Genomic DNA, 57,671 nt, shown 5'->3' with positions numbered 1-57,671 from the left:
CGCTGGGTTTCGCGCCGATCTCGGTGTGCGCCAACGGCGCCGTCATCTACGACGCCGCGACGGATCGGGTGATATCCACCCGCACCCTTCCCGTCGACACCCTGGCCGAGTTGGCCGAGCTGGCCACCAGTGTCATCCCCGGTGCCGGGTTGGCCGTCGAGCGTATCGGTGAAAGCGCCCATGACACGGCGACGCCGCAGTTCGTCAGCTCGCCGGGTTACGAGCATGCCTGGCTGAACCCGGACAACACCGAGGTGTCGATCCAGGATCTGCTCAGCGCCCCGGCGATCAAGCTGCTCATTCGCCGTGCCGGAGCGCGCAGCTCCGACATGGCGGCCGAACTGGCCAAGCACGTCGGGTTCGAGGCCGACATCACCTACTCCACCAACAACGGCCTGATCGAGGTCGTGCCGCCCGGGACCAGCAAGGCGACCGGCGTCGACGAGATCGCACGACCGCGCAGGATCGCACCCGAGGAGGTGGTGGCGTTCGGCGACATGCCGAACGACCTGCCGATGCTGCGGTGGGCCGGACATGGCGTGGCGATGGGCAACGCCCATCCCGACGTGCAGGCGGCCGCCGACGAGATCACCACCGCCAACAACGACGACGGGGTGGGCCGGGTGCTGGAACGCTGGTGGCTCTAGCGGCGCGAAAGACGCGCACCGCGCCGCGACGCGAGGAGATTGTCGCCATCGGTCAGGTGGGCGTCGGATGCGACGGCGGCGAGAAGTGCTCGGCCGGCACCGTTGGGCCGCTTGGCGATTCGGTCGTCAGCGGAACCGTGATTCCGTCCACCACCTCGGTGACGTTTCCGGTCAGCCGTTCATAGTTCAGCGTGCCGTGCTGGAAATTCTGCGTAATCTGCAGCGGCTGTTGGATTTCCGCGCTGGTCGGCAATCCGAGCGGGCCACGTTCGTAACTCTGTGAGGCCCATGCTTCGTAGATGGCGCCGGTGACCGGCTGGGCGCCCGTCACCGGCGACCAGTACATCGCACCGCGAGCAAAGGTGACGAAGCGGGCATCGCCTTCCGCGTCGTCTTCCGGCGAGGTCGGTGCTCCCAGCACGCTGTTCATTCCGCCGATCGCTTGCCAGTGGTCATAGATCGCACCGCCCCGCAATGCCTGGAGCAATTCTTCGGGCGGATCGTTGACATGCGAAGCGATATCACGTATTTCGTCCATCAGCGCATAGGCGCCATTGCCTGGGCAATCGGTGTTCCCGACGTCGCGGTGGGTGAAGATGGTCGGCAGCGTCGCGATGGAGCCGGTTGGAAAAGTCGTGTAGTGGCTGCCGGCTGACTCCAGTTGCACCGTGCCCTTGGGGTCGACGCCGTCCAGGCCCAGCCGCCAGCCGAGCAGCCGGCCTATGTTTCTGAGCTGGATCGGGGTAGGGGGCGCGTCGTCGAAGTTGCCGATCATTGCCACACCCCAGGTGTTGCGGTTGAATCCGCCGGTGTGGAAGGCCTCGACCGCCTTGGTGAGGCCGCCCGCGCTGCCCTCGAACACCTGGCCGTACTTGTCGACCAGCGCGTTGTAGGCGATGTCACACCAGCCCAGCGTCTTGCTGTGGTAGGTGTAAATGGCTTTGACGATCCCGGCTGATTCAAGCGGCGAATAGTCATTGCTGCCCGCGGTGTGGTGGACCACTGCGGCGCGAATCCCGTTGTCGTACTGCGGGGTACCGCATCGCAGCGACTCGTCGGCGCCCCAGTCGGCTCGGCTGATGATGGGGGGAGCCTGGCCGGGCATCAAGACTCCGGCCGGTGGTGTCCAATGCTTTTCGACCGGCGCCTGCGGTGGGGAGATGAGCACTGCCGAGATGTTCTGCCCGAAGGGCTGCTCCCTGGATGCCGGTTTGTAGCCCAGGTCGGTCTTCGCGCTTGGCGCCACCGGCGGGAGCGCCTGGGTCACTGTCGCGCCGAGCGGACGGGTGACCGCGATCTGGACGGTGGTGGTGGTGCCGACGAACACCGGATCGGTTCCGCGGGGTCCCTCTGTCGCCCCGCTGTGCTGATCCGGGTCGGGTGCCGCGGTTTCGTACTCGGTCTGATACCAGCGCCCCCACGACCCGTCGGGGCGCTTCGCGCGCACGCGGGTCGACGTGCCGGCCAGGTCGCCGGTCAGGGCGACCAAGGAGAACGGGGTGGCCTGACCGATTTCACGAACGGTGACGCCCGCGCCGAGCCCGATGAGCGGCTGCTCGACGAGTTGGGTGCCGCGCGACGGCGACGGGCTGGCGGTGCCACGGTCGCGTGTCGTGTCCGCCACCCACGAGACGAGGACGACGGTCGCCGCCATGGCGGTGAGCAACATCGTCGGCGCACGACTGCGAGGCACCAGCTGATGTTACGTGTGTTTCTAATGTTATCCATGAGACGACACGAACGGGGCGCTGCGCAATGTCCACAAATCGACGGCACCGCAGAAGATCTGCGGTGCCGTCTTGTGGAGAGTTTGAAAGGGACTAGACCGGGGGCAGTGCCGGTACCGCGCCGGCGGCCGCCGGCAGTGCACCGGCCGCACCCGCGGCGGCGGGCAAGGCGCCCGCAGCGGCACCCGGCAGGGCACCCGCGGCACCCGGCAGGGCACCCGCGGCACCCGGCAGGGCACCCGCGGCACCCGGCAGGGCACCGGCCGCACCCGGCAAGGCACCCGCAGCACCCGGCAGGGCACCGGCGGCGCCAGGCAGGGCACTCGCGGCGCCAGCGCCGCCATGCATGCCCTGGGTGATGGCCGGCATGACCAAGCCCTTGAGCAGGTCGATCGCCTGGCCGGCGCCCAATTGGTTGGCGGCCTGCATCACGTCGTTGACCAATCCGCCGCTGGCACCGCCGCCAGTGCCCGAGCCACTGCCCAGGCCGGTACCGCCGCCGCCGATCGGCGAAGCGTTACCGAAGGTGGACGGGTCGCCCAGGATCGGGTACGTGCCACCGACGCCCGGGTCCAACCCGGCCCCAGAGTCGATCGGCACCTCGCTCGGCGACAGCGTCGGGCCACCCAGGCCCGGTGTCACCCCAGCCGGACTGGTCAGCCCGGGGTTGGAAAGCGCAGGGTTGAGCCCGGCGCCAGGGGTCGCGACGCCGGCACCAGGGGTGGTCGGCAACGCCCCGGGCGCGGTGAGCCCGGGCGTCACGGGCGCCACACCGGGGTTGGTCAAACCGGGGCTGGCCAAGCCGGGACTCGTCAATCCGGGGCTGGTCAGACCGGGGCTGGTCAATCCGGGGCTGGTCATGGCCGGATTGGTCAGGCCCGTGGTCCCCAGACTGGGGCTTCCGAGGCCTGGAGTGCCCAGGCCGGGGCTGGCCAGACCTGGTGTGCTGGTGGCGCCCCCGCTCAAGGCGGGCACCGGGGGCAGGTTGATCCCGAATTGCGACAAGCCCTGCGACAGTGCGCCCATCAGCTCACCCGGCAGATCGCTCATCACCGCGGCTTGCTTGAACTCGTGATGCTCGGGCGCCTTGTTGTCGGCGGTCGATTCATAGACAAGGAAGTATGCGCAAGGACTCGCCACTGCCAGGGCGGCAACCGCGCTCATGGCTGTTGAGAGCTTGCGTCGGCGTCGGTTCGGCACGGAAGTCTCCTCAAATCTGACTGTGTGTTGTGTCGGCGCGTCCCACCGCTCCTATCTGGCGGAATCACACAGAGTCGATGGTACGAGTGGTGAACCTGTTACTAGAGTGGTGATATTGAATCGTGAGGCAATTGCGACCCCGACTGTGATCGCGGATTCCGGGCGCCCCAACGGCCGTCGTCACGGAGCCACGCCGCCGCATGGCCTCGCCAAATGGGTTAGGGCCACGCGGTCGGATACCCTAAGCAACCGATGACAGCTCGTTTCGATCTTTTCGTCGTCGGCTCTGGATTCTTCGGACTGACCATTGCCGAGCGCGTGGCTACCCAGCTCGGCAAGCGCGTCCTCGTCGTGGACCGCCGACCACACATCGGTGGCAACGCCTACTCGGAAGCCGAACCCCAGACCGGCATCGAGGTGCACAAGTACGGCGCCCACTTGTTCCACACCTCCAACAAAAGGGTGTGGGACTACGTGCGGCAGTTCACCGACTTCACCGACTACCGTCACCGCGTCTTCGCGATGCACAACGGGCAGGCCTACCAGTTCCCGATGGGGCTGGGCCTGGTGTCGCAGTTTTTCGGCAAGTACTTCACCCCGGACGAAGCCCGCAAGCTCATCGCCGAACAGGCCGCCGAGATCGACACCGCCGACGCGCAAAACCTGGAAGAGAAGGCGATCTCGCTGATCGGCCGGCCCCTCTACGAGGCGTTCGTCAAGGGCTACACCGCCAAGCAGTGGCAGACCGACCCCAAGGAGCTGCCCGCCGCGAACATCACCCGGCTGCCGGTGCGCTACACCTTCGACAACCGCTACTTCAGCGACACCTACGAGGGCCTGCCCGTCGACGGTTACACGGCCTGGCTGCGCAACATGGCCGCCGACGACCGCATCGAGGTCAGGCTGGACACCGATTGGTTCGACGTGCGCGACCAGCTGCGCGCGGAGAGCCCCGACGCGCCGGTCGTCTACACGGGCCCGCTGGACCGCTACTTCGGCTACGCCGAGGGCCGCCTCGGTTGGCGCACCCTGGACTTCGAGGTGGAAGTGTTGCCTACCGGTGATTTTCAGGGGACGCCGGTGATGAACTACAACGACCTGGACGTGCCATACACGCGCATCCACGAGTTCCGGCACTTCCACACCGAGCGCGACTATCCCGCCGACAAAACCGTGATCATGCGGGAGTATTCGCGCTTCGCCGAAGACGACGACGAGCCCTACTATCCGATCAACACCGAGGCCGACCGCGCCCTGTTGGCCGCCTACCGGGCCAGGGCGAAGGCCGAGACCGCGTCGTCGAAGGTACTGTTCGGCGGCCGGCTGGGCACCTACCAATACCTGGATATGCACATGGCCATCGCCAGCGCCTTGAACATGTACGACAACGTCCTCGCGCCGCACCTGCGGGACGGCGCATCCCTGACGGAAGCCCAGAACAAAGAGGAAGGCGCGCGCTGATGCGCGCCATGACGATGCGAAGCAATGCGATGAGAAGGAGTGGCGCCCAATGAGTGCCGTGAGCCTGCTGTCCCGGATCATCCTGCCGCGTCCCGGTGAGCCGCTCGACGTGCGCAAGCTGTATCTCGAGGAGTCGACGACCAACGCCCGGCGCGCCCACGCCACCAGCCGTACCTCGCTGGAGATCGGCAAAGAGTCCGAGGTATCGTTCGCCACCTATTTCAACGCGTTTCCGGCCAGCTACTGGCGGCGCTGGTCCATCTGTCAGTCGGTGGTGCTGCGCGTCGAGCTGACCGGAACCGGACGCGTCGACGTGTACCGGACCAAGGCCACCGGGGTGCGAATCTCCGTGGAAGGCCGCCAATTCGTGGGCACCGACGAGCAGCCGGCCATCGTCGAGATCGAGGTGGCGCTCAAGCCTTTCGAGGACGGCGGCTGGATCTGGTTCGACATCACCACCGACACCGCGGTCAACCTGATCAGCGGCGGCTGGTATGCCACCGAGCCCGCTCCGGGCACGGCCAACATCGCCGTCGGCATCCCCACGTTCAACCGCCCCGCGGACTGCGTCAACGCGCTGGCCGATCTCACGGCGGATCCGTTGGTGGACGCGGTAATCGGTGCGGTCATCGTTCCCGACCAGGGCGCCCGCAAGGTGCGCGATCACCCGGACTTCCCGGCCGCGGCCGCCGGTCTGGGCAGCCGGCTGACCATTCACGACCAGCCCAACCTCGGCGGGTCCGGCGGCTACAGCCGCGTGATGTATGAGGCGCTGAAAAACACGGACTGCCAACAGATCCTGTTCATGGACGATGACATCCGCATCGAACCCGACTCGATCCTGCGGGTGCTGGCGTTGCACCGCTTCGCCAAGACGCCGATGCTGATCGGCGGGCAGATGCTCAACCTGCAGGAGCCGTCGCATCTGCACATCATGGGCGAGGTCGTCGACGAGTCGAACTTCATGTGGACCGCCGCTCCGCACGCCGAGTACGACCACAACTTCGCCGAATTCCCGTTGAACAGCAAGAACTCTCGCAGCGCACTGCTGCACCGGCGCATCGACGTCGACTTCAACGGCTGGTGGACGTGCATGATCCCGCGGCAGGTCGCCGAGGAGCTGGGCCAGCCGCTGCCGCTGTTCATCAAGTGGGACGACGCCGAGTACGGTCTGCGTGCCGGTGAGCACGGCTATCCGACCGTCACGCTGCCCGGCGCCGCGATCTGGCACATGGCCTGGAGCGACAAGGACGACGCCATTGACTGGCAGGCCTACTTCCATCTGCGCAACCGGCTGGTGGTGGCCGCCTTGCACTGGGACCGCGACATCACCGGCCTGGTCCGCAGCCACCTCAAGGCGACACTCAAACACCTTGCCTGCCTTGAGTATTCGACGGTCGCAATTCAGAACAGGGCCATCGACGACTTCCTCGCCGGGCCTGAACACATCTTCTCGATACTGGAATCCGCACTGCCCGAGGTGCATCGCCTGCGCAAGGATTACCCGGACGCCGTCGTGCTGCCGGCGGCAAGCGAACTCGCGGCGCCCCAGCACAAAACCAAGGCGATGAAGCCGCCGGTGAATCCGGTGTCCATCAGCTACCGGCTGGCACGTGGAATCCTGCACAACATCACCAAGGCTGACACGCAATCCCACACGCGGCCCGAGTTCAACGTGCCGACCCAGGATGCGCGCTGGTTCCGGCTGTGCACGGTCGACGGCGTGACGGTCACCACGGCCGACGGTTGCGGCGTGGTCTACCGCCAGCGGGACCGGCGAAAGATGTTCTCGCTGTTGTTCGCATCGCTGCGCCGTCAGCGTCAGCTGCTCAGCCGGTTCGACGAGATGCGGCGGGTGTACCGCGACGCGCTGCCCGTGTTGTCCAGCAAGCAGAAGTGGGAGACGGCGTTGCTGCCAGCCGCAGAACATGCATGAGGCCGCTGCCGCAGAGGCACCGCGCGGCGAGGTGGCCGCGCTGGTCGCCGTCCAGGCCGCATTGAGCGATCGTCCCGGGGCGCTCCCCGTGGCGCGTGCGCTGTCCCACTTCGGTGAGCACAGCATCGGGTGGGTGGCCGTCGCCGTCCTCGGGGCGGTGCTGTCCCCGAAGCGGCGGTGGGACTGGCTGGTGGCCGGGGCAGGGGCGTTCGCCGCACACACCACCGCCGTCATCGTCAAGCGGATCGTGCGTCGTAAGCGGCCGTCCCATCCCGCAGTCGTGGTGAACGTCGGCACGCCGAGCCAACTGAGTTTTCCCTCCGCACATGCCACGTCGACCACCGCTGCGGCGATTCTGCTGGGCCGCACCGCCGGTCTACCACTGCCTGCTGTCTTGGTGCCGCCGATGGCGTTGTCGCGGATGCTGCTGGGTGTGCACTACCCCAGCGACGTGGCCTTCGGCATCGCCCTCGGTGCCGTCGTTGCGGCGATCGCGCGCCGCGCACGAGAGGTCGCAAGAGGTGAAGCCGAATGAGTGAGGACGTCGTGACCCGACCGTCGGGCAACCTGGTCACCGGGGTGATCAAGGCGATACGACCCCGGCAATGGGTGAAGAACGTATTGGTGCTGGCCGCTCCGGTGGCCGGGCTGGGCAGCGGTATTCGGTATGACTACCCACAGATGCTCACGCAGGTGGGGTTGGCGTTCGTGGTGTTCAGCCTGGGGGCCTCGTCGGTGTATCTGGTCAACGATGTGCGCGACGTCGAGGCCGACCGCGAGCACCCGACCAAACGGTTTCGCCCGATCGCAGCCGGCAACGTCCCCGAGTGGCTGGCCTACTTCCTGGCGGTTCTGCTGGGTGTGGCTTCGCTGGGCATCGCTTGGATCGTGACGCCGAACCTGACACTGGTGATGGCCGTCTACCTCGTGATGCAGCTGGCGTACTGTTTCGGCCTCAAACATCAAGCCGTGCTTGACATTTGCATAGTGTCGTCGGCGTATCTGCTGCGGGCGATCGCCGGCGGCGTGGCCACCGATATCCCGCTGTCGCAGTGGTTTCTGTTGTCGGCAGCGTTCGCTTCGCTGTTCATGGTGGCGGGCAAGCGCTACGCGGAGTTGCAACTCGCCGAGCGCACCGGCGCGGCAATTCGCAAGTCGCTGGAGAGCTACACCAGCACCTACCTGCGATTCGTCTGGACGCTGTCGGCCACCGCGGTGGTGATCTGCTACGGCCTGTGGGCGTTCGAGCGTGACCGCCACTCAGGATCTTGGTTCGCGGTGTCCATGGTCCCGTTCACCATCGCCATCCTGCGCTACGCGGTCGACGTCGACGGCGGGCTGGCCGGCGAACCCGAAGACATCGCGCTGCGTGACCGGGTGCTGCAGCTGCTGTTTTTGGCGTGGATCGCGACAGTCGGAGCCGCCGTTGCCTTCGGTTAGCCCCGAACTGCAGGCTCTCAAAGCGCGGATGATGCGCAGCCGGCCGGTGATCAGGCGGCCCGGCTGGCCGGTGTTTCCGTACACCACCATGGTGCGGGTCAGCCTGTGGATCAGCGTGGCGTTGGTCGCCCTGCTGTTCGGCTGGGGGAGTTGGCAGCGCCGCTGGATCGCCGACGACGGCCTCATCGTGCTGCGCACGGTGCGCAATCTGCTCGCGGGCAACGGACCGGTGTTCAACCAGGGCGAGCGGGTCGAAGCCAACACCTCGACCGCCTGGACCTACCTGATGTACGTCGGTAGCTGGGTGGGCGGCCCACTGCGCATGGAGTACGTGGCGCTCGCGCTCGCGCTGGTGCTTTCGGTCGCGGGTGTGGCGTGGGCGATGCTGGGCGCCGCAAGGCTGTACGCGCCGAGCCTGCGGGGCCGCAAGGCCGTCATGTTGCCCGCCGGCGCGCTGGTGTATATCGCTCTGCCCCCGGCGCGCGACTTCGCCACGTCCGGCCTGGAGAGCGGTTTGGCGCTGGCCTATCTCGGGCTGGTGTGGTGGATGATGGTCTGCTGGGCGCAGCCGGTGCGCAACCGCCCGGACAACAAAGTGTTCGCCGGCCTGCTGGCTTTCGTCGCCGGGTTCAGTGTGCTGGTCCGGCCCGAGCTGGCGCTGATGGGCGGCCTGGCCCTAATCATGATGCTGATCGCCGCCCGGACCTGGCAGCGCCGGGTGCTGATCGTGGTGGCCGGGGGTTTCGTGCCGGTCGCCTACGAGGTCTTTCGCATGGGTTATTACGGCCTGCTGGTACCCGGTACCGCCCTGGCCAAGGACGCGGCCGGGGACAAGTGGTCACAGGGCATGATCTACCTCTCCAACTTCGATGCGCCCTACGCGGTGTGGATACCCGTGGTGCTCCTCGTGCTGCTGGGGGTGCTGCTGTTCGCCGCCCGTCGGCGGCCGTCGTTTTTGCGCCCGGCGCTGGCGCCCAACTACGGGCGGCTGGCCCGGGCCGTGCACAGTCCGCCCGCGGTGGTGGCGTGGGTAGTGGTGAGCGGTCTGTTGCAGGCCCTGTACTGGATCCGGCAAGGCGGCGACTTCATGCATGCACGCGTGCTGCTGGCTCCGTTGTTCTGTCTGCTGGCTCCGGTCGCGGTCATCCCGATCGCCATCCCCGACGGCCAGGACTATTCGCGGGAGACCGGCAACTGGGTGGCCGGCGCCGCGGGCGCGTTGTGGCTGGGACTGGCCGGATGGGCGCTCTGGGCGGCGAACTCACCGGGGATGGGCGACGATGCCACCCACGTCACCTACTCCGGGATCGTTGACGAACGCCGCTTCTATGCCCAGGCCACTGGTCGCGCACATCCGCTGACCGCCGCGGACTATCTGGGCTATCCGCGCATGGCGGCGATCCTCACCGCCCTCAACAACACCCCCGAAGGGGCGCTACTACTTCCGTCGGGCAATTACATCCAGTGGGACCTGGTGCCGATGGCCCAGCCACCGCCGGGCGACAAGTCCCCGCAAAAACCCCAGCATGCCGTGTTTTTCACCAACCTCGGCATGGTTGGCATGAATGTCGGGCTCGATGTCAGGGTGATCGATCAGATCGGTTTGGCGAATCCGCTTGCGCAACACACGGAACGGCTCAAGCACGGCCGCATCGGGCACGACAAGAACCTCTTTCCCGACTGGGTGATCGCCGACGGCCCCTGGGTGAAGTTGCCACCGGGGATTCCGGGCTACCTGGACGCGCAGTGGGTCGCGCAGGCCGTGTCGGCGTTGCAATGCCCGGATACGAAGGCGGTGCTCAGCTCGGTGCGCGCCCCGATGACCCCGCACCGGTTCTTGTCCAACCTGGTGAATTCCTACCGGTTCACCAAGTACCGGATCGACCGGGTGCCGCGCTACGAACTGGCCCGGTGTGGGCTGCCGGTACCCGAAGAGGTGCCGCCCCCACCTCGCGAGTAAGCGTCGCGCAGAAGAAATTTCGGCATACGTCGAACAAATCACAGCGCGCCACCCGCGAAAAAATGGTAGCAACATCACATTTGGCCTCTCACCAGCTGGCGACGGCCGTCAAGCACATGTGAATCATTGCTTTTTAGACACATGTTGCGGTTGAAAACCGCTGGGTACGAGGGCCGCTCGACGGCCCGTCCCCGTGCCTCGATGCGACCGAACGGCGCAACGTGTGGTTGACTACACGAGCACTCCTGCGCTTGGCGCGGCGACGATGCGGACCGCGACGGTCTGATAAGAAGCCGTGCATTCGGGTTTGTGCAGGCAGTTCGACCAATCAAGACAGTGACCGATCGGTGAAATGCGCCGAAAGGCCGCAAGAAGGATGAGGAAGCAAGGATGACGCTTGTCGACAGATTGCGCGGCGCCGTGGCGGGTATGCCGCGCCGGCTCGTCGTGGCGGCCGCGGGTGCGGCGCTGCTCTCGGGCCTGATTGGCGCCGTCGGAGGCTCGGCGACCGCCGGGGCCTTCTCTCGCCCGGGTCTGCCGGTGGAGTACCTGCAGGTTCCGTCCGCCGCAATGGGCCGCGACATCAAGGTTCAGTTCCAAAGCGGTGGCGCCAACTCACCCGCGCTGTACCTGCTCGACGGTATGCGCGCGCAGGACGACTTCAACGGTTGGGACATCAACACCCCGGTGTTCGAGTGGTACCTCCAGTCCGGCATTTCGGTTGCCCTGCCGGTCGGTGGCCAGTCCAGCTTCTACTCCGACTGGTACAAGCCCGCCTGTGGCAAGGCCGGCTGCACCACCTACAAGTGGGAGACCTTCCTAACCAGCGAGCTGCCCCAGTACCTGTCGTCGCAGAAGCAGGTGAAGCCGACCGGCAGCGCTGTGGTCGGTCTGTCGATGGCCGGCTCGTCGGCGCTGATCCTGGCCGCCTACCACCCGCAGCAGTTCATTTACGCCGGCTCGCTGTCGGCGCTGCTGGACCCGTCGCAGGGGATGGGCCCGTCGCTGATCGGCCTGGCCATGGGTGACGCCGGTGGCTACAAGACCGCCGACATGTGGGGTCCCAAGGAGGACCCGGCGTGGGCCCGCAACGACCCATCGCTTCAGGTCGGCAAGCTGGTCGCCAACAACACCCGCATCTGGGTGTACTGCGGTAACGGCAAGCCGTCGGACCTGGGCGGCGACAACCTGCCGGCGAAGTTCCTCGAGGGCTTCGTGCGGACCAGCAACCTGAAGTTCCAGGACGCCTACAACGCCGCCGGTGGCCACAACGCGGTGTGGAACTTCGACGCCAACGGCACCCACGACTGGCCCTACTGGGGCGCGCAGGTGCACGCCATGCTGCCCGACCTGCAGTCGACTCTGGGCGCCACCCCGGGTGCGGGTCCGGCCACGGCCGCCAACGCCGGTAATGGCCAGGGCACCTAAACACGCAGAGCAGTAACGACGAGCGGCGGGAACCCTCAGGGGTTTCCGCCGCTTGTTGTGTGTGGGCGTGTGACTTGTTTCACTACCCGGCGCGCGGGGGAACTACGGCGCTGGCTAATGTGCTTTCAGCGACTACACGATGGAGGGTGGACATGACGGTCGTGCGGGGTATGTCGGCGCTTTTGCGGGTGTTCTGCGTAGCCGTGCTGGCGGTCGGGTTGGCCTTCGCGCTGCAGACCGCCGCGACGGCCGGCAAGGCCAGAGCGGCAGGCTACGAAAGCCTGATGGTTCCGTCGGCGGCGATGGGCCGCGACATCCCGGTGGCCTTCATGGCCGGTGGCCCGCACGCGGTCTACCTGCTGGACGCCTTCAACGCGGCCCCGGACGTGAGCAACTGGGTCACCGCCGGCAACGCGATGAACACCCTCGGCGGCAAGGGCATCTCGGTGGTGGCCCCGGCCGGCGGCGCGTGGAGCATGTACACCAACTGGGAGCAGGACGGCAGCAAGCAGTGGGACACGTTCCTGTCCAGCGAGCTGCCCGATTGGCTGGCGGCCAACAAGGGCCTGGCGCCCGGCGGCCACGCCGCCGTCGGTGCCTCGCAGGGTGGCTATGGTGCGATGGCTCTTGCCACCTTCCACCCCGATCGCTTCGGCTTCGCCGGGTCGCTGTCCGGATTCCTCTACCCGTCGAGCACAAACTACAACGGCGCGATCCTGGCCGGCCTGCAGCAGTTCGGCGGCGTCGACGGCAACGGCATGTGGGGAGCCCCGCAGCTGGGCCGGTGGAAGTGGCACGATCCCTACGTGCACGCCTCGCTGCTGGCGCAGAACAACACCCGCGTCTGGGTCTACAGCCCGACGAACATGGGCGGCGACGATGCCGCGATGATCGGCCAGGCCGGCGCGGCGATGGGCAGTTCGCGCGAGTTTTACCAGCAGTACCGCAGCAACGGCGGTCACAACGGCCACTTCGACTTTCCCGCGGGCGGCGACAACGGCTGGGGTTCATGGTCGGGGCAGCTCGGGGCGATGTCGGGTGAAATCGTCGGCGCAATTCGCTAGCGGCGATCGCAAGCGCGGCGAAGCCGGGCGCTGCGGGTCGGCGCCGTTGGGTTAAGGCGATCGCAAGCGCGGCGAAGCCGGGCGCTGCGGGTCGCTGCGCGACTGATCCAGCCATCGCTGCCCGGCCGGATCACGCAGCCGAGCCGGTACCGTGTAAAGGGTGCAGCAGGGGTCGGGAGGGCCGCGTAGCTGCGATCCACTGACTCTGCTGGCAGGAGAACATGGCTACAAACGCGCGGCGTAAGCGGCAACGCACCCTCGCCTGGATCGCCGCACTGTCGGTCGCCGCCGTCGTCCTGTTAGGCATCTTGGCCGCGGTGACCTTGCTGCGCGGGCACGGATCGGAGCCCAGCGCGGTCCCGCCCGGGGTGCTGCCCCCGCCGTCGACAAGCACGCACCCGCACAAGCCGCGACCCGCGTCTCAGGACGCTTCCTGCCCCGACGTGCTGCTGGTCAACGTCCCCGGCACGTGGGAGTCCGCCGTACAGGACGATCCCGCCAACCCCGTGCAATTTCCCAATGCGCTGCTGCACAAGGCGATCGCGAGCCTCACCCAGCAGTTCCCGTGGTCTCGGATGCAGGCGTACACCACTCCGTACACCGCGCAGTTCCACAACCCGCTGAGTGGCGACACGCAGATGTCCTACAACGCCAGCCGGGCCGAAGGCACCCGCGCGACGGTGCAGGCGATGACGGACATGAACGCCAAGTGCCCGCTGACCAGTTACGTGTTGGTGGGTTTTTCGCAGGGCGCGGTGATCGCCGGCGACATCGCCAGCGACATCGGCAACGGGCGCGGACCCGTGGACGACGACCTGGTGTTGGGTGTGACGTTGATCGCTGATGGTCGTCGCCAGATCGGGGTCGGCAACGACATCGGGCCCAACCCGCCGGGGCAAGGCGCCGAGATCACGTTGCACGAGGTGCCCATCCTGTCCGGAATGGGGCTGACCATGACCGGTGAGCGGCCGGGCGGTTTCGGCGACCTCAACGGCAAGACCAACGAGATCTGCGCACCGGGCGACCTGATCTGCGCCGCTCCGGAGGAGGCCTTCAGCATCGCGAACCTGCCGACCACGCTGAACACCTTGGCCGGCGGGGCCGGTCAGCCGGTCCACGCGCTGTACGCGACGACGCAGTGCTGGAGCATCGACGGGGCACCGGCGACCGACTGGACGCTCAACTGGGCTCACGGTCTGATTGCAAATGCGCCACAACCAAAACACGGATGATCGGGGCGGCGGGACACAAGCGTCACGTAGCGGTTGCCGATGGCGATCAGCGGTACCTTGTGATTTGGTCTGCTGTAGGCGGCCCCGTAACATTAAGAGGAATTTAAGAGCTATCGGACCTTTGTCGCGCACCCGATCGGGTGGATGCTGGCTTGGGCTGGCACATCACCGGCGTTCCCCGAGGGGTGCCGTGCGAGGTCTGGCGGGTGCGTTGAGACATGAAACCGTCGGCATGGCCGACCGCAGAACGAAGCCGTCGGCGGAGCCGACCTAGGAACAAAGTGTCGGCCGGGCCGACCGAAACAGGTGTGACAGGAGAGCGGCATGGCGTACCACAACCCGTTCATCGTGAATGGAAAGATCAAGTTCCCGGACAACACGAACCTGGTCAAGCACGTTGAAAAGTGGGCGAGGGTTCGCGGCGACAAGCTCGCTTACCGGTTCGTCGATTTCTCCACCGAACGTGACGGCGAGTACCGCGACATCGTGTGGCGCGACTTCAGCGCCCGCAACCGGGCCGTGGGTGCCCGCCTGCAGCAGGTCACCCAGCCGGGTGACCGTATCGCCGTGCTGTGCCCGCAGAACCTCGACTACCTGATCGCATTCTTCGGTGCGTTGTACGCCGGCCGGATCGCGGTGCCGTTGTTCGACCCCGCCGAGCCCGGTCACGTGGGCCGCCTGCACGCTGTCCTCGACGACTGCTCCCCCTCGACGATCCTGACCACCACCGATGCCGCCGAGGGCGTCCGCAAGTTCATCCGCGCCCGTTCGGCCAAGGAGCGGCCCCGCGTCATCGCCGTCGACGCGGTCCCCAACGAGGTCGCGTCGACCTGGGAGCCGCCGGAGGCCGATGAGAACACCATCGCCTACCTGCAGTACACGTCGGGCTCCACCCGGACCCCGACCGGCGTGCAGATCACCCACCTCAACCTGCCCACCAACGTGCTGCAGGTGCTCAATGGCCTGGAAGGCAAGGAGGGCGACCGCGGGCTGAGCTGGCTGCCGTTCTTCCACGACATGGGTCTGATCACGGCGCTGCTCTCGCCGGTGCTGGGTCACAACTTCACGTTCATGACGCCGGCCGCCTTCGTGCGTAGGCCGGGCCGGTGGATTCGGGAAATGGCGCGCAAGCCCGAGGACGATCCCGACAGCGAGGTCTTCACCGTTGCACCGAACTTCGCGTTCGAGCATGCGGCGGTCCGCGGGGTTCCCAAGGAGGGCGAGCCGCCGCTGGACCTGAGCAACGTCAAGGCGATCCTCAACGGCAGCGAGCCGGTGTCCCCGGCGTCCATGCGCAAGTTCTACGAGGCGTTTGCGCCCTACGGTCTGCGGGAGACTGCGATCAAGCCGTCCTACGGCCTGGCCGAGGCGACGCTGTTCGTCTCCACCACGCCGATGGACGAGGCGCCCACGGTCATCCACGTCGATCGCGACGAGCTGAACAAGCAGCGCTTCGTCGAGGTGGTGGCCGATTCGCCGAAGGCCGTTCCCCAGGTTTCGGCCGGCATCATCGGCGTCGACGAGTGGGCCGTGATCGTCGACCCGGAGACCGCGAGCGAGCTGCCGGACGGTCAGATCGGCGAGATCTGGCTGCACGGGAACAACCTGGGCACCGGCTACTGGGGCAGGGAAGAAGAGACCAACGACATCTTCCGCAACATCCTCAAGTCGCGGATCAGCCAGTCGCACGCCGAGGGCGCCCCCGACGACGGCACCTGGGTCAGGACCGGTGACTACGGCACGTACCACAAGGGTCACCTCTACATCGCGGGACGCATCAAGGACCTGGTCATCATCGACGGCCGCAACCACTACCCGCAGGACCTCGAGTACTCGGCGCAGGAAGCCAGCAAAGCGCTGCGTACCGGCTACGTGGCCGCCTTCTCCGTGCCGGCCAACCAGCTGCCGAAGGAAGTGTTCGACAACCCGCACACCGGCATCAAGTATGACCCCGACGACAGCTCCGAGCAGCTGGTGATCGTCGCCGAGCGCGCCGCGGGCTCGCACAAGCTGGATTACCAGCCCATCGCCGACGACATCCGGGCCGCGATCGCCGTGCGTCACGGCGTCACCGTCCGTGACCTGCTGCTGGTGCAGTCGGGAACGATCCCGCGCACCTCCAGCGGCAAGATCGGGCACCGCGCCTGCCGCGCGGCCTACCTCGACGGCAGTCTGCGAAGCGGCGTCGGTTCCCCGACGGCATTCGCCAGCTCCACTGACTGAATCCCTTAGGACCATGGCTGACACTGAGCATCCCGAAAACGAAACCCCGACCCCAGGCGGGGAGGTGCCCGCCAAAAAAGTCGATATGACCGTCCCCGAGATGCGCGAATGGCTGCGCAACTGGGTGGGCCGGGCCGTCGGGAAATCACCCGACGACATCGATGAGTCGGTGCCGATGGTCGAGTTGGGCTTGGCGTCGCGCGACGCCGTGGCGATGGCCGCCGACATCGAGGACATGACCGGCGTGACCCTGTCTGTCGCGGTTGCGTTCCAGCACCCCACGATCGAATCGCTGGCCACCCGCATCATCGAAGGCGAACCCGAGGTCGCCGACGACGAACTCGACGGCGCCGACTGGACGCGCACCGGCCCGGCCGAGCGGGTCGACATCGCGATCGTGGGCCTGTCGACCCGGCTGCCCGGCGACATGAACTCGCCGGACGAGACCTGGGCGGCACTGATGGAGGGCCGCGACGCCATCACCGATCTGCCCGAGGGCCGGTGGTCGGAATTCCTCGAGGAGCCGCGCATCGCCCAGCGCGTCGGCACCGCCCGCACCCGGGGCGGCTACCTGAAGGACATCAAGGGCTTCGACTCCGAGTTCTTCGCGGTCGCCAAGACCGAGGCCGACAACATCGACCCGCAGCAGCGGATGGCGCTGGAGCTCACCTGGGAGGCGCTCGAGCACGCCCGGATCCCGGCGTCGAGCCTGCGCGGCGAGGCCGTCGGCGTGTACGTCGGCTTCTCCAACAACGACTACCAATTCCTGGCCGTGTCCGACCCGACGGTTGCGCACCCCTACGCGATCACCGGTACGGCCAGCTCGATCATCGCCAACCGGGTGTCCTACTTCTACGACTTCCGCGGGCCGTCGGTGGCGCTGGACACCGCCTGCTCGAGTTCGCTGGTGGCGACGCATCAGGCGGTGCAGGCGCTGCGCAACGGCGAGTGCGACGTGGCGATCGCAGGTGGCGTCAACGCGCTGCTCACGCCGTTGGTGACGCTCGGCTTCGACGAGATCGGCGCGGTGCTGGCCCCCGACGGCCGGATCAAGTCCTTCTCCTCTGACGCCGATGGCTACACCCGTTCCGAGGGTGGCGGCATGTTCGTGCTCAAGCGGGTCGACGATGCCCGCCGCGACGGCGATCAGATCCTGGCCGTCATCGCCGGCAGCGCGGTCAACCACGACGGCCGGTCCAACGGGCTGATCGCCCCCAATCAGGATGCCCAGGCCGAGGTGTTGCGCCGGGCCTACAAGGACGCGGGGATCGATCCGCGCACTGTCGACTACATCGAGGCGCATGGCACCGGCACCGTCCTGGGTGACCCGATCGAGGCGGAGGCGCTGGGTCGCATTGTCGGGCGGGGCCGCCCGGCTGACCGTCCAGCGTTGCTGGGTGCGGTGAAAACCAATGTGGGACACCTGGAGTCGGCGGCCGGCGCGGCGAGCCTGGCCAAGGTGGTGCTGGCGTTGCAGCACGACAAGCTGCCGCCGTCCATCAACTTCGCCGGCCCGAGCCCCTACATCGACTTCGACGGCATGCGCCTGAAAGTCGTTGACAGCGCTAGCGATTGGCCGCGTTACGGTGGCTACGCGCTGGCCGGGGTGTCCAGCTTCGGCTTCGGCGGGGCCAACGCCCACCTGGTGGTGCGCGAAGTGCTGCCCCGCGACGTCGTCGAGCGCGAAGCCGAGCCGCAGCCCGTCGCGGCGGCCCCGACCGCCGACGCGGCCGAGGTGCCCGCGCTGGAAAGCCACTCGCTGCGGTTCGACGACTTCGGCAACATCATCCCTGACCCCTCCGAGGTGGAGGAGGAAGCCTACGAGCTTCCCGGCGTCACCGACGAGGCGCTGCGCCTCAAAGCGATCGCGTTGGAAGAGCTTGCGGCACAGGAGGAGTCGGAGCCCACCAAGCCACTGATCCCGCTTGCGGTGTCGGCGTTTTTGACCTCGCGCAAGAAGGTTGCGGCCGCCGAGCTCGCGGACTGGATGGAAAGCCCGGAGGGGCAGGCGTCGTCGCTGGAATCCATTGGCCGGGCACTCTCGCGGCGCAACCACGGCCGTTCGCGCGCGGTGGTGCTGGCCCACGACCATGAAGAGGCCATCAAAGGCCTGCGCGCGATCGCCGAGGGCAAGCAGCGGCCCAACGTGTTCAGCGTCGACGGGCCGGTCACCAGCGGTCCGGTATGGGCGATGGCCGGTTTCGGTGCGCAGCACCGCAAGATGGGCAAGAACCTGTACCTGCGCAACGAGGTCTTCGCCGAGTGGATCGAGAAGGTCGACGCGCTGATCCAGGACGAGCGTGGCTACTCGGTGCTCGAGTTGATCCTCGACGACTCGGTCGACTACGGCATCGAAACCAGCAACGTCGTCATCTTCGCGATCCAGATCGCCCTGGGCGAGTTGCTCAAGCACCACGGCGCCAAACCCGCTGCGGTGATCGGCCAGTCGCTCGGTGAGCCCGCGGCGGCTTACTTCGCCGGCGGCCTGTCGCTGGCGGACGCGGCCCGCGTGATCGCGTCGCGCTCGCACCTGATGGGCGAAGGCGAGGCGATGCTGTTCGGCGAATACATCCGGCTGATGGCGCTCGTCGAGTACTCCGCCGACGAGTTGAAGACCGTGTTCGGCGACTTCCCCGGCCTCGAGGTGTGCGTCTACGCCGCACCCAGTCAGACCGTGATCGGCGGTCCGCCCGAGCAGATCGACGCGATCGTCGCCCGCTGTGAGGCGGAGGGCCGCTTCGCCCGCAAGCTGCAGACCAAGGGTGCCGGCCACACGTCGCAGATGGATCCGCTGCTCGGCGAGTTCTCCGCCGAGCTGCAGGGAATTCATCCGCTGAGCCCGACGGTCGGGATCTTCTCGACGGTGCACGAGGGCACCTACATCAAGCCCGGCGGCGAGCCGATCCACGATGTCGCGTACTGGGTCAAGGGAATGCGGCATTCGGTCTACTTCACCCACGGCGTGCGCAACGCCGTCGACAGCGGCCACACCACGTTCCTGGAGCTCGCGCCCAACCCGGTGGCGCTGATGCAGATCGGCCTGACCACCGCCGCAGCGGGTCTGCATGACGCCCAACTGATTCCGACGCTGGCCCGCAAGCAGGACGACGTCGAGTCGATGATCTCGGCGATGGCCCAGCTCTACGTCCACGGCCACGACCTCGACATCCGCACCTTGTTCACCCGTGCGCAAGGTCCGGAGGACTACGCGAACATCCCGCCGACCCGGTTCAAGCGCAAAGAGCACTGGCTGGACGTGCACTTCTCCGGCGACGGCTCGGTGATCATGCCGGGCACCCACGTGGCGTTGCCAGACGGTCGCCACGTCTGGGAGTACGCACCGCGTAACGGCGAGACGGATCTGGCCGCGTTGGTGAAATCCGCTGCCACACAGGTTCTTTCGGATGCCCAGCTGGTGGCGTCCGAGCAGCGCGCGGTGCCCGGTGCGGGCGCCCGGCTGGTGACGACGATGACCCGGCACCCCGGTGGCGCCTCGGTGCAGGTGCACGCCCGCATCGACGAGTCCTTCACCCTGGTCTACGACGCGCTGGTGTCGCGGGCCGGTCAGAGCGTGGCCGCGTTGCCGACCGCTGTAGGCGCCGGTGCGACCATCGCCGCCCCGGCCTCGAGCGGCGCGGTCGACGCGGCAGGTGCTGCATCCGAGCCGCCGGCCGAACAGGAGGACGACGCCGAGACGCTGTCGGACAGCCTGACCAACCGCTACCTGCCGTCCAACGTGGGCAGGTGGACGCCGGATTCCGGCGAGACCATCGGTGAGCGCCTGGGCATGATCGTCTCGGCGGCCATGGGTTACGAGCCCGAGGACCTGCCGTGGGAGGTGCCGCTGATCGAGCTCGGCCTGGACTCACTGATGGCGGTGCGGATCAAGAACCGTGTCGAATACGACTTCGACTTGCCGCCAATCCAATTGACGGCCGTGCGCGACGCCAATCTCTACGCCGTCGAGAAGCTGATCGAGTACGCGATCGAGCACCGCGACGAGGTCGAGCAGTTGCACGAGCACCAGAAGACGCTTACGCCCGAGGAGATCGCCAAGGAGCAGGCCCAGCTGCTCAGCGGCGCAACGCCGACCACGGCCGCCGCGCCCGCACCGGACCCGCAGGCGGAGCCCGAGACTCAGCCGGCACCGCCACCGCCGGACGACGCGACGATCCCGCCGCCGCCGACGGATCCGTCCGGCCCGAAGGGCGCCGCGACCAACGGCGCAAAGCCGGACCTGGCGGGAGCGCTCAGCCAGGAGGCGGTGGCCAAAGCGCTGAATTCCGATGTGCCGCCACGCGATGCCGCCGAGCGGGTTACCTTCGCCACCTGGGCGATCGTCACGGGCAAGTCGCCGGGCGGCATCTTCAACCCGCTGCCCAAGCTCGACGGGGACACCGCGGCAAAGATGGCGCAGCGGCTCTCGGAGCGCGCCGACGGCGCCATCACCGCCGAGGACGTCCAGACGTCGGAGACCATCGAGGCGCTGGCCGAAAAGGTGCGCCAGTACCTGGAGGCCGGTCAGATCGACGGCTTCGTCCGAACCCTGCGGGCTCCGCAGGACGAGTCGCAGATACCCGTGTTCGTGTTCCACCCGGCCGGTGGCTCGACCGTGGTCTACGAGCCGCTGCTCAAGCGCTTGCCCGCGGATACGCCGGTGTATGGGTTCGAGCGCGTGGAGGGCACCGTCCAGGAACGGGCCGCCCAGTACGTGCCGAAACTGCTGGAGATGAACGAGGGCAAGCCGTTCATCCTGGCCGGGTGGTCGCTCGGCGGCGCGCTGGCATATGCGTGCGCGATCGGTCTGAAGCGGGCCGGGGCCGACGTGCGCTTCGTCGGGATGATCGACACCGTGCGCGCCGGCGAGGAGATCCCGCAGACGCAGGAGGAGACCCGCAAGCGCTGGGACCGGTACGCGAAGTTCGCCGAGCGCACCTTCAACGTCGAGATTCCCGCGATCCCCTACGAGCAGCTCGAAGAGCTCGACGACGAGGGGCAGGTCAAGTTCGTGCTGGACATCGTCCAGCAGAGCGGCGTGCAGATCCCGGGCGGCATCGTCGAGCATCAGCGGACGTCCTACCTGGACAACCGCGCGCTCGAGACCGTTCAGATCGAGCCGTACGACGGCCACGTGACCCTGTACATGGCCGATCGCTACCACGATGACGTCATCCAGTTCGAGCCGCGATACGCGATCCGCAAGCCCGACGGCGGCTGGGGGGAGTACGTGGCCGACCTCGAGGTGGTGCCGATCGGCGGCGAACACATCCAGGCCATCGACGAACCGATCATCGGCAAGGTCGGTGCTCACCTCACTGACGTGCTGAATAAGGTGGAGGCCGAAACCAGTCAGACGAGTGAGGTGGGCAAGTAGTGACGGAGACCGTGCCGGCTTCGGGGGCAGCTCCCATCCAGCACACCACCGCCGAAAAGCTGGCCGAGCTCCGAGCCCGCCTCGAGTTGGCCAAGGAGCCCGGCGGCGAGAAGGCCGCCGCCAAGCGCGACAAGAAGGGCATTCCGAGCGCCCGCGCGCGGGTCCACGCTCTGGTCGATCCGGGCACCTTCCTGGAAGTCGGGGCGCTGGCCAAAACGCCCAACGACCCGAATGCGCTCTACGGTGACGGCTGCATCACCGGCCATGCCATGATCGACGGCCGTCCGGTCGGGGTGTTCTCCCACGACCAGACCGTGTTCCAGGGGACGGTCGGCGAGATGTTCGGCCGAAAGGTCGCGCGCCTGATGGAGTGGTGCGCGATGGTCGGCTGCCCGATCATCGGCATCCAGGACTCCGGTGGCGCCCGGATCCAGGACGCGGTCACCTCGCTGGCGTGGTATGCCGAGCTGGGTCGCCGGCACGAGGCGCTGTCCGGACTGGTGCCGCAGATCTCCCTCATCTTCGGCAAATGCGCTGGGGGAGCGGTCTATTCGCCGATCCAGGACGACCTGTTGGTCTCGGTGCGCGACCAGGGCTATTTCTTCGTCACCGGCCCCGACGTGATCCGGGAGGTCACCGGTGAGGACGTCACCCTCGATGAGCTCGGCGGCTCGGACGCCCAGGCCCGCTACGGCAACATCCACCAGGTGGTGAATTCCGAGGCCGAGGCGTTCCAGTACGTGCGCGACTTCCTGTCGTTTCTGCCGTCGAGCGCGGTCAGCGAGCCGCCGATCGTCAACCCGGGCCTGGAGCCCGAGACGACCCCGACCGATCTGGAGCTCGACACGATCGTTCCGGACTCGGACAACATGGCCTACGACATGCACGAGATCCTGTTGCGGATCTTCGACGACGGAGACTTCCTCGAGGTCGCGGCGCAGCACGGGCCGGCCATCATCACCGGGTACGCCCGGGTCGACGGGCGCCCGGTGGGTGTGATCGCCAACCAGCCCATGCACCTGTCGGGGTCGATCGACAACGAGGCCTCCGACAAGGCGGCGCGATTCATCCGGTTCTGCGACGCGTTCAACATCCCGCTGGTCTTCGTCGTGGACACGCCGGGCTTCCTGCCGGGCGCCGAGCAGGAGAAGAACGGCATCATCAAGCGCGGCGGCCGGTTCCTTTACTCGGTCGTCGAGGCCGACGTGCCGAAAGTGACGATCACGGTCCGCAAGTCCTACGGCGGCGCCTACGCCGTGATGGGCTCGCGGCAGCTGACCGCCGACTTCAACTTCGCCTGGCCGACCGCGCGCATCGCGGTGATCGGCGCCGAGGGGGCGGCGCAGCTACTGATGAAACGATTCCCCGACCCCACCACGCCCGAGGCGCAGCAGATCAAGAAGGACTTCATCGAGGGCTACAACCTCAACATGGCAATCCCGTGGACCGCGGCCGAGCGCGGCTTCATCGACGCGGTCATCGACCCTCACGAAACCAGGCTGTTGCTGCGCAAGTCGATGAGGCTGCTGCGGGAGAAGCAGCTGTGGTTCCGCACGGCACGCAAGCACGGTCTCATCCCGATTTGATCCTGTCGCCGGCGCTGGAGTCGGCCGTCAATAGGTGAGTGCCGAACGTGCTAGCGGATGCGCTACCGCGTTCCGAACCGGCACACATGATCCGAGGCCGTCGCACCTATACCCGCAGCGCGCCGTCGAGCAGCTCGTCGAAGTGCTCCAGCGCCTCGTCGGAGTCGGCGTCGATACCGCGCAGTGCCCCGCGATCCGCGAGATAGCGCTGCGCGTAGAGCCGCGCGACAAGCGCCTTGCGCTCAGCGCCGCGGGTGGCACGCTCCCAGGCTGCCTGCTCGATGAGCAACGCACCGGCATAGACGTCGCCCATGAATTGGGCCAGCGGAAAAAGCCGCGCCTCGGCCACCTGTCTGTCGAGTTTGCTCCACGCGGTGATCGCGGCGTCGAGGTCCTCGATACGGCCGGTGACCAGCCGGGTGGCTTCGCCGTCGTCGGCGACCGACACCGCATCGCGCAGCCGAGCCAGCAGCGTCTCGTGCGCGCGGGTCTGCTCGATGCCGCGTCGCACATCCAGACACAGAATGTTGTCTGGGCCCTCCCAGATCGTGTTCACCTGCGCATCGCGCAGCAGCCGCGCCACCGGCCAGGTCTCGATATACCCGTTGCCGCCGTGGATTTCGATCGCATCCGACGCCGCGGTGATCCCCAGCCGGCACACCTTGAGCTTGGTGACCGGCACGGCGATCCGTTGCCGCATGCTGCGCGGCTGACGATGGTTGGTGGCGCCGGTGCCGTCGAACACCAACGCCTGCGCGGCCTCGACGTCGACGATCATCTCGGCGAGTTTGCGTCGCATCAGTGGCTTGTCGATGAGGGCCCCGCCGAACGCCCGGCGTTGCCGGGCATAACACAGCGATTCGACCAACGCGCGTCGCGCATTACCGAGCGCGAACAACGCGATGCCCAGGCGTGCGGCGTTGGTCAGCTCCATCATGCGTCCCAACCCCTTGCCGTCCGATGGACCCGCGGTGGCGTCGGAGGGCTCACCGGACAGCAAAAACGCTTCGGCATCGACGAATTCGACCTCGCCCGAGGCCACCGAGCGGGTGCCGAGCTTGTCCTTGAGCCGCCGGACCCGGACCCCGTTACGCGAGCCGTCGCGGCGGGTGCGCAGCACCAGGAAGTTGGCGACGCCCCGCGAAGAGTCCGGTGCGCCTTCGGGTTTCGCGAGGACAACGAACGCCTGCCCGGCGCAGTTGGATGCGAACCACTTGAAGCCGTTCAACAACCACGCGTCCCCTTGCCGGGTCGCGGTGGTCTCCAGCGCTCCCAAATCGGAGCCGCCGGTGCGTTCGGTCAGCAACTGCGCCGTCTCGCCGGCCCACTCGCCCGAGGCGAATTTGGCCAGCACATGCTCGGCCACATCGGGCGGCGCGTAGGCGGCCACCAACGACTGAACCATCCCGCCGCCGGTGCCCAACGCGCAACCCATGCCGATGTCGGCTTGGTTGAGCAGATAATTCGACGCGAACATCGGCAGTGACGAGCTCACCTTCGCTTCACGCGCCTCGGTTCGCAGCGCCTGCTGGGCATCCAGGACTGCCCGTTTGGACTGCGTGAAGGATGCCGGCATCACCACCTCGCTGATGTCGTGGCCCCACCGGTCGTAGCGCCGCAGCTGCGGCGGGTTGCGATCCGTCTCCTCAGCCCAGCGCGCCACGGGGCCGCCCATCAGTTCACCGATGCGCGTCAAGTGGCGTTCGGCCAGCTCCAATTCGTCGGGCTCGAGGTAGTAGGCCATGGTCAACCGCAGCGTGGGATCGGTGAGGTACCAGTTGAGCCCGACGGCTCCGCGGTAGTTCTCGGTCGCATAGCGCTGCGATTTCTCGTCGGTGGAAAACGGCAGCCGGTCCACCGCCTCGACGGCGTAGTCACTCATCCGTCAGACGGTACGCGCCGAGCGGATCGTCTGGCAGCAGCGCGTAGCGGGCACCGCCGGCGTGGCGACGAAAACCGTTTTGCCGGAATCGAATTCGATGGTCTGCCGGGGGCGCGCTTCGGCCGGCACAGCACCGCCACGGAGTGTCAGCCGCCCGCGGCGGTGAGGAATATCAGCCGGAAATTGCCGATTTGGAGCACATCGCCGTTGGCCAGCACCGCGGATTCGACCGCGGCGCGGTTGAGGTACGTGCCGTTGAGGCTACCGAGGTCGACGACGCGGAATTCCCCGTTTTGGGCGTGGAACTCGGCGTGCCTGCGGCTGACCGTGATGTCGTCGAGAAAGATGTCGCTGGCGGGATGGCGCCCCGCGTTCGTGACCGGCTGGTTCAACACGAACTTCGCTCCCACATTGGGACCGCGCTTCACCACGAGGATGGCCGAGCCGCGGGCCAGCGTCGCGGCCGCTTCGGCGACGGCCGACGAGGTGTCGATTTCGTCGTGCACGTCGGCAGGTAGCACCGAACCGATGCCGCCGGTGGCTTCACCCGGCACGACCGGTTGCTGTCTCGTCTTTTCGTATGACGCCGACACCGCACCCTTTCCAAGCCCCCGTCGATCTTGCCATCGCAGCATCGCCGTGAGTGTCAAGATAGAGACCGAAGTCCCTGTTTCCTCCGGGGCGATTGTGGCACGGGGGTGGCCGGCGGTGGCTACGCCCGCACCGGCACCAGGAACTCCGACGTATAGAACTCCGCCGGGTTCTGCGAGTTCGCATTCGGGCGCTCGATCATCACCCATACGCCCGTCGTGCCCGGTCGAATTGCGTCGACAACGGTGGCCGTTCCGTTTCCCGCGCCATCGAGATCCATGCCGGTAAATGCGGTTCCCGGGTCTCCGGGTCCACAGGTCGACGACGCCGGGCGGGGTTCTTCGATGAGCCCGACATCGTAATGCGCGCCCGGTTCGGGGCCGTCCACCAGATGCACCTCGGCGACGGCCCGGTTCCCGCTGGTGCGGACGATGGCCGAACCGGTACCGAGCATCGGGCTGGGCACCTTGGGGGCGATGGCCACCTTGCTGAAATCGCAACGCCGCAAGTAGTTGTCGAAAACCACGGTCGTGCCGCCGCCGTCGGCGCCCGCCACCCCGATGGCCACACTCGAAGCTGGGGCGACCAGCAGCGCGGCTGCGGCCGTGCACGTTCCCAGGCGTGTCAGCGTTTGCATTCGGGCCATCCTTTTCCGTCGTGTGAAAGGGATCACAGCGAAATAGTATTGACCGGAAAATGGCTAGATCAAACCTTTGACCAGTAATTACTCGGCCGTTAATTCGGTCGCACTATTCGACCGATGAATAATTACGGCGCACCGCGATTTTGCAACGGCGTGTTTTATTCGGCGCTTTATGGCTTGATGCGGATCGGTCCCGGCGACCACCATCCGGTGCGGGTCGCCGTGCCCAGGTCGAGTTGCGCCGGGTGCGCGTCGGCGATGGTGTCGAATTTGCGCAGCGATCCCCAGTCGCGGCCCCAGTCATGGGACAGGTACGTCGACATGACGTGGGCCCGCAGCAGCAGGTCGGTGATGCCCAGCAGGCCGCCGTTGACGCCGTCCTGCCAGGTGTCGGTGTCCTGCTTCTTGGCGTTGTAGTCCGGCGTGATGCGGAACTCCGGAATCTCGGTGACGCCGTTGGAATGCAGCATCGGATGCTGGCACGGGAACGCCAGCCCGACGGCCCAGTCCATCAGCACCGGCCGCTTCGAACCGATGTACTCCTGCAGGGAACGCAGCTCCGGCACGCGCGGCGGGGTCAGCGCGATCCAGTCATCCGGCGTCAGGGACAGGTCCTCGGCGACCACCCGCACCGCGACCGCGTCGGCGGGCATCTGGGAACGCGCGAAGCGCAGGTTGCGCCACACCTTCGGCTGCTCGCCGTACAGGTCGTAGGGCACCAGTCGGCCGGCCGGCTGCACCGCGCCGCCGGGACCGGGCCTGCCGAATTCAAGCTCCACCGTCTGCCCGCTGGTATGGCCGTGCAGGATGCTGTTGCCGGCGATAGTGCCCGCGGCGGTCACCACCACCAGGGGGTGTCCGTCGTCGGGCTTCGGCAGCTGGTACCACGCCGAGGTGAGCCGGCTCTGCTGCTGCGCGCCGGTGGTGTAGCTGCCGGCCAGCGGCACCCGGCTGGGGTCGAGGCCATACGGCAGCGGGACCGTCGAGCCGTTGGCGCCGGGGGCCTTCAGTTTGGTCGGCGCATCCCAGTCGTAGTCGGTGCCGGGCTGCGGCACCTCCGTCTCCTTGATCGACTCGGCCAGGGTGCGGTCCGGCACGCCGTTGGGCGTGAATCCCGTTGGGCTGACCCCACCCAACGGCCCCAGCGGGCCGTAATTGTCCGGCTCCCCTGTTTTGAAAGGCACCATGAAGCCGGCATTGCTGTCCGGCTCGACGAGCACGTCGTCGGCCAGCCCGCAGCCGCCGCTGAACTCCCGCAAATTGTCCCAGGCATTGGAGTAGGTGGGGTACTGGCGCACGATGCCGGCCACCATCGAGGCGACGAACACCAGCGCCATGAAGCCGGCCGCGAGGGGGATGGGCGCGGCGGTCAGCGCCCGCGCCAGCCGTCCTTCGCCGCGGTCCCTGGGCGCGAAGTGCAGGTACGCCGCGTACAGCGCGACGATCACGAACAACGCGAAAAAGACAGTGCTGATGCTGATTCCGTGGATCCTCGGCATCACGTTGTTGAACGGGACACCGAAGCTCGACACGTACCACCAGCCGTTCGTGGTGGCGAAACACAGCGCCAGCACGAACAGCAGCGCCGCAAGGAAGGCCATGCGGTTGCGCGACCAGCGCAAGCTCTCGTGCGACACCAGCACGGTCGTCAGCGCGGCCATCGCCGCCCCCACCGCGGCAAACAGCCCGAAGTGGTGCACCCACTTGGTGGGGGTGAACATCAGGAAGAACATGGTGCCGAAGATGACGCCCATCAGCCGCCAGGCCGGCCCGCGCGCCACGCCGGGAATTCGCTTGCGCCGCAACATGATGAAGACCGCGGTGAAGAGGCACAGCGCGGTGACCAGGAAGCCGAAGCGGCGCGACAGCGAACCGTCGACGGTGGGCAGGATCAGGTAGTAGTAGCGCAGGTTCTCGGTGTACCACGCCTGGCTGGGGCCGATCGCGGTGCGAATCCTGGTGGCTTCCAACACCGTTGACAGCGTCTGATCGGCGAACACCACGGTCAGGATGACCGTGCCGGCGGCCAGCATCGGCGCCACCAGCGGCCAGGTGCCGACCAGGCGATGGCGTTTCACCAGAATCCGCAGGATCGGACGGCCACCGGCGACCAGCGCGGCCACCGCGATCAACCCGGTGGGCTGAACGCCGAGGGTGAAGGCCGCGGTGATGACGGCCAGCGCGGCCGGCGTCAGCCGGCTGTAGCGCATCGAGCGCTCGATCAGCACGTAGGTGATCAGCGACCCGACGGCGATGATCGGCTCGGGGCGCAGGCCGTTGTCGAACGGCATCCAGGCCGTCAACAGCACCATGCCCGCCGCCCAGTTCGCCGCCTTGCTGGCGGCCACCGCGGGCCCCAGCCGGGGCAGCACCTCGCGCGAGAGCAGCAGCCAGCACACGATCCCGGCGATCAAGTCCGGCAACCGCATCCACAGGCTGGCGTCGGTGACATGGGTCATCAGCGCCAGCAGGTTGTAGTACCAGCCGAAGGGGTCCTCGGGGCTACCGAACCAGCGGAAGTAGTTCGACATGTAGCCGGCACGGTCGGCGACCCGGGCCATGCCCAGGATGTAGCCGTCGTCCGACGAGTTCGCCCCGATCACATGCCACAGCACGAAGCCGGAGATCACCGTGACGTCGGCCAGGGTGAACGTGCGCCAGTTCGCCGGAATGAGCCGGCGCATCCGGTGGCCGTCCAGCTGATCGAGCCGCCATAGGGCGATCAGCGCGACAATGGTGGACACGATGGCCAGCACCATCGCTGCTAGCTTCAAAGTCGTTGGGGTGGTGGAGAAGCGGGTGTCGATCGTCGCCGAGAGGTGCAGACCCGCCGGGGCCGGCCCGCTGAGGTCGGTGAACACCCCGACGATCTGCGGCCGCAGGTTCGGGTCGGGGAAGCCGCCGCCGAGCGGCTTGCCCGCCGCATCAGTCAGTCCGACAAATGTGGCGAACGCGCCCGCCTTGGTCGAGGTGATCTCGATGCGCTGGCACTGTGCCGACTCCACCTGATCGCGGGCGGCGCTGGCGATCACGACGTTGCGGTCGGTGACGTCGACGCGCTTGCCGTTGACCACCACGAACAACGCGTTGAGCGCGGCGTCCTTGCCCTTCTTGGGCGCCGTGCTGAGCACGACCCCGCCCTCCGGTGGCAGGCCGCGCACCACCGAGCACGGCACGGTCACGTGCACGTCGACCGGTGTCAGCGAAATCAGCGGGGCCGTAACGCTGTTCAACTGGCCGCCCTGCGGCCAATTCAGCTGCGCGGTGGTCTGCACGACGGGCAGCAGCGGGGTCGCGATCGACAGGATGAAGCCGAGCAGCCCGGCGATCGTTGCGACCCAGCGAGTCACGCGCACATCCTGACGGGGTGCCGCTTCGCCCTCGCGCTTGTCGACGGTCGTGACACTCATGGCAGCGCCCGAATCGGTCCCTGCCGGCTCCAGCCGTGCACTGTCATCACACCCTGTTCGATTGCGGCGTCCGGCGCCTGATCGGCCGGCACCAACCGGAAGTACTGCTCCACGGATCCCCAGTCGCGATGCCAGTCGCCACGCAGGTACGTCGCGACCGTCGAGGTACGAAGCATCGCCTGAGTGACCAGGAACGGACCCCCGTCCTCACTGGACTGCCATCCGTTCGACGACGCCGCCGTCTGCTTGTGATCGGGCAGGATGCGGTAGGCCGGAAGTTCCGCAACGCCAAGGTGTTCGGAGAACGGCCGCTGGCACGGGAAGTTCGCGGCGGTGGCGATGTCCATCAGCACGGGGGTCTGCGACCCCATCAACTGCTGCAGGGTCTGCAGCTCCGGGACCCGCGGCGGCGTGACCGCGAACCACTGATCCGAGCTCAGGTTCGGGTCGTACGCGACGATGCGAGCCACGTTCGCCTCGGGCGGCGCCCAGGTCAGCGGGAACCGCAGGTTGCGCCACGCCGGCTCCGGCCCGATGTCGATCGGATACACCTCTGCCAGCGGCTGGGTGGTGCTATCGGGACGGGCCAAGTCGCGGTGGCCCCACTGCAGTTTCAGCTGCTGCCCATAGGTGAAGGTGCCATCCTCCTTGTACGACCAGATGGCACCGGCCGCCGTCACCACCACGATCGGCCGGTCGGGGCTACGCGGCGGCAGCTGGTACCACGCCGAGGTCGCGCTGGCGGCCAGCGAATTCTCGCCGTAGCTGCCCATCACCGGCGTGCGGCCCGGGTCGAGTCCGAACGGCAGCGCGGCATGCGACCCGTTTACCCCGACCGGTCCTCTCCCGCCGGCCGTCCCCGCAGAGTCGCTCATGGTGGCATTGGGTTTGTTGGGTGACCCGGTGGAATTCACCACGCCCGGCTTGGTGACCACCGGGTACGACCGCAGGTCGTCGCCGACGCCGTCGGGTTTGAAGCCGACCGGGTTGACACCGCCCAGCGGGCCGTCCGGCCCGAACGTCTGCCCGGGCGCCGGCTGCAGCATGCCCGCATTGGGGTCGGGCTCGGCCAGCACGTCGTCGGCCATGGCGCAGCTGGCGGGGGACAGCCCCGAAGTGATTGCGGCGAGGTTCGCCTTGGCGGTGGTGTAGAGCGGGTAGCGCAACACCGCGCCCTTGGTCAGCGAGGCGACTTCGCCGACGACCATGATGGTCGCGACCACGAGCAGCGGGGTCGACGCGAGCACCCGGTTGCGCCGGTTGTCCTTGACCTCGGTGTGCCCGGCGTAGTCCATCCGGAAGTGCTGCCAGGCGGCCAGCAGGCCGGTCGCGATCGACAGCGTCAGGAACATCGAAGTCACCGGGTGGCTTGCGACGACCGGTTGGATGTCGTACCACGGCACCCCGTAGTTGCCGACGTAGAACCAGCCGTTGATGCCCGAGGTCGCCACCGCCAGCACGAACAGCAGCGCCGTGACGTACAGGGTCAGGTTGCGGCGGTTGTGCAGGCCGATTCGGGCCAGGGCGAACGCGGTGACAGCGCCCAACGCCCCGGCCAGCCCGGCGAACGCGCCGAACTGGACCGCCCACTTGGTCGGGGTGAACGTCAACAACAGCAGTCCGAATGCGGTGGTGCCGATCAATCGCCACGCCGGGCCGCTGGCCACGCCCGGGATCCGGCCCCGGCGCAGCAGGGTGACCAGCATCCCGAACATGCACAGCAGCAGCACCAGTACGGCGAATCGCCGCGCCATCGATCCGTCGGGGTTGGACTCCACCGTGAGGAAGTAGTAGCGCAGCCAATCCTGGTACCAGGCGATGGTCGGGCCGACCTTGTATTTGATGCGGGCCGCCTCGCCGACCGTGGCCAACGTCTGGCTGCGGAACACCACCACGAGGATCAGCGACAGCGAGGCCGCCAGCACCGCCAGCGGTGCCAGCAGTCCGTCGGTCGCCCGGCGGCGCCGGATCGTCTGGGCGACGGCCCGCGCGCCGGTCAGCAGCGCGGCGACGGCGATCAGGCCCTGCGGTGCGAGCGTCGCGCTGAGCAGCGCCACGATGATGGCCACCGCAGCGGGCGCCAGCCGCCGCAGCGCTATCGCACGTTCCATCAGCATCCAGGTGACCAGCACGCCGAGGGCGATCAGCGGTTCGGGCCGCAGACCGTTGTTGAACGGCAGCCACGCCGCCACGAACACCGCGCCCGCGGTGAAGACCGCTACCCGGTTGGCCGCGAGGCCGCCACGGCCAGGCCCGAGCCGGCGCAGCATCCAGTGGCTGATGATCAGCCAGCACCCGATTGCGGCCACGGTGGCGGGCAGGCGCATCCAGACGCCGGCCGTGCTCACCGAGGCCAGCTTGGACAGCACCCCGAGGTACCAGTCGAAGGGTGCGTCCGTGGTGCCGAAGTAGCGGTAGTAGTTGGCGATGTAGCCGGCACCCGGGGCGACGCGCGCGATGGTCAGGTTGTAGCCGTCGTCCGATGAGGTGGCGCCGATGATGTGCCACAGCAGCAGGGTGGCGATCACGCCGGCGTCGGCGATCCAGGTCGCGATCCCCACTCGCCGCCAGTTGGCCAGGCGGGTGCCGGGGCGGTATCTGGAGAGCCAGGCGATGGGGGAGCGCCAGTTGAGCAGGGTGCTGCCGCCTCGGCTGCGGCGGTCCAGCACGGCGAGCGCGGCGATGGCCGTCAGCACCGCCAGCGCGCCCAGGACCATCACGATTTCCTTGACGATGGTGGGCGCGGTGATGAATCGGGTGTCGATGTCGATGCGGGCGGACAGCCCCGGCCCCGCGGGCACCTTCATGTCGGTGAAGACGCCGCCAACCTGGGGTTTCTTTTCGGCGGGCAGCACCCCGGAGGCGCCGGGTATGCCGACGAAATCGGCGCCCGTCGCGCCGGCGTCGGCCCAGACGTGCAGCACGCTGCAGGCCCCGGTGGCGACCGCCGAGCGTTGTGCGACCGCGGCCACCGTGTCCCGGAATGCTACGACGACCACGTCCGTGCCGGCTCGCACAAAGAGCCCGTTCTTCCCGGCGTCGATGCCGCCGGGTGGCAGGGTCGAGACCACCAAGCCGCCGCTGGCGGGCAGCGTGGCGATGTCCGGGCAGGTGATGGAGATGTCCAGCGCGCGCGGCGCTCCCGATACCAGTGGCGCGGTGATCTGGCTGACGTGGCCGGCCGTGCTGCCCTGGGGCCAAAGGATCGTTGCGGTGGTCTGTTTTACCGGAAGCAGAGGGACGGACAGGCACAGCAGCAGGCCCACGATTCCCGCGATGGCGGCCACCGATCTGGGGATCCGCTGCGATCGCTCTTTACCGTCGTGGGGCACGAGGCTCGATCGTAAGCGACGCGGCTTTGTCCGATGAGGACGCGGGGCCGCGCAGGGCCCCGGGACCGAGTCGGACCGTCAGCGTTGTCCGATGAGGACGCGGGGCCGCGCAGGGCCCCGGGACCGAGTCGGACCGTCAGCGTTGTCGGATGAGGACGCGGGGCCGCGGACACAAGACGTCGGCCCCCGAAACGCTATCCGCGGACCCGGGCCGCCAGCGTGCCAACCCCCGGCCCGGTTAGGTCGGCCAGCGCGGCCGGACGCCCGGTCATGGCCAGCAGGAGCGCCTCGCCGGGGCCGGTCACCTCGGGCCCGTCGCCGTGCGTCCACTCGACATCGGTGGCGCGCAGGTGCAGGCCCCGGATCCTGCGTCCCGCGCCGAGTCGGGGATTGCCGGGCACCAGCGGAAGAATTCGCTCGAGCCGATCCTTTGGCACGTCGCGCGGCCGGCCAAGTGCGCGCCGGATGTCCTGGTGATGGATGGTGCCGTCGACGAGCGCGATCATCCCGCCGAAACCTGCTGTGAGTCCCCGCGGTTGGAGGTGGCTACGCAGGAATTCCAGCAGTTGTTGGGGGGTCGCAGCAGCGAATTCGTCTACGCCCACTTGATTCGCCCGCACGATCCAGCCTTTGGCGAATCGTTTCAGCAACCCCGGTACACCTAGCTCCTCGTAGCTGACCACATGCGCGACAACGTCTTTCACGTTCCAACGGGTGCACAGGGTGGGCGCCTCCCAGTCTTGCGGTGTCAGGGTGCCAAGAAATTCCGCGAGGTCGGCCCGCTCGTCGCGGGCCATGGTCATCAGGGGTGCGTCGTCAGGGGCCATGAAGTCGAGTGTGGCCCGCTGCAAGAATTTCGGAAAGATTCCACTAGATTCGGCAGCGCTCGGCGCCATACTTCGTCCATGAACAGCCTGAAGTCGATGATCGCCGGGGCGGTGTTGTCGGTCGGCCTGGCGGTGGCGGGTTTCGGTACGGCCACCGGAACCGCGCACGCCGACTCCTGGGCGGAGGGCCCGCATCAATGGTGCCCGGGACAGCCCCTGCCTCAGGCCGACATTCAGTGGGATATGGGAGCCTGCCACACCTGGTACCTACTCGTGGGCGGCCCGAAGGGAAACGTCGGTGGCCGCTGGAACACCATTTGGGACGGCCCCAATCCACCCGCGCCGATCCGTAAGCCGCCGGGAAATTGCGGCCTGTTCTTCTGCCCGCAGCCGCCGGGAAGCTGACTGAGCCGCCGGCGCTTCGCGGTCAAGCGACGGCTAGGTCTTGCGTAGCGGCGCCGGGCCCCACAGGCCGCTGCGCGTCGCCGTCCCCAGCAACAGGTGGGCGGGTTGGGCGTCGGGGTAATACGGGGTCAGCCGTTGCAGCGAGCCCCAATCGCGAGACCAGTCGTCCTTGAGATAGGTGGCCATGGTGGTCGCCTTGACCAGCAGCTCCGTGACGCCCAGCGGGCCGCCGCCATTGTTGTCCATCACCGGTGAGTTCGCCTCGGCGCCGAATCGGTCCGGCAGGATGCGCCACCTCGGAGTCTCGTCGACGCCGTTCTGGTGACCGAATGGTCGCTGGCAGGGGAAGGCCAGCCCGACGAGCCAGTCCAAAAACACCGGGTCGGTCGAACCCACCACGTGCTGCAACGTGCGCAGCTGCGGAATCCTCGGCGGGGTCAGCGCGATCCAGTGCTGCGGGGCCAGGTCTTCGTCGTCGGCGACCAGGCGAACCTGGGTGGCGGTACTGGGAATCGCAGACATCGCCAACCGCAAATTGCGCCAGGCCGGCGACGCGCCCACGTCCGCGAATTGGAGCGAACCGCCGGCGTGTCCGCCGGCCGCCTGGTCATCGGTGGCCCACTGCACCTGGACCTCGCGCGGGTCGAAGCGCCCAGCGGCGCTCACCACCAGCAGCGGCCCCGCCTTGTCGCGGGCGGGCAGCCGGTACCAGCTGGACCGCAGGTGCGCGGGCACCTGGATGCCGGAGCGCCAGCTGCCCAGCACCGGTGTGCGCGCCGGGTCGAGGTTGAAGGGCAGCTGGGCTGACGAACCGTTGATCCCCGGCGCGGGGGTGGTGCCACCCTCGGTGCCGGCCTGGTTGCTGCCGGTCTTCTCCTCGTCGTTGACGAAGCTGCGGTCGCCGGGGCGTTCCATCACCGGGTCGGCGCGCACGTCGGCGGGAATTCCGTTGGGCGTGAAGGCTTCCGACAGGCCCGCGCCCAGCGCATCGGCCACCGACGCGTTCACCGGCGTAAGCATCCCGGCGTTGGGATCCTGCTCCACCAGCACGTCGTCGGCCAGCCCGCACGACTTCCCGGTCAGAGCCTGCAGGTTGGAGCGACCAACCGACCACGCCGGGTATTGGTCGGTCATCGCCAGGGTCAGCGATGCCACCTCGAACACCACCAGCACCCAGGTCGCAATTGCCAAGGGGGACTGAACAATTACGGCCGCCCGCGCGCCCAGGCGGGTCTTGGGCGGCCCTTGGAACCGGCTCGAGTCCGGGGCGACGAAGTGGAACCACGCCGCCAGCAGCAGCACCACTACGGTCAAGCCCAGCAGCGCGGTGGCGAAGGCGTAGTGCCAGGCCGGGAACGCATTCGACCATGGCACACCGAAATTCGATACGTACCACCAGCCGTTGACACTGGCGAACGACAACGCCACCAGGAACAACACCACGGCGGCGTACACGGTTCGGTTGCGCCGAGAGCGCATCGCCACGGAGGTCACCGCGACCGCAGCCAGCGCGCCCAGCGGCCCGGCAAGTCCGGCGAAAACCCCGAAGTGGTGCGTCCATTTGGTGGGCGTGAACATCATCGCCACAAAGGAGATGATGGTGATCCCGACGATGCGCCGGCTCGGCCCGACGGCAGTGCCCGGAATTCGGCCCTTACGCAACGACATTGCGACCGTGATCCCGAGCGCGAGAATCAGCGCCAGCACGGCGAATCGGCGGGCGACCGATCCGTCGGGGCTGGCCATGAACAGCCGCTCGTAACGGATGTGTTCGTCGAACCAGCTGAGGCTCGGTCCGACGGCGCGCTTGAGCATGCTGGCCTGGATCTCACCGGTCAGCGTTTGGTCGCGGAAGATCAGGATGGCAGTGACGGTGACCGCGGCCAGCAGGGGAGCGATCAGCGGCAGCGCACCGAACCGTTTGAATCGCCGGTGCAGGATGGTCCGCAGCGGCCCGATCGCGACCAGCAGCGCGCCGATCGAGGCGATGCCCGTCGGCCCGGAGAACAGGGTCAGCGCACCGATGATGCAGGCGATCGCCACCGGCAGCAGCCGGCTGGTGGCCACCGCGCGTTCCACCGAGCACCAGGTCAGCAGGATGCCCAGGGCGATGATGGGCTCCGGACGCAGACCGTTGTCGAGCGGCAGCCAGACGGCCAGGAACATGCCCGCCGCGGTCCACGCCGCGGTCCGGTTCTGTTTGACGGCGTGGCCCAGCCGGGGCATGACTTCACGGCTGATCACCCACCAGCACGTCAGGGCCATCGCCAGGGTAGGCAACCGCATCCAGACGCTGGTGGTGCTCACGTGTGCCCACAACGCCAGCAGGTCGTAGTACCACCCGAACGGTGCCTCGGGCGTGCCGAACCACCGGTAGTAGTTGGCCATGTAGCCGGCGTGCTCGGACACCCGGGCCATGGTCAGGATGTAGCCGTCGTCGGAGGTGTTGGCGCCGACGAAATGCCACCACACCAGCACGGCGATGACGAGGGCGTCCAGCCCGCCGATCGACCACCAGCGGGCGGGCAGGAAGCGACGGTGCCGGGTTCCGTCGGTGGTGTCAAGGACGTGTAGGGCGACCAGGGCGGCGGCCGTGAGCACCAGGCCGAGGATCATCGCGGCCATCTTCAGCAGGGTGGGGCTGCTGCTGTAGCGGGTGTCGATGGTCGCCGAGAAGTGCAGGCCGGACGGTGCCGGTCCACTCAGATCGGTGAAGACCCCGACGATCTGGGGCCGAAAGTCGTAGCCGCTTTTCTCACCGCGCAGCGGCGCGCCGGGATGCTCGGCGTTGGGTCCCTGGGTGAGCCCGACGAATTCGGCGGTCACCCGGTCGGCATGCGCGGTGAAGGTCAACCGCTGGCAGGCCGGACTGAGCACCTGGCTCAGCGGGGCGGTCACCACCGGCACGTTGCGCACCACCAGCACCAGGTCGTCGTTGGCACGCACGATCAGCAGTCCCCGGTCGACGGCCTTCGGTGCCTGCTTGGGCACCGTCGACAGCAACACCGTCTTGCCGGTGTTGCCGCCGACGGCCAGTCCGGCGGCGGCCTCGCACGGGACGGTGACGGTCAAGTCGGTGGCGACGTAACCGATCAGCGGGGCGTCGACGCTGGCGAAGGTGCCGTTCTGCGGCCAATTCAGTTGGGCGGTGGTCTGGTCGACCGGAAGCAGCGGGGTGGCGATGGCCAGCAGCACTCCGAGCAGCCCGGCGACGGAAGCGACCAACCGGGCGATCCGGTGATTCGCTTCCCTGTCGCTCACGGAGCTAGATGCTAGTTCTTCGCCGGTGGTGGCTCCCGCTTGAGGCGAGGCGTCGGTGCTCATCTGCAGTTACGCCCCCGCCTTGCGGATGGCCAGCACAAATGGGCCGATGCTTTGGACGACGAAACGCGGGTTGTCGAACAGGGCTCCGCGCAGATCGACGGTGTAGCGCCGGACGTTGGGCTGGTTGGGGTAAACGTCCTCGGCCAGTCGCAGCGTGTAGTTGCCTCCCGCACCGCGGCGCATCACGAAAACCGTCGGCGGCGGCCAGGGGCAGGTGTCCAGGGCATGGATGAAATCGTCGGCGGTCCTGAGGCCGGACCACTTGTTGATCTGCGCGGCGCGCAGGTCGAACTGTGCGAGCGGGTTGGCGTAGTGCGAGGTCAGGCCCTGGAAACCCCAGTAGGGGTAGAAGGACAGGAAGCTGTAGTCGGCCGTCATCACGACGGTCTGATCGCGCGGCTTGCCGGTCACCTGCGTGATCGCGTGGTCGATTGTGGCGTAGAACTTTTCGGCGCTGGGCGGCCGGCGGTCCCCGCGCTGCCCGTTACCGTCGGTGTCGGTGTAGGCGATGGTGAGGTCGGGCCGCAGCACGTCGGGGATGTCCTGGCTGAACGCGATCGCGGCGGCCAGGCCGATGGCGCCGGCCACGGGGGCGACGGCCCGGCCCCAGCTGCGGTCGCGGCCCGCGGCGGCGAGCGCCCGCGCGAGTTCGAGGAAGCCGAACGCGCCGGAGGCGACCAGCAGCACGCTCAATGTCGGCTGCAGCCGAAACGACAACAGGGTGGTGCGCGCCAGCGTTGTCAGCATCGACAGCAGGGACCATAGATAGATGGCCAGCACGCCGATGGCCAGGGCGCCGGCCCGCACCGAGGAACGGGCCCGCAGCACCAGCCACAGGGTGCCGATCAGGCAGACGACGCCCAGCAGCGTGAACTGCAGCATCGGGAACGTCAACTCGGCGCCGTCGGCCGGCAGGTAGTGCATGGCGCTGCCGGAGTTGCTGATCGGGCTGTGCACGGCCCGCACGACGAACGGTAACCAGGTCGTGCACGCGATCGCGACGGCGATGCCGGCGATGACGGCCACGCGCCGCAGTGGATCGAGCGCGGCCTTGACTCCGCCGCCGCTTTTGCGGTTCCGCTGCCAGCGCGCGCCGGCCAGCCACAACGCCATCAACCCGACGGTGAACGCGCTGAACCCGAACAGCAGCGTGTACCAGGTGGCCGTCCAGCCGAGAAATAGCCCGGCGGCGATCACCGCGCCCCAGCCGGCACGGCCGGGCGCGTCGGGCCGGTCGCCGGCGCGAAGACCCGACCAGGTCAGCACCAGTATCGGCGGCAACAACACGGTGATCATCGCCGAGTAGGGCTCGGGCGAGCCGTAGGCCAGCGTCACCGCCGCGGTCGCGGTCGTGACGATCAGCGCGTATTCGAACCGGACCATGCGCCACCACAGCACCAGCGCGATCGCCACGGCGATCGTGATCGAGGTGATGGCCCACGGCTTGAAGATTTCCCACGCCGGTGTCCCGCCGAGCGCCGCGACGCGGCCGCCGATCCAGAACCAGCCCGGCGGGTAATACGGCGGGAGGCCGAGATAGGTCATGTCGCGCAGGGCGGGGCTATCCGCGAGGCGGGTCACGTATTCGGTGCGGAACTGCTGATCGACTGAGATGCCGAACAGATACAGCTTGGTCGCCCCCAGCGGCATGCCCAGCGTCACGACGGTGAACGCGGACACGAAGATCAGGCCGGCCAGTCGGGTCGCAAACCGGGTGCGGGCACGGGTGCAGCGCCGCCACACCACGCCGACGGCGACCAGGCCGGCCAGGCAGCCGACCTGCCCGACGGTGGTGAGTGCGTGCAGTTGATTAGAGGACGGAAACGCCGGCCATTGGACCCCGGCGATGGCGATCAGCGATACCACCGCGACCGCAACCGCGACCAGCACCGCCCCAGCCATCTGGCCGAAGGTGGCCAGTGCGTTACGCATTATCAGATGGGAAGCTTGCGGAAGATGGGACGCGGGATGTGTCGCAACACCATCATCACATAGCGGAATGCTGCTGGTGCCCAAACCAATTCCTTACCTTTGGCGGCCGCAGTCACCGCGAGGTTGGCGACGTATTCTTTGTCGACGGTCAGCGGCGCTTCCTTGACATGCGCGCTCATCCGAGTACGAACCTGACCGGGTCGGATGACCAGGACGCGAACCCCATACTCGCGCAACGCTTCTCCCAGTCCCAGGTAGAATCCGTCCAATCCGGCCTTGGTGGAGCCGTAAACGAAGTTGGACCGCCGCACCCTTTCGCCGGCGGCCGAGCTCATCGCGATGATCTGGCCGAAGCCCTGGGCGCGCATCTTCTCGCCCAGCAGAACTCCCACCGAAACCGCTGCGGTGTAATTGATCTCAGCGGCCAGCACCGCCTTGTGCTGGTTCTGCCACAGCTCTTCGGCGTCCCCTAGGATGCCGAACGCGACAATCGCGACGTCGACGTCACCGTCGGCGAAGGCCGCCTCGATCATCTTGGGGTGGGTGTCGTGATCGGTGGCTTCGAAATCGATCAACTCGACCGAGCGCGCGCCGGCAGCCTGCATCTGCGCCACCGCGGCATCGCGGCCGGGGTCACCGGGCATGGCGGCCAATACAATCCGCGCGTGGCAGTTCTGCAGGTATCGCTCGCAGATTGCCAGGCCGATCTCGGAGGTACCGCCGAGCAGCAGGATGGTCTGCGGATTCCCTACGGCATCGAGAACCATTTAAAGCAGCTCCAAACGTCGGGCCATGTCGGAGGCGAAGACCCGCAAGGGGTCGGCCTTGCGGCGCACCGCGATCCATTCGTCGATGCGTGGATACATGGCGTGGAAGGTTTCGGCGCTCACGCGAGAATCTTTGGCGGTGTATACCCGTCCACCGAATTCAAGCACCCGCCTGTCGAGTTCGTTGAGGAACTCGTTGATCCCCGGCTTGTTGGGGAAGTCCATGGCAACGTTCCAGCCCGCCATCGGGAAACTCAGCGGCGCGCGGTTGCCCGGGCCGAAGAGCTTGAAGACGTTCAGCGCCGAGTAGTGACCGCTGGTCTGGATCCAGCGGATGATGGCCTTGAATTCGTCCATCGCGTCGGGCGGGACGAGGAACTGGTGTTGCGCGAAACCCCTTGGGCCGTAGGCATTATTCCAGCCGCTGACCAAGTCGAGCATGTGATAGAACTGCGACAGATTCTGGATCTTGCCGCTGTAGGTCCCCCCCAGCCGGTAATACACTTCGCCGATCGCCATGAACGACAGCTTGTTCATCGCACTGACCGGGAACACGTCCGGCACCGTCAACAGCTGCGGCGCGTCGAATTTCAGCGGGTTTTTGGCCAGCTTCTTCGGCAGCTGATCGAGCTTGGCCAGACTGCCGCGGCTGACCGCGGCCCGGCCCAGCTTCGGCGGCGGGCTGATCAGGTCGAACCAGGCGCTGGAGTATGTGTAGTTGGCTTCGCTGCCGTCGAGGTGCACGGCGACCGTTTCATCGAGGTTCTTGGTGGCAACGCCGTCGGCGATGAAGTAGGCCGTCTCCGTGGGCGTCATCGCGATGCTGGCGCGCAGCACGATCCCGGTCAGCCCATTGCCGCCGACGGTTGCCCAGAACAGCTCGGCATCGTCGCCGTCGGGGGTGATGGTGCGCACGGTGCCGTCGGCCATGAGGAGATCCATCGACCTGACGTGGTTGCCGAAGCTGCCCGCGCTGTGGTGGTTCTTGCCGTGGATGTCGCAGGCGATCGCGCCACCGACGGTGACCTGGCGGGTGCCGGGCAACACCGGAACCCAGAGCCCGAACGGCAGCGCCGCCTTCATCAACTGGTCCAGGCTGACGCCGGCGTCGACGTCGACCAGCCGGGTGTCGGCGTTGATCGAGTGAATGCGGTCCAGCCAGGTCATGTCGATGACCAGGCCGCCGCCGTTTTGCGCGTTGTCGCCGTAGGAACGGCCCAGCCCCCGGGCGATCACGCCGCGGCTCTTGGGATCGCCCGAGTCGGCCACCCGGGCTACCGCCTTCGCGATCACCTCCGGATCGCGGGTAGAGAGCACCTGGGCCACCGACGGTGCGGTGCGCCCGAAGCCCATCAGCTGGGCGCGCTTGGTCAGGGGATCGGTGCTCGACATCGTCAAAGAGGGTACCGCTTGCCTCGGGCGGCTCAGCGGATGCGGAAGATTACGGCTCGCTGTACCACGAAGTTGATCACCGTCGCAGTGCCCTGCGCGATCACGAATGCGACGAGCGGCGCCCAGCCCCGGTAGTGCAGTAACGCCAGACATAGGTGATTGAGCCCGACCTGGACGGCGAACGTGATCGCGTAGAGAACCATGACTGCGACGAACCGGGCGGTGCTGGGGGTCGCCTGGAAGGTCCAGCGGCGGTTGATCAGGTAGGCCGTGATGGTGCCGACGATGAAACTGGTGGCCTTGGACAGGTCGACCTGTACGCCCAGCACCTTCCACAGCAGCAGGTACAGCCCGAAGTCCACGATTCCCGCCATGCCCCCGGTGACGACGAATCGGAGGACCTGCGTCGTCAGGCTCAAGTCCAGTCGCGCGTCTTCAGGCGCGGCATCGGGTACCGGGGCAACCATCGAGGGGAGTCTAACGGGGCCGTTGGGGCCTCCCGGGCGAGCGTCAGCGGGGCAGCTTGACCGAGATCAGCTCGACCTGGTTCTCGCCCTGCGGCGTCGAGTAAGTCACCTTGTCACCGGGCTTCCGGCCGGCCAGGGCCTGGGCCAGGGGGCTGCGCGCGGTCAGCGTCTCGGCTTCTTGGCCGACGGGGGTCTCCTCGATGATGGAGATCACCCGCATGGTGACGACTTCACCATCGGCGAATCGCAGGGTCACCTCGGTGCCGCCGGGCAGCGTTTCGGACGCGTCGGCGTCCGTGGGCCCGGTCCGCAAGCGCCGGTCCAATTCGCTGATCCGGTCGGTGAGCACCACCAGTTCCTCCGCCCGCTGGATCGCCTCGGCCGCGTCGCCGTGGTCGCCCACCATGCCGCGGTCGTTCTTGACCTCGGCCTCGAGGCGCTCACGGCGTTGCCGTAGCCGGTCCAGCTCCGCTTCGAGATTGTTCCGCGCGGCGTCCGCTGCCGTTGGCGCCTTTTTGCTCACGTCGGTGGACCTTTCGCCCAGTTTGCTCGGATGGCGTATCAGTGTCGCACCACGAGGAGGTAGCCGCCACCATATTCGGCAAGCGCCTCCGCTCGTTTCCGAACCGGTATCTCCCAGGTCCTCGCTGGGACGAATCGCCCGCCGGATGATTCGGTCACGCCAGGTCAACGAGCGCGCCGCACGCTCCGCATCGTCGCGGCCGTCAGTCCGCCGCGCGGTGTGTCGGCGCACGCATCGCGTCGAGCCCGTCCACGCTCGTCGCGGCGATCGTGCTTCGCACCATGTAGCGCGGCTCTGTGGCCGGCCATGGCCGGCCGCGGTGCATGACCGCGCGGTTGTCCCACATCACCACATCACCGGCGCGCCACGAGTGCAGATAGCTTGCACCGGGAGCGGTTGCCGCTCGGGTCAGCTCGTCAAGCAACTCTTGGGCCGCGTCCCGCTCCATGCCCTCGATCGCGTAGGTGTGCGAGGCCATGTACAACGCCTTGCGACCATTGACGGGGTTCTTCCACACCAGGCGCCAACATTGCGGCGGAAGTGCGGCGCGCTCCGCCGGGCCGACCAGATCGGGCGCGATCTTGCCGCGCGAAAAGGCGTATTCATGCCAGGCGAACGAATCCTCCAGCCGCCGCTGCAATGCCGGATCGAGGCGCTCGAACGCAAGTCTGGTGGAGACGTATTCGGTCTCACCGCCCCGCGATGGAACGATGCGCGACGACAGCACCGAAGCGAGCGCCGGCACCCGCTTGAACGAACTGTCGGTGTGCCACAGCTGGTTCGCCTTGTTCTCCAGGGCGAGCCGGTCATCTTCCGGCACTACGTGGCCCTTCTCGTCGAGGGTCGCCAAGATCACGAGGTTGGTGCCCTGGCCCTGCGACTTCGCCTTGGTGACTTCGAGCGGCCCGAAGCGGCGCGAGAAGGCGAGCTGCGCCTCATCGGTGACGTCCTGGTCATGAAAGACCAGAACCGAGTGCTCCTCGAACGCCGCGCGCACCGTCATGTACGTGGCGTCGGACGACGCGACGTCTCCGATGGTGACCCCGCGCAATTCCGCGGCAAAGCCTGGGCCCAACGGCACGATTTCCATCGGCGCCCTCCATCCGACGTTTGAGCACGACTGTCCACCCAAAACGAGCCCCCGGCAAGCACGGACGGCCCTAGACCCAGTAAGGCACCCGGGCGCGGTACTGGCGCATTGCGAAGGCGGCCAGCAGCCAGCCGACCGCCGTCAGCACCAGCACCACGGCCCAGTGCCGCAGCTCCTGGTGCGACCCCAGCAGTGGCGCGCGCACGATGTCGAGATAGTGCAGCAGCGGGTTGAGTTCGACGATCTTCGACCAGCGCCCCGCACCTTGCTGTCGCAGCGTGTCGTCGTTCCAGATGATCGGCGTCATGAAGAACAGCAATTGCACCACCGAAAAGAGCAACGGTCCGATGTCGCGGTAGCGGGTCGCCAGGATGCCGAAACACAGCGACACCCAGATGCAGTTGAGCACGATCAGTGCCAGCGCCGGGATCACCGAAAGGTCGGCCCACGACCACGGTTTGGGATAGATCATCGCGATGACGACGTAGATGACGATGTTGTGCGCGAACAGGATCATCTGCCGCCACACCAGCCGGTAGACGTGCACACTCAGCGGCGTCGGCAGTTGCTTGATCAGGCCCTCGTTCGCGACGAAGACGTCGGCGCCCTCCAGGATGGCGGCGTTGATCAGGTTCCAGATGATCAGTCCCAGCGTCACATAGGGTAGATGCAGCGACAGCTCGAGATGAAAAAGCTTGGAGTACAACCCTCCCATCGCGACGGCGGTGGTTCCGGTCGCGATCGTGATCCAGAACGGTCCCAGCACCGAGCGACGGTAGCGCTGCTTGATGTCCTGCCAACCCAGGTGCAGCCAGAGTTCGTGGCGGCGGAAGCCGTCGACGAGGTCGCCTCGGGCGCGGGTAAGGCTGCGCGACTGTGCCGCCGCGTCAACGAACGTCATGTGCGCCGCTCCTGTCCGTCGCTTCGCTTCGCGCGTGTCTTTGGCGGGTCCGCCTCCTCGCGCCTGCCGAACCGTTCACGACTGCCCAAGCGCCGCAGCCGAATCCATTCCATCAGGCCGGGCGGGTCGCGACGGGTCACCAGGAAGAACCAACCGAACCGCAGCCATTCCTGCATCAGCAGCTTGCGCAGGCCGGGCTGCGACAGCAGGTAGCCGCGGTTGCGGTAGGTGTAGAACCGCTTGGTGTGGTTGTCGGGATACTGGGCGTGCATGCGGCCACCCAGAATGGGCCGAAACTCATCCGACCCGCAAGGATGCAAGTAGATCGTGTCCAGGCAGGTCCCGAACGGCAGGCCGGACCGTACCAGCCTGCGGTGCATCTCCACCTCGTCGCCGCGGATGAACAGCCGCAGGTCCGGGACGCCCACCGCGTCCAGGGTGGCGGCCCGAAACAGCGCGCCGTTGAACAACGAGGCGATCCCGGGCAGCAGGTCCTGTCCCGCGTCGGTGCGCAATTCGCTTGCGCGCCTGCGCCATACCAAGCCGCGCCGCAGCGGGAACGCCAGCCGCTCCGGGTCGTCGGAGTTGCATACCATCGGAGACACCTCGGCGAGGCCGTGCTTTTCGGCGCATGCCAGCAGGGTGGCCAGAACGCTCGAGTCCTGCGGACGCCCGTCGTCGTCGGCCAGCCACACCCAATCGGCGCCCTGTGCCAGTGCGTGCAGCATGCCCAGCGCGAAACCCCCTGCGCCGCCCAGGTTTCGGCGTGACGCCAGGTAGGTGGTCGGGATCGGTTGGCCGGCAACCATTTCGCGGATCCGGCCGGAGCCCGGGCCGTCGCCGGCGAAATCGTTGTCCACCACGATGAGGTGATCGGGCAGCCGGGTCTGCGTGCTCAGCACATCGAGCGATTTGGCCAGCTCGTCAGGGCGCCGATGGGTGACGACGACCGCGAAGACGGTGTCACTCATCCCCGGATGCTCTTTGGGCAAGCGGTGTTTCGAGCCGGTTCGTCTGTTGGGTCTCCTCCAGCACCTCGCGGACGGTCCGGGCCGCGTCGTCCCCTTCGTACGCGCGCACCACGTCCTCGATGCCGCCGGCCATGCGGATGACGCCATGGTCGATCCACATCGCCGTCTTGCACAGGCGGGCCAGGAATTCGTTGGAGTGGCTGGCGAAAACCAGGATTCCGGAGCGCTCCACCAGGCTCTGCAGCCGCGACTGCGCCTTCTTCAAAAAGTCGGCATCCACCGCGCCGATGCCCTCATCGAGCAGCAGGATCTCGGGGTCGATGCTGGTGACGACGCCCATCGCCAGCCGGACGCGCATGCCGGTGGAATAGGTGCGCAGCGGCATGGACAGGTAGTCGCCCAGCTCGGTGAACTCGGCGATCTCGTCGACCTTGGCCAGCATCTGCTTTCGCGTCTGCCCCAGGAACAGGCCGCGAATGATGATGTTCTCGTAGCCGGAGATCTCGGGGTCCATGCCGACGCCCAGATCGAAGACCGGTGCGACCCGGCCGGTGACCGTGGCCCAACCCCGAGTGGGTTCGTAGATGCCCGAAAGTAGGCGCAGCAGAGTCGATTTGCCCGCGCCGTTGTGGCCCACCAGGCCGACCCGGTCGCCCAATTCGAGGGACATGGTGATGTCACGCAACGCTTCGACCACCACCACGTTGGAGCTGTTGCGTCCGATCGTGCCGCCGGCCTTGCCCAAGAAAGCCTTTTTCAACGAGCGCGACTTGGCGTCGAAGATGGGAAACTCCACCCACGCGTTGTGCGTCTCGATGTGAGGACCAGGATCCGGCGCCATTGGTGCTGCGTCTGCTTACAGGTACTGACCGTGCCCGGGTGCGCCGCCCGGCTTACCAACGCCGGAGGGAAGCGCGCCCTGACGCATCTTCTCCAGCTGCGCGCGAGCCGCCATCTGTTGCGCGAACAGCGCGGTCTGGATGCCGTGGAACAGCCCTTCCAGCCAGCCGACCAGCTGCGCTTGGGCGATGCGCAATTCGGCGTCGGACGGCGCGGCATCCTCGTTGAAGGGCAGGGTGAGGCGATCGAGCTCCTCACGCAGCTCCGGTGCCAAGCCCTCTTCCAGTTCCCGGATGCTGGTCGCGTGGATCTCGCGCAGCCGGTTACGGCTGGCCTCGTCCAGCGGTGCGGCGCGCACCTCCTCGAGCAGCTGCTTGATCATCGTCCCGATTCGCATCACCTTGGCCGGCTGCTCGACCAGGTCGGTCAGGGAACGCTCGTCGGCGTCCTCGTCGGTGATCGCCATCATTCGCGGGTCGACGCCTCCGATGATCTCGACGTCGTCGTCATCGTTGCGGGTACTCAATCCTTCACCATCCTTTGTGGACTATGGGTGTGGCGTCGTGCCGGTTCCGCGCCATTCATAAATTCGCGCACCGCCGTTGTCGTAGATCAACGCCCACGACTTCGACTTATCCAGTGACACTAGTCCTTCGGGTACGGCGAACCCCCGGACAGTCGGCGTGCTGGTGTAGATGTACCGGATATTGAGCGCTTTAATCGCTTCGAGGACCCGTGGATCGGATTCGCCTTTGCGGGCCGAGGTCCAGAAGATGTATCGGTTCGGCCCCGGCCCCATCTGTTGGGGGTAGTCGTAGTGAGTCCATAACGGATGTAGATCCGCGACGGCGTACATCCAGGCGGTGCCGTCGGTGTTGGCGTTGCCGATCAACGTCTCGTGCGCGCCCGGCAGCTTGGCCAGGTAGGCCATGGCCATCAGGTCGCGCTGGTCGATCATCACCGAGTCGTACTTGTCGCCGAATAACACCAGGTGCCGATACAGGTAGTGGCGACCGGTGAGCACGGTGGTCGCCACCAGCAGCACGGCGGTGGCCGAGACCCAAACCGGGGCAGGGAGTGGTTTGAAACGGCCGGTCACCCGCCTGGCGCCGGCCACAATGCCCACGACGATCGCGAACACCGCGACACCGGCCATCGGCTCGAGCAGCAAGGTGATGGCGGCCGAAATCCGGCGCGGATCTTTGTAGAAGAACTCGCCGAACATTCCGGCCACCGCACCGATCGGCCCACCCAGCGGGTTCCCGGCGTCGACGTCGACCACCACCAGCACCAGCCACAAGGCGAGCGGCCACCAGATCTTCTTGACCAGGAAAATGACCCCGCCGATGGCCGCCACCACGATCAGCCCGTACTGCACCGGGAAATCGTTGAGGTGGCGGGAGTGCTGGAAGACGGTGTCGAAGAGTCCCCGTTTCTTGCTGAGGTAGGTGAGAAAGGAATGCCCGGCGATGATGTCTTCCTGCCCCTGGACGCTGATGAACTGCGGCAACAGGATCAGTCCGGAGACCACCGCAACGCAGGCGAGGGCGAGTAAATCGGCCAGCCTGCCGCGTACCGGATGCCACACCGCATCCATGAGCCACCAGGCCACCAGGAACAACAACACGATCACCCCACCGGTGATGTGCACGGACATGACGCCCACCCAGGCCAGGACGGCCGCCGGGATGCGGTCGCGGTGTCGCAGCGTGGTGGTGATCAAGACGAAAGCCGGAATCGCGACGCCATAGGCCGCGAGGTTGGGCATCGCGGCGACGCCGAACTCGACATAGGGGACCGCCGTGAAAGACGCCGACAGCGCCGCGGCGGTGGCCGCCGCCCCGGCGCTACGCCACTGAGTGGTGTGCCGCCGCAGCAGATGCCAGGTCAGCATCGCCGCGCCGGTGGGGAACAGCCAGACCGATGCGGCGACCGACGTCAGTGTGTAGCCGGTGGTGGGCGCTGCCCCGGTCAGCTGGCAGAACACGGCGACCAGGGCGTGGAACACCGAAGGGTAGTACAGCGTCTTGTGGGTCTCGACGTTGCGCAGCTCGCCCATGTGCGTCGACGACGCCTGTCCGGTGTCCAAGATGAAGCGCACCTCGTTGGCATGCCAGACGGCGTCCCAGGTGCTCGGGATGGTCTGCCAATGGGCGGCGAGGCCGCGATAGGCGGCCCACATGACGAGCAGCGATCCCAACACCACACCCGCCCCCACCGTGATGGCGGGCCAGCGGGTGACCCCGCGAGCTTCGGCGTCGTGGTCGCGGAAGCGGGCCAGCAACAGCTGCAGGACTGTCATCAGCAGGCACACCACGACCAGCGCCGCCAGCGCGGTCCAGCCGTTCCACGGAATTCCGATGGCACCAAAGGGAATAATGGCGAGCGCTACTACGCCGAAGGTCAGCGCCGGGCCAACCGCGACAGCGACCGGCCATGACAACTGACTGATACGTGCGACTATCGCCCCGGGCGCTATCAGCAAGAACAATGCAATGAGCGTTCCGAACCAGAGCCCCACTCGACTAGTATGGCTGCCCGGGTGCCCAGGCTCGGGAGGCCACCAACTGGCCGGAACGTCTGTGGGACCCGCTACCGTCACAGTTTCGCGAAAAAGCGGAAGCCTAAGGTGGCCCACATGGCATATGACGTCGCCCGGGTGCGCGGACTGCATCCTTCGCTGGGTGACGGCTGGGTACACTTCGACGCCCCGAGCGGCATGCTGATTCCCGATTCCGTCGCGACCACGGTGTCGACGGCTTTCCGCAGGTCCGGACCCACCACGGTGGGGGCACACCCATCGGCGCAGCGCAGTGCCGCCGTTCTGGAGGCGGCGCGGGCGGCCGTGGCCGATCTGTTCAATGTCGACCCTGCGGGTGTCGTGCTGGGCGCCGATCGTGCGATCTTGTTGTCGGCACTGGCCGAGGCATCGTCGTCGCGGGCCGGCCTGGGCTACGAGGTGATCGTCAGCCGCCTGGACGACGAAGCCAACATCGCCCCGTGGTTGCGCGCGGCGCACCGCTACGGCGCCAAGGTCAAGTGGGCCGAGATCGACATCGAGACCGGTGAGCTGCCGACCTGGCAGTGGGAGGGCCTCATCGGGAAGTCAACCAGGCTGGTCGCCGTCGCCTCGGCCTCCGCGGCGCTGGGCACGGTCACCGACCTGCGGGCGATGACCAAGCTGGTGCACGACGTCGGTGGTCTGGCGGTGGTAGACCATTCCGCCGCCGCGCCCTACCGGCTGCTCGATGTCAAGGAAGCTGACGCCGACGTGGTGGCGGTGAACGCCGCGGCATGGGGCGGTCCACCGATCGGGGCGATCGTGTTCCGGGAGCCCGCGTTGCTCAACTCGTTCAGTTCCATCTCTCCGGACCCCAAGGCCATGGGTCCGGCCCGCCTCGAGATCGGTGCGCACCAATTCGGTCTGCTCGCCGGGGTGGTGGCCAGCATCGAGTACTTGGCGTCGCTCGACGAGTCCGCCCGCGGTAGTCGGCGCGAACGCCTGGCGGTATCGATGCAGTCCGCCACGTCGTACCTGAACCGGATCTACGACTACCTGATGGTGTCGTTGCGCTCGCTGCCATTGGTGATGGTGATCGGTCGTCCCGAGGTGCGGATCCCGGTGGTCAGTTTCGCGCTGAACGGCGTGCCCGCCGAGCGAGTTGTTCAGCGGTTGGCGGACAACGGGATTCTGGCCGTCACCAACGAAAGTTCGCGCGCGCTGGATGTGTTGGGCGTCAACGACGTTGGCGGCGCCGTCACGGTCGGCCTGGCGCACTACTCGACGACGGCCGAAGTCGACCAGTTGGTGCGCGCGCTGGCGTCCCTGGGTTAGCCCGGCCCCGTCATCGGCGTGCACTCTCACGCGACGGCCTGACCCTGGTCAGTCCACCGTCAGGACGACCTTTCCGGTCACCTTGCTCGATGCCAGCTGTTGATGTGCCTCGCCGGCCTGCTGGATGGGTAAACGGGCGCCGATGATCGGGCGGACGCGACCCTCGGCGATCATCGGCCACACCGACGCGATCACCGCCTGCACGATCTCCGTCTTGCTGTTGGGCCCGGTCACCGGGCGAGCTCGCAGCGTGGTGCCGATGACTCGCGCCCGCTTGCCCAGCAGCTTGCCGATGTTGAGTTCGCCCTTGATCCCGCCTTGCATGCCGATGATGACGAGTTGCCCGTCGGTGGCCAGGGCGTCGATGTTGCGGTCCAAGTACGAGGCGCCCATGATGTCGAGGATCACGTCGGCGCCGCCGGCCTCCTGCACGCGCGCGACGAAGTCCTCCTCGCGGTAGTTGATGGTGATCTCGGCGCCGAGCTCGCGGCAGAACTCCAGCTTCTTTGCCGACCCGGCGGTGACGGCGACGCGCACACCGAGCGCGCGGGCGATCTGGACGGCATGGCTGCCGATGCCGCTCGCCCCGCCGTGCAACAGCAGCAGCTGCCCCTTGCTGAGATGCGCGGTCAGCACCAGATTCGACCACACCGTGCAGGCCACCTCCGGCAGCCCGGCGGCCTCGACGAGGTCGACGCCAGAGGGAACCGGCATCACCTGCCCCGCGGGAACGGCAACGTATTCAGCGTAGCCGCCACCGGCAAGGAGCGCGCAAACCTTTTGCCCGACAGACCAATTCGTGACATCGGAGCCGACATCAGCGATGACGCCGGACACCTCCATGCCGATGATCTCGCTGGCACCCGGCGGCGGCGGATATTTCCCCGCGGCCTGCAACAGATCCGCGCGGTTCACCCCGGCGGCCACAACCTTGACCAGTACCTCGCCGGAGCCGGCGGAAACATCGGGTACTTCCCGCCAGGAAAGCTGATCGGCGGATTCGGCGACGATAGCGCGCATGGTGGCCACGCTACCGAGTCCGGCTACCCTAATCAGCGGTGGCGTGGCAGAGCGGCCTAATGCACTCGCCTTGAAAGCGAGAGACGGCTAACACCGTCCGGGGGTTCAAATCCCTCCGCCACCGCTCTGGTCAGCAGACACTCTGATGCAGCGTGGGCGCGTAGCGCAGCACCGCGCCCACGCCGTCGGCCGGGGAGATCCGCTCGTCGGTGCGTACCAGGGCAGCGCCGACGGAGATCGCCGAGAACGGCAGCGCCTCGTCGGCCCGAAGCGTCTTGGCGGGAGCGGCGCCCTGTTCGGACAGCACGTTCTCGTCAGGCGCGATCGTCGTCAAGCCCTCATCCGCGACCACGGTCGTGTCCCCGATGTCGCCGATGATCAAAGTCTCCACCGCGCCCTGACGCAGCGCCGAGCAGACCGGGCCGAGTCCTTCGGCCGCAAGCCCCGACTGCCGTCCGATCTCGGCGGTAAAGCGCTGCGCCGCATCGTCGATCGTGCGCAGCCGGCGCTTGACGAATTCGGCCTCGATGGCGTGTTCGATCTCACCGAAGTCATGGCCGCTGTGGCGTGCCCCGATCTCGAGTGCCACCGTGCGCTCCTGCAGTCGCTCCGGCAGCGCGGCGAGCAGATCGGAGCGCGAGCGCACCTCACCCACCACGAAGATCACCTCGATCACCTTGTCGTCGGCGAGCTCAGCGGCGCGGTCAGCGACGGCACGCACGTTTTTGCGCGCGGCCTCTTCCGTGCGCAACTGCGGGTCGCCGTAACCCGCGGTCTCGGCGCCGGCGGATTTATGCACGGGATGGCCACCGCCGTCGACGGTCTCGCTGCGCAGCGTGCCACCGATGTGGGTGGTGATGTCGGCACCGCTGTGGTCGACAATCACGAGCACATAGTCCGGATGATCGAAGCTCTGCTCGAGAATCGGTATCAGATAGGGCAATTCGGAGACACGGACGATGTCGGTGGCGGCCGGGCGCGCCAAGTGCTCGTTGATCACCACACCGTCCGCGCCGGCGATCACCGCGCGTCCGCTGCGACCGATCGGCGGACGCAGGTTCATGATGGCGTCCTCGATCTGGGCGATCACCGACGCCTCGGCGCGTGAGCGTTCCAACTCTTCCTTGACCGCCCGCCACTTCAGCTCGAGTTGAGCCTCTGCGTCGTGGGTGTCGTGTGAGTCGTCGAAATACACCGAAGCGAACGGCCCCGGTGCATCCAGCAGCTTGCGGAAGCGTTGCGAGTCCATGCTGTGTTGGTTGCCCCGCGAGCCGGGAGACAAACACCTAGCTTCGATCGCCTTCGCTGTCGTCGAAGAAGTGCCACTCGCCGTCGTGCTGGACTTCCATGCGCCAGCCGAGCTCGCTGTTGTCGGCCTTCTGGTCGACGAACCACGCGTGCGCGTCGCCGGCGCTTTCAATGTCTTTGGTCGCGACGACGTCGCCCTTGGGGTCGAGCACTCGATAGGTAGCCATGCATGGCAGTGTTCCCACTGCCGCCGTCGTCAACCGGTTGGGATTTCGGCGGTGATGGTGTCCAGCATGGCCGTGTACCGGCGGGCTTCGGGATCCCGTCCGGGTTTGCCGCTGCTCACCACGCCGGTCGACAGTCCGCGCGCGGGGTCGGCCCAGATCGCGATGTTGACCAGGCCCAGGTTGCCGAATGCGTGTGGCGCGTTGCGCCCGAACGGTCCCCATCTCTTGGTGCCGAGGATGTACCCGGTTCCCCAGCGGGCCGGCTGCAACCCGACAGCGAAATCGGGTCGTAGCCTTCGGCATTCGGTTACGGCGCGGTACATGGTCTCCGGACTTATCACCCGCACGCCGTCGAGTTCACCGCCGCGGCGCCAGATTTCGGCGAACCGGGACATCTCGTTGGCGGTCGACACCGTGTTGGACGACGGGATGATCGTGGTGAGGAACAGTGGGGTGTTGGTGATCGGAATCTGCTCGTGCACGGTTCCGCCGATCGCCTTGCGGAAGATCTGCGCTATCACCGGCGGCAACGGACGTCCCGTCGCGTGACTCGGGGCGACCAGGGGCAGGTCCTCCTTGACGACGCCGAAGTTCGTCCACCGGAAGCCGAGCGGGTCGAGGATATCGGAGGCCAGGATTTCGCGGATCTCCTTGCCGGTGGCGGCGTAGACGATCTCACGCACGAGCGGGCCCCAGGTGAGCGCGTGGTAGATGTGCACCAAACCCGGCCGGTAGAGGGGTCGCAGCTCGCTGAGCTTCTGCTGCGCGTACTCGTGGTCGTCCGCGCGCCTGACGTCCGGCTTGGGCCCGATGGGGAAGGGCAGTCCCGCGCTGTGCGTCATGACGTGCCGGATGGTGATGCGGTGCTTGCCGTGACTGGTGAACGTGGGGATGTAGTCGCACACCCGGTCGTCGAGTGAGAAGACGCCGCGCTCCACCAGCATGTGGATGACGGTCGCCGCCATCCCCTTGGCCGCCGAGTAAACGCAGAACGGGGTGTCGGGAGTGACGGGGATCTTCTCGGCGTCGGGCGGGTCGCTCGGGCCGTTGCCCCAGCCGTGGCCGATCGCGCGGTTGAGCACGACGCGGCCATGCCGGCGGATGCACAGTTGGATGGCGGGGTGGAAGCCGCCCTGGTACCAGTGCCGGGCGGCCGCCCAGATGCGGTCGACGGCGGCGCTGTCGATGTCGGTGTGGTCTTCGGCGCCGATCGCCGTCACGGAGTCCAGGTCTGCCGGGACGCGGATCCTGCCGTCGGGAGTCGCGGTGCGCGGCTGGTTCACCCCAGCGAGGGTACGTGGCGTCCGGTTATTCCCCGGTGAACTGCGGCGGGCGCTTCTCGAACGTCGCCGAGATGCCCTCGGTCAGGTCCTTCGACGGCAGGAAGGCCGCGTTCCAGGCCGCGACGTAGCGCAGGCTCTCCGAGACCGCCGCGATGCGCTGCTGGTCCAGAACGTCCTTGATGCCGTGCACGGTCAGCGGCGGGTTGGCGGCGATCTCCTCGGCGGTGGCGTGTGCCGCGGCCAGAGTGGCGTCGGCGTCGGCGTACACGTCGTTGACCAGACCGATCTTCTCGGCGCGCGCCGCATCGATGTCCCTGCCCGTCAGCGCCAGCTCGCGCAGGTGTCCGTCGGAAAGGATCAGCGGCAGGCGGGCCAGGCTGCCGACGTCGGCGACGATGGCCAGCTTCACCTCGCGCACCGAGAACTTGGCGTCGGCGCTGGCGTAGCGGATGTCCACCGCCGAGATCAGGTCGACGCCGCCGCCGATGCACCAGCCATGCACCGCGGCGATGGTGGGGGTCCGGCAGTCGGCGACCGCGCTGATCGCGCCCTGCATGCGCTTGACCTCGCGGTGGAACACCGCACGCGGGCCGGCCAGCGCGTCACCGGACAGCAGCGGGGTGAACGAACCGCCCATCGCCGGCACGTCCAGGCCGTAACTGAAATTCTTGCCCGAGCCGGTCAGCACGATGGCCCGCACCTCGGGGTCGGCGTCCAGCGCCGCGAACAACTCGGGCATCTCCGACCAGAAGGCCGGCCCCATCGCGTTGCCCTTGCCCGGTCCGATCAGCGTCACCTGGGCGACGTGGTCTTTCGTCTCGACGGTGACGGATTCGTATGCTTGCGCCATATCGAGACCGTAGCGTGGCGAATATGGCTCCTGACTTGCGACCCGGACCGCATTCCCCGCCGACCGACGAGCTGCACAGCGCCGAGGACACCTTAGGGGTACTCCAACGGGTGCTGCACACGATCGCCTCCGACGACCTGTCACGACGGACACCGTGCCCCGACTTCGACGTGTCGGATCTGACCGGGCACCTGCTGAACTCGATCTCGGCCCTCGGCGGCATGGTCGGCGCGCAGATTCCGGCGCGTCAGGAAGGCGATTCGGTGGAGCGACAGGTGGTCGCCGCCGCTCGGCCGGCCCTGGACGCCTGGCACCGCCATGGTCTGGACGGGTCAGTGCCGTTCGGCAAGGGCGAGATGCCCGCAAACAGCGCGTGCGGCATCCTGTCGATCGAATTCCTGGTCCACGCTTGGGATTACGCCGTGGCGGTGGGGCACGACATCGACGCCCCCGAGCCGCTGTCCGAATACGTGCTGGGGCTCGCGCGTCACATCATCAGGCCGGAGCTACGCGGACAAGCCGGATTTGACGACCCGGTCGACGTCCCCCCGGACGCCGGTGCGCTCGAGCAACTGGTCGCGTTCACCGGTCGCAACCCGGCGGGGTAGTTCGAGGCTGGTTGGCGAGTGTGCGGTTAGCCGCACACCGGAAGCCGAGCGTGCGTCCAGGCGCACGATCGACCGCGCGACGCCCTGGGAGCTACTGCTCCCGCTCCAGGTAGAAGCAGTAGTACTTGCCGTTATCGCGGACGCCCTTGCCGTTCATGATGCCCATCACGGCGTCGTCGTCGATCTTCTTGAAGTGATCGTGCACCGGCTGACCGTCGTAGACCATGGAGGCGGTGACCTCTCCGCGGAAATCCTCGAGCCACAGACTCGCCTCGCCCTTGCCCATCTCGACGTTGGAGAACTTGTTGCCGTCGGCGTCGAGGCAGACTAGTGGCTGCACGTCGCGCGCGGACTTGAAGGTCTTGCCGTACCAGCCTGCCTTTTCCAGTTGGCCGTTCATCTTGTGACCGGTCTGGAACTCGCCGCCCTTCCACTCGCCGAGCATCTCCTCGATCGTCGCGGGCGCAAGCTCGGCCCAGAATTCGTCGAGCTCGGAATCGGGGATATCACCGCTGCGCTGTTTGAACTCGGTGAACTTCTTGCGCGCGAGGTCCACGGCGGCTCCTTACGATTCGGTGCGGGCTATCCAATCGCGGGCGAAATGCAGCAGGGCGTCATTTTCGTCCGGCGCCCCAATGGTGACACGGACGCCTTCCGCCGCGAACGGCCGCACCACAAGGTGCGCTTCGGCGGCCTGCTCGGTGAAATCCATGGTGCGATCGCCTAGCGGAAGCCAGACGAAGTTGGCCTGCGACGGCGGCAGTTTGAATCCGGCGTCACGCAGCGCGGCACTGACGCGGGTGCGCTCGGCGACCAGCGCGTCGGTGCGGGCCATCAGCTCGTCGGAGGCCGCCAGCGACGCGATGGCGGCCGCTTGTCCGATGTTTGTCACGGCGAACGGCATGACCACTTTGTCCAGCGCGGTGATCAGGTCCGGGTGGCCGATCGCGTATCCGACGCGTAGCCCTGCCAACCCGTAGGCTTTTGAAAAGGTCCGCAGGACAACGACATTGCCGTGGGTCTGCGCCAGCTCCAAGCTGTTGGGCAGCATTCCGTCGCGGATGTATTCGACGTAGGCCTCGTCGATGGCGATCAGGACCCGCTCCGGCACCGCCGCGACGAATCGCGTCAGTGCGTCCGGGTCGACGACGGTGGACGTCGGATTGTTGGGGTTGCACACGAAAATGAGGCGGGTCCGCTCGGTGATCGCGGCGAGCATCGCGTCGAGGTCGTGTGTGTGGTCGGTCAACGGCACCTTGACGGTGGTCGCGCCGGACACCTGGATGATGGGCAGGTAGCACTCGAAGCTGCGCCAGCCGATCATCACCTCGTCGCCCGCGGCGGCGGTGATCTGAACGAGCTGCTGGCACAAGGTGACCGAACCGCTACCGACCGCGATGTGCTCGGGAGCGACACCGGCACCCAGGTGCGTGGCCAGCGCGGCCTTGAGGTCGACGCTCGCGCTGTCCGGGTAGCGGTTGACCACGGCAACCGCGCGCTCAATCGCCGCCCGCACGCTGGGCAGCGGGCCGTAGACGGTCTCGTTGCTGGCCAGCTTGATCGACCCGGGCACGTTCTTGCCGGGGACATAGACTGGCAGTCCGACCAGTTCGGTGCGCAGACGGGCGGTCACTTCGACAGCTTATGGCCAACGTGTACAGTATGGCCGGTTCCGCCTGACCGGAAAGGGGTCCGGTACCCTCAGAAAGTCCAAGGGAGGCGTGCCAGAGCGGCCGAATGGGGCTCACTGCTAATGAGTTGTCCCCCTCAAAGGGGACCGGAGGTTCAAATCCTCTCGCCTCCGCCACGGAACACGGAACGACAACTAGATAGCAGGCGCCCGTAGCTCAACGGATAGAGCATCTGACTACGGATCAGAAGGTTAGGGGTTCGAATCCCTTCGGGCGCGCTCTGTGATGAGTCGAGTCATAGGTGACAGATGAGTCGCGTCATGGGTTACAGATTCCCCGGCCATCGGCCGGGGTTTTTGTTTTGGTTGCGCCAGTAGTTTTTCTCCCCGTCGAT

42 protein-coding genes and 3 tRNA genes (1 of these 45 running past the window's edge) are annotated in these 57,671 nt (G+C 67.2%); 18 read left to right on the top strand and 27 right to left on the bottom strand.

Going from position 1 to position 57,671, the window contains the following annotated elements; genetic code table 11:
• On the top strand, nucleotides 1-647 hold the 3' portion of the coding sequence (locus A5686_RS25820; protein ID WP_067940374.1) for a Cof-type HAD-IIB family hydrolase. The gene continues 169 nt to the left of window position 1, outside the view; 647 of the gene's 816 nt are visible here — the last part of the coding sequence; its start codon lies beyond the left edge, outside the window; it ends in the stop codon at nucleotides 645-647.
• Between the two features lie 52 nt (nucleotides 648-699).
• On the opposite strand, the gene A5686_RS25815 is transcribed toward A5686_RS25820, so the two are convergent.
• Together A5686_RS25815 and A5686_RS25810 are read right to left on the bottom strand one after the other, a co-directional pair.
• Nucleotides 700-2,340: an LGFP repeat-containing protein gene (locus tag A5686_RS25815; protein ID WP_231986484.1), complete on the bottom strand. Its 1,641-nt coding sequence runs from the start codon at nucleotides 2,338-2,340 to the stop codon at nucleotides 700-702.
• A 127-nt stretch (nucleotides 2,341-2,467) separates the two neighbouring features.
• The gene (locus tag A5686_RS25810; RefSeq protein WP_197520703.1) at nucleotides 2,468-3,574 is read right to left on the bottom strand and encodes a PirG; all 1,107 of its coding nucleotides are present in this window, start codon (nucleotides 3,572-3,574) and stop codon (nucleotides 2,468-2,470) included.
• 252 nt (nucleotides 3,575-3,826) lie between these two features.
• Here A5686_RS25810 and glf point away from each other — a divergent pair, with 252 nt between their 5' ends.
• The 11 genes from glf (at nucleotide 3,827) to A5686_RS25755 (ending at nucleotide 23,278) form a co-directional block, all read left to right on the top strand.
• The gene (glf, locus tag A5686_RS25805; RefSeq protein WP_067940366.1) at nucleotides 3,827-5,035 is read left to right on the top strand and encodes a UDP-galactopyranose mutase; all 1,209 of its coding nucleotides are present in this window, start codon (nucleotides 3,827-3,829) and stop codon (nucleotides 5,033-5,035) included.
• A gap of 49 nt (nucleotides 5,036-5,084) precedes the next feature.
• A complete protein-coding gene (locus tag A5686_RS25800; protein WP_067940362.1) occupies nucleotides 5,085-6,971 on the top strand; it encodes a glycosyltransferase in 1,887 nt (628 codons plus the stop codon).
• Complete coding sequence (locus A5686_RS25795; protein WP_197520702.1) at nucleotides 6,964-7,506, top strand: phosphatase PAP2 family protein; 543 nt, start codon at nucleotides 6,964-6,966, stop codon at nucleotides 7,504-7,506. Before A5686_RS25800 ends, A5686_RS25795 begins: the two co-directional genes overlap by 8 nt.
• Nucleotides 7,503-8,411: a decaprenyl-phosphate phosphoribosyltransferase gene (locus A5686_RS25790; RefSeq protein WP_067940357.1), complete on the top strand. Its 909-nt coding sequence runs from the start codon at nucleotides 7,503-7,505 to the stop codon at nucleotides 8,409-8,411. The genes A5686_RS25795 and A5686_RS25790 overlap by 4 nt, the downstream gene beginning before the upstream one ends.
• Entirely contained in the window at nucleotides 8,398-10,371 is a 1,974-nt protein-coding gene (aftB, locus tag A5686_RS25785) for a terminal beta-(1->2)-arabinofuranosyltransferase (RefSeq protein ID WP_304528451.1), read from the top strand. Before A5686_RS25790 ends, aftB begins: the two co-directional genes overlap by 14 nt.
• Before the next feature lie 390 nt (nucleotides 10,372-10,761).
• A complete protein-coding gene (gene ag85A / locus A5686_RS25780; RefSeq protein ID WP_067940350.1) occupies nucleotides 10,762-11,799 on the top strand; it encodes a diacylglycerol acyltransferase/mycolyltransferase Ag85A in 1,038 nt (345 codons plus the stop codon).
• Nucleotides 11,800-11,960: 161 nt separating this feature from the next.
• A complete protein-coding gene (locus A5686_RS25775) occupies nucleotides 11,961-12,863 on the top strand; it encodes an esterase family protein (protein ID WP_067940505.1) in 903 nt (300 codons plus the stop codon).
• Between the two features lie 221 nt (nucleotides 12,864-13,084).
• Nucleotides 13,085-14,095, top strand: coding sequence for a cutinase family protein (locus A5686_RS25770; RefSeq protein ID WP_067940347.1), 1,011 nt, complete (start codon nucleotides 13,085-13,087; stop codon nucleotides 14,093-14,095).
• A gap of 324 nt (nucleotides 14,096-14,419) precedes the next feature.
• Entirely contained in the window at nucleotides 14,420-16,318 is a 1,899-nt protein-coding gene (gene fadD32 / locus A5686_RS25765; RefSeq protein ID WP_067940345.1) for a long-chain-fatty-acid--AMP ligase FadD32, read from the top strand.
• Nucleotides 16,319-16,331: 13 nt separating this feature from the next.
• Nucleotides 16,332-21,692 carry a polyketide synthase Pks13 gene (gene pks13 / locus A5686_RS25760; protein WP_067940343.1) on the top strand — a complete coding sequence of 1,787 codons (5,361 nt, stop codon included), beginning with the start codon at nucleotides 16,332-16,334 and terminating at the stop codon, nucleotides 21,690-21,692.
• Between the two features lie 11 nt (nucleotides 21,693-21,703).
• On the top strand, nucleotides 21,704-23,278 hold the full coding sequence (locus A5686_RS25755) for an acyl-CoA carboxylase subunit beta (protein ID WP_156750245.1): 1,575 nt from the start codon (nucleotides 21,704-21,706) through the stop codon (nucleotides 23,276-23,278).
• Nucleotides 23,279-23,384: 106 nt separating this feature from the next.
• Here A5686_RS25755 and A5686_RS25750 read toward each other — a convergent pair whose 3' ends face one another.
• The 6 genes from A5686_RS25750 to A5686_RS25725 form a co-directional block, all read right to left on the bottom strand.
• On the bottom strand, nucleotides 23,385-25,160 hold the full coding sequence (locus tag A5686_RS25750; RefSeq protein WP_067940338.1) for an acyl-CoA dehydrogenase family protein: 1,776 nt from the start codon (nucleotides 25,158-25,160) through the stop codon (nucleotides 23,385-23,387).
• Nucleotides 25,161-25,306: 146 nt separating this feature from the next.
• Entirely contained in the window at nucleotides 25,307-25,753 is a 447-nt protein-coding gene (locus A5686_RS25745; RefSeq protein ID WP_156750244.1) for an FHA domain-containing protein, read from the bottom strand.
• A gap of 119 nt (nucleotides 25,754-25,872) precedes the next feature.
• A complete protein-coding gene (locus A5686_RS25740; RefSeq protein WP_067940501.1) occupies nucleotides 25,873-26,388 on the bottom strand; it encodes a hypothetical protein in 516 nt (171 codons plus the stop codon).
• 176 nt (nucleotides 26,389-26,564) lie between these two features.
• Nucleotides 26,565-29,804: an arabinosyltransferase domain-containing protein gene (locus A5686_RS25735; RefSeq protein ID WP_067940332.1), complete on the bottom strand. Its 3,240-nt coding sequence runs from the start codon at nucleotides 29,802-29,804 to the stop codon at nucleotides 26,565-26,567.
• On the bottom strand, nucleotides 29,801-33,136 hold the full coding sequence (locus tag A5686_RS25730; RefSeq protein ID WP_067940330.1) for an arabinosyltransferase domain-containing protein: 3,336 nt from the start codon (nucleotides 33,134-33,136) through the stop codon (nucleotides 29,801-29,803). The genes A5686_RS25735 and A5686_RS25730 overlap by 4 nt, the downstream gene beginning before the upstream one ends.
• A gap of 194 nt (nucleotides 33,137-33,330) precedes the next feature.
• A complete protein-coding gene (locus tag A5686_RS25725; RefSeq protein WP_067940498.1) occupies nucleotides 33,331-33,963 on the bottom strand; it encodes a maleylpyruvate isomerase family mycothiol-dependent enzyme in 633 nt (210 codons plus the stop codon).
• A 78-nt stretch (nucleotides 33,964-34,041) separates the two neighbouring features.
• Here A5686_RS25725 and A5686_RS25720 point away from each other — a divergent pair, with 78 nt between their 5' ends.
• Nucleotides 34,042-34,368, top strand: coding sequence for a hypothetical protein (locus A5686_RS25720; RefSeq protein ID WP_231986483.1), 327 nt, complete (start codon nucleotides 34,042-34,044; stop codon nucleotides 34,366-34,368).
• Between the two features lie 33 nt (nucleotides 34,369-34,401).
• Here A5686_RS25720 and A5686_RS25715 read toward each other — a convergent pair whose 3' ends face one another.
• From A5686_RS25715 to A5686_RS25660, 12 genes are all read right to left on the bottom strand, one after another.
• Nucleotides 34,402-37,692: an arabinosyltransferase domain-containing protein gene (locus A5686_RS25715; protein WP_156750242.1), complete on the bottom strand. Its 3,291-nt coding sequence runs from the start codon at nucleotides 37,690-37,692 to the stop codon at nucleotides 34,402-34,404.
• Nucleotides 37,693-37,698: 6 nt separating this feature from the next.
• Nucleotides 37,699-39,624 (bottom strand): galactan 5-O-arabinofuranosyltransferase, encoded by a 1,926-nt coding sequence (locus tag A5686_RS25710; RefSeq protein WP_067940327.1) that lies wholly within the window; start codon nucleotides 39,622-39,624, stop codon nucleotides 37,699-37,701.
• Between the two features lie 2 nt (nucleotides 39,625-39,626).
• Nucleotides 39,627-40,391: a decaprenylphospho-beta-D-erythro-pentofuranosid-2-ulose 2-reductase gene (locus tag A5686_RS25705; protein ID WP_067940323.1), complete on the bottom strand. Its 765-nt coding sequence runs from the start codon at nucleotides 40,389-40,391 to the stop codon at nucleotides 39,627-39,629.
• Nucleotides 40,392-41,783, bottom strand: a complete 1,392-nt coding sequence (locus A5686_RS25700) for an FAD-binding oxidoreductase (RefSeq protein WP_067940320.1) — start codon at nucleotides 41,781-41,783, stop codon at nucleotides 40,392-40,394.
• A 32-nt stretch (nucleotides 41,784-41,815) separates the two neighbouring features.
• The gene (locus A5686_RS25695) at nucleotides 41,816-42,250 is read right to left on the bottom strand and encodes a GtrA family protein (RefSeq protein WP_067940317.1); all 435 of its coding nucleotides are present in this window, start codon (nucleotides 42,248-42,250) and stop codon (nucleotides 41,816-41,818) included.
• A gap of 43 nt (nucleotides 42,251-42,293) precedes the next feature.
• Entirely contained in the window at nucleotides 42,294-42,773 is a 480-nt protein-coding gene (locus A5686_RS25690) for a GreA/GreB family elongation factor (RefSeq protein WP_067940491.1), read from the bottom strand.
• 202 nt (nucleotides 42,774-42,975) lie between these two features.
• Nucleotides 42,976-43,863, bottom strand: a complete 888-nt coding sequence (locus tag A5686_RS25685; RefSeq protein ID WP_067940314.1) for a TauD/TfdA family dioxygenase — start codon at nucleotides 43,861-43,863, stop codon at nucleotides 42,976-42,978.
• 70 nt (nucleotides 43,864-43,933) lie between these two features.
• Nucleotides 43,934-44,764 (bottom strand): ABC transporter permease, encoded by an 831-nt coding sequence (locus tag A5686_RS25680; protein WP_067940310.1) that lies wholly within the window; start codon nucleotides 44,762-44,764, stop codon nucleotides 43,934-43,936.
• Nucleotides 44,761-45,735 (bottom strand): glycosyltransferase, encoded by a 975-nt coding sequence (locus A5686_RS25675; protein WP_067940308.1) that lies wholly within the window; start codon nucleotides 45,733-45,735, stop codon nucleotides 44,761-44,763. The genes A5686_RS25680 and A5686_RS25675 overlap by 4 nt, the downstream gene beginning before the upstream one ends.
• A complete protein-coding gene (locus tag A5686_RS25670; RefSeq protein ID WP_067940306.1) occupies nucleotides 45,728-46,576 on the bottom strand; it encodes an ABC transporter ATP-binding protein in 849 nt (282 codons plus the stop codon). The genes A5686_RS25675 and A5686_RS25670 overlap by 8 nt, the downstream gene beginning before the upstream one ends.
• 15 nt (nucleotides 46,577-46,591) lie before the next feature.
• Nucleotides 46,592-47,044: a bacterial proteasome activator family protein gene (locus A5686_RS25665; RefSeq protein ID WP_231986485.1), complete on the bottom strand. Its 453-nt coding sequence runs from the start codon at nucleotides 47,042-47,044 to the stop codon at nucleotides 46,592-46,594.
• A gap of 78 nt (nucleotides 47,045-47,122) precedes the next feature.
• On the bottom strand, nucleotides 47,123-49,096 hold the full coding sequence (locus tag A5686_RS25660; RefSeq protein ID WP_067940302.1) for a DUF6541 family protein: 1,974 nt from the start codon (nucleotides 49,094-49,096) through the stop codon (nucleotides 47,123-47,125).
• Between the two features lie 117 nt (nucleotides 49,097-49,213).
• Between A5686_RS25660 and A5686_RS25655 the strand changes: the two genes are divergently transcribed.
• Complete coding sequence (locus tag A5686_RS25655) at nucleotides 49,214-50,410, top strand: cysteine desulfurase-like protein (protein WP_067940300.1); 1,197 nt, start codon at nucleotides 49,214-49,216, stop codon at nucleotides 50,408-50,410.
• Between the two features lie 48 nt (nucleotides 50,411-50,458).
• Here A5686_RS25655 and A5686_RS25650 read toward each other — a convergent pair whose 3' ends face one another.
• On the bottom strand, nucleotides 50,459-51,430 hold the full coding sequence (locus A5686_RS25650) for an NAD(P)H-quinone oxidoreductase (protein ID WP_067940488.1): 972 nt from the start codon (nucleotides 51,428-51,430) through the stop codon (nucleotides 50,459-50,461).
• A 37-nt stretch (nucleotides 51,431-51,467) separates the two neighbouring features.
• On the opposite strand from A5686_RS25650, the gene A5686_RS25645 reads away from it, so the two are divergent.
• A tRNA-Ser gene (locus tag A5686_RS25645) sits at nucleotides 51,468-51,554 on the top strand.
• Nucleotides 51,555-51,560: 6 nt separating this feature from the next.
• On the opposite strand, the gene A5686_RS25640 is transcribed toward A5686_RS25645, so the two are convergent.
• The 4 genes from A5686_RS25640 to A5686_RS25625 are packed head-to-tail and all read right to left on the bottom strand — an operon-like array spanning nucleotide 51,561 to nucleotide 55,038.
• Nucleotides 51,561-52,679, bottom strand: coding sequence for a hypothetical protein (locus tag A5686_RS25640; RefSeq protein ID WP_067940298.1), 1,119 nt, complete (start codon nucleotides 52,677-52,679; stop codon nucleotides 51,561-51,563).
• Nucleotides 52,680-52,716: 37 nt separating this feature from the next.
• A complete protein-coding gene (locus A5686_RS25635) occupies nucleotides 52,717-52,905 on the bottom strand; it encodes a hypothetical protein (RefSeq protein ID WP_067940295.1) in 189 nt (62 codons plus the stop codon).
• A 29-nt stretch (nucleotides 52,906-52,934) separates the two neighbouring features.
• The gene (lipE, locus tag A5686_RS25630; RefSeq protein WP_067940292.1) at nucleotides 52,935-54,188 is read right to left on the bottom strand and encodes a lipase LipE; all 1,254 of its coding nucleotides are present in this window, start codon (nucleotides 54,186-54,188) and stop codon (nucleotides 52,935-52,937) included.
• A gap of 25 nt (nucleotides 54,189-54,213) precedes the next feature.
• Complete coding sequence (locus A5686_RS25625; protein WP_067940291.1) at nucleotides 54,214-55,038, bottom strand: crotonase/enoyl-CoA hydratase family protein; 825 nt, start codon at nucleotides 55,036-55,038, stop codon at nucleotides 54,214-54,216.
• 23 nt (nucleotides 55,039-55,061) lie between these two features.
• Here A5686_RS25625 and A5686_RS25620 point away from each other — a divergent pair, with 23 nt between their 5' ends.
• Nucleotides 55,062-55,646: a TIGR03086 family metal-binding protein gene (locus A5686_RS25620; protein ID WP_067940288.1), complete on the top strand. Its 585-nt coding sequence runs from the start codon at nucleotides 55,062-55,064 to the stop codon at nucleotides 55,644-55,646.
• A gap of 91 nt (nucleotides 55,647-55,737) precedes the next feature.
• Here A5686_RS25620 and A5686_RS25615 read toward each other — a convergent pair whose 3' ends face one another.
• Complete coding sequence (locus A5686_RS25615; protein ID WP_067940285.1) at nucleotides 55,738-56,202, bottom strand: DUF4334 domain-containing protein; 465 nt, start codon at nucleotides 56,200-56,202, stop codon at nucleotides 55,738-55,740.
• Between the two features lie 9 nt (nucleotides 56,203-56,211).
• The gene (gene hisC, locus A5686_RS25610; protein WP_067940282.1) at nucleotides 56,212-57,279 is read right to left on the bottom strand and encodes a histidinol-phosphate transaminase; all 1,068 of its coding nucleotides are present in this window, start codon (nucleotides 57,277-57,279) and stop codon (nucleotides 56,212-56,214) included.
• Nucleotides 57,280-57,361: 82 nt separating this feature from the next.
• On the opposite strand from hisC, the gene A5686_RS25605 reads away from it, so the two are divergent.
• Nucleotides 57,362-57,453: transfer RNA gene (locus A5686_RS25605), tRNA-Ser, on the top strand.
• Nucleotides 57,454-57,482: 29 nt separating this feature from the next.
• Nucleotides 57,483-57,555 (top strand) — tRNA-Arg (locus A5686_RS25600).
• Nucleotides 57,556-57,671 lie beyond the last annotated feature (116 nt).

The sequence above is a fragment of the Mycobacterium sp. E2479 genome, assembly GCF_001667925.1.
Taxonomy (GTDB): domain Bacteria; phylum Actinomycetota; class Actinomycetes; order Mycobacteriales; family Mycobacteriaceae; genus Mycobacterium.
This window is presented reverse-complemented; position numbering and strand designations above follow the sequence as displayed.

Coding starts and splice junctions, on each gene's coding strand:
- glf (WP_067940366.1), top strand. CDS start 3,827: ATGACAGCTCGTTTCGATCTTTTCGTCGTCGGCTCTGGATTCTTCGGA.
- A5686_RS25800 (WP_067940362.1), top strand. CDS start 5,085: ATGAGTGCCGTGAGCCTGCTGTCCCGGATCATCCTGCCGCGTCCCGGT.
- A5686_RS25795 (WP_197520702.1), top strand. CDS start 6,964: ATGCATGAGGCCGCTGCCGCAGAGGCACCGCGCGGCGAGGTGGCCGCG.
- A5686_RS25790 (WP_067940357.1), top strand. CDS start 7,503: ATGAGTGAGGACGTCGTGACCCGACCGTCGGGCAACCTGGTCACCGGG.
- ag85A (WP_067940350.1), top strand. CDS start 10,762: ATGACGCTTGTCGACAGATTGCGCGGCGCCGTGGCGGGTATGCCGCGC.
- A5686_RS25770 (WP_067940347.1), top strand. CDS start 13,085: ATGGCTACAAACGCGCGGCGTAAGCGGCAACGCACCCTCGCCTGGATC.
- fadD32 (WP_067940345.1), top strand. CDS start 14,420: ATGGCGTACCACAACCCGTTCATCGTGAATGGAAAGATCAAGTTCCCG.
- pks13 (WP_067940343.1), top strand. CDS start 16,332: ATGGCTGACACTGAGCATCCCGAAAACGAAACCCCGACCCCAGGCGGG.
- A5686_RS25750 (WP_067940338.1), bottom strand. CDS start 25,160: ATGAGTGACTACGCCGTCGAGGCGGTGGACCGGCTGCCGTTTTCCACC.
- A5686_RS25740 (WP_067940501.1), bottom strand. CDS start 26,388: ATGCAAACGCTGACACGCCTGGGAACGTGCACGGCCGCAGCCGCGCTG.
- A5686_RS25735 (WP_067940332.1), bottom strand. CDS start 29,804: ATGAGTGTCACGACCGTCGACAAGCGCGAGGGCGAAGCGGCACCCCGT.
- A5686_RS25725 (WP_067940498.1), bottom strand. CDS start 33,963: ATGGCCCCTGACGACGCACCCCTGATGACCATGGCCCGCGACGAGCGG.
- A5686_RS25720 (WP_231986483.1), top strand. CDS start 34,042: ATGAACAGCCTGAAGTCGATGATCGCCGGGGCGGTGTTGTCGGTCGGC.
- A5686_RS25715 (WP_156750242.1), bottom strand. CDS start 37,692: ATGAGCACCGACGCCTCGCCTCAAGCGGGAGCCACCACCGGCGAAGAA.
- A5686_RS25710 (WP_067940327.1), bottom strand. CDS start 39,624: ATGCGTAACGCACTGGCCACCTTCGGCCAGATGGCTGGGGCGGTGCTG.
- A5686_RS25705 (WP_067940323.1), bottom strand. CDS start 40,391: ATGGTTCTCGATGCCGTAGGGAATCCGCAGACCATCCTGCTGCTCGGC.
- A5686_RS25700 (WP_067940320.1), bottom strand. CDS start 41,783: ATGTCGAGCACCGATCCCCTGACCAAGCGCGCCCAGCTGATGGGCTTC.
- A5686_RS25695 (WP_067940317.1), bottom strand. CDS start 42,250: ATGGTTGCCCCGGTACCCGATGCCGCGCCTGAAGACGCGCGACTGGAC.
- A5686_RS25685 (WP_067940314.1), bottom strand. CDS start 43,863: ATGGAAATCGTGCCGTTGGGCCCAGGCTTTGCCGCGGAATTGCGCGGG.
- A5686_RS25680 (WP_067940310.1), bottom strand. CDS start 44,764: ATGACGTTCGTTGACGCGGCGGCACAGTCGCGCAGCCTTACCCGCGCC.
- A5686_RS25675 (WP_067940308.1), bottom strand. CDS start 45,735: ATGAGTGACACCGTCTTCGCGGTCGTCGTCACCCATCGGCGCCCTGAC.
- A5686_RS25670 (WP_067940306.1), bottom strand. CDS start 46,576: ATGGCGCCGGATCCTGGTCCTCACATCGAGACGCACAACGCGTGGGTG.
- A5686_RS25665 (WP_231986485.1), bottom strand. CDS start 47,044: ATGATGGCGATCACCGACGAGGACGCCGACGAGCGTTCCCTGACCGAC.
- A5686_RS25655 (WP_067940300.1), top strand. CDS start 49,214: ATGGCATATGACGTCGCCCGGGTGCGCGGACTGCATCCTTCGCTGGGT.
- A5686_RS25650 (WP_067940488.1), bottom strand. CDS start 51,430: ATGCGCGCTATCGTCGCCGAATCCGCCGATCAGCTTTCCTGGCGGGAA.
- A5686_RS25640 (WP_067940298.1), bottom strand. CDS start 52,679: ATGGACTCGCAACGCTTCCGCAAGCTGCTGGATGCACCGGGGCCGTTC.
- A5686_RS25635 (WP_067940295.1), bottom strand. CDS start 52,905: ATGGCTACCTATCGAGTGCTCGACCCCAAGGGCGACGTCGTCGCGACC.
- A5686_RS25625 (WP_067940291.1), bottom strand. CDS start 55,038: ATGGCGCAAGCATACGAATCCGTCACCGTCGAGACGAAAGACCACGTC.
- A5686_RS25620 (WP_067940288.1), top strand. CDS start 55,062: ATGGCTCCTGACTTGCGACCCGGACCGCATTCCCCGCCGACCGACGAG.